The sequence below is a fragment of the Helicobacter labacensis genome (genome assembly GCF_003660285.1).
In the GTDB taxonomy this organism is placed as follows: domain Bacteria; phylum Campylobacterota; class Campylobacteria; order Campylobacterales; family Helicobacteraceae; genus Helicobacter; species Helicobacter labacensis.
On sequence record NZ_QXQQ01000007.1, the window covers coordinates 1 to 55,019 of the forward strand.

Annotated in this window: 62 protein-coding genes, 1 tRNA gene, 2 other RNA genes and 3 pseudogenes (1 of these 68 running past the window's edge); 20 read left to right on the forward strand and 48 right to left on the reverse strand. The window is 47.8% G+C overall.

The features are described from left to right. The 3 genes and pseudogenes from EAO33_RS09035 to EAO33_RS03340 form a co-directional block, all read right to left on the reverse strand. Positions 1-208 (reverse strand): annotated as a pseudogene (locus EAO33_RS09035) (hypothetical protein); the annotation flags it as partial. Between the two features lie 9 nt (positions 209-217). After that, entirely contained in the window at positions 218-844 is a 627-nt protein-coding gene (locus EAO33_RS03335; protein ID WP_235853030.1) for an outer membrane beta-barrel protein, read from the reverse strand. Positions 845-903: 59 nt separating this feature from the next. Beyond that, positions 904-1,560 (reverse strand): hypothetical protein, encoded by a 657-nt coding sequence (locus EAO33_RS03340; RefSeq protein ID WP_120945117.1) that lies wholly within the window; start codon positions 1,558-1,560, stop codon positions 904-906. Positions 1,561-1,666: 106 nt separating this feature from the next. Here EAO33_RS03340 and panB point away from each other — a divergent pair, with 106 nt between their 5' ends. The 4 genes from panB to EAO33_RS03360 all read left to right on the forward strand — a co-directional run bounded on the left by panB (position 1,667) and on the right by EAO33_RS03360 (position 4,431). After that, the gene (gene panB / locus EAO33_RS03345; protein WP_120944993.1) at positions 1,667-2,473 is read left to right on the forward strand and encodes a 3-methyl-2-oxobutanoate hydroxymethyltransferase; all 807 of its coding nucleotides are present in this window, start codon (positions 1,667-1,669) and stop codon (positions 2,471-2,473) included. Beyond that, positions 2,473-3,471: a Holliday junction branch migration DNA helicase RuvB gene (gene ruvB, locus EAO33_RS03350; RefSeq protein WP_120944995.1), complete on the forward strand. Its 999-nt coding sequence runs from the start codon at positions 2,473-2,475 to the stop codon at positions 3,469-3,471. Before panB ends, ruvB begins: the two co-directional genes overlap by 1 nt. Positions 3,472-3,536: 65 nt before the next feature. Beyond that, positions 3,537-3,897, forward strand: a transfer-messenger RNA (tmRNA) gene (gene ssrA, locus EAO33_RS03355). Positions 3,898-3,939: 42 nt separating this feature from the next. After that, entirely contained in the window at positions 3,940-4,431 is a 492-nt protein-coding gene (locus EAO33_RS03360; protein WP_120945119.1) for a hypothetical protein, read from the forward strand. Here EAO33_RS03360 and EAO33_RS03365 read toward each other — a convergent pair. The 3 genes from EAO33_RS03365 to EAO33_RS03375 are packed head-to-tail and all read right to left on the reverse strand — an operon-like array spanning position 4,428 to position 5,984. After that, the gene (locus EAO33_RS03365; RefSeq protein ID WP_120944997.1) at positions 4,428-4,757 is read right to left on the reverse strand and encodes a chaperone NapD; all 330 of its coding nucleotides are present in this window, start codon (positions 4,755-4,757) and stop codon (positions 4,428-4,430) included. The two genes, EAO33_RS03360 and EAO33_RS03365, sit on opposite strands and share 4 nt — an antisense overlap. Continuing rightward, a complete protein-coding gene (locus EAO33_RS03370) occupies positions 4,754-5,227 on the reverse strand; it encodes a 4Fe-4S binding protein (RefSeq protein WP_120944999.1) in 474 nt (157 codons plus the stop codon). Before EAO33_RS03370 ends, EAO33_RS03365 begins: the two co-directional genes overlap by 4 nt. Further along, complete coding sequence (locus EAO33_RS03375; RefSeq protein ID WP_120945001.1) at positions 5,217-5,984, reverse strand: exodeoxyribonuclease III; 768 nt, start codon at positions 5,982-5,984, stop codon at positions 5,217-5,219. The genes EAO33_RS03370 and EAO33_RS03375 overlap by 11 nt, the downstream gene beginning before the upstream one ends. Positions 5,985-6,055: 71 nt before the next feature. Here EAO33_RS03375 and EAO33_RS03380 point away from each other — a divergent pair. Continuing rightward, positions 6,056-6,131: transfer RNA gene (locus EAO33_RS03380), tRNA-Phe, on the forward strand. Position 6,132: 1 nt separating this feature from the next. Here EAO33_RS03380 and EAO33_RS03385 read toward each other — a convergent pair. The 6 genes from EAO33_RS03385 to rplI are packed head-to-tail and all read right to left on the reverse strand — an operon-like array spanning position 6,133 to position 11,186. Then, complete coding sequence (locus EAO33_RS03385) at positions 6,133-6,894, reverse strand: TSUP family transporter (RefSeq protein ID WP_120945003.1); 762 nt, start codon at positions 6,892-6,894, stop codon at positions 6,133-6,135. Between the two features lie 42 nt (positions 6,895-6,936). After that, positions 6,937-7,944 carry a L,D-transpeptidase family protein gene (locus EAO33_RS03390; protein ID WP_205589490.1) on the reverse strand — a complete coding sequence of 336 codons (1,008 nt, stop codon included), beginning with the start codon at positions 7,942-7,944 and terminating at the stop codon, positions 6,937-6,939. Between the two features lie 26 nt (positions 7,945-7,970). Further along, positions 7,971-8,864, reverse strand: a complete 894-nt coding sequence (gene era, locus EAO33_RS03395; RefSeq protein ID WP_120945005.1) for a GTPase Era — start codon at positions 8,862-8,864, stop codon at positions 7,971-7,973. Beyond that, on the reverse strand, positions 8,861-10,177 hold the full coding sequence (hslU, locus tag EAO33_RS03400) for an HslU--HslV peptidase ATPase subunit (RefSeq protein ID WP_162982197.1): 1,317 nt from the start codon (positions 10,175-10,177) through the stop codon (positions 8,861-8,863). Before hslU ends, era begins: the two co-directional genes overlap by 4 nt. Positions 10,178-10,197: 20 nt before the next feature. Then, entirely contained in the window at positions 10,198-10,740 is a 543-nt protein-coding gene (hslV, locus tag EAO33_RS03405; RefSeq protein WP_120945123.1) for an ATP-dependent protease subunit HslV, read from the reverse strand. Then, on the reverse strand, positions 10,740-11,186 hold the full coding sequence (gene rplI, locus EAO33_RS03410) for a 50S ribosomal protein L9 (RefSeq protein ID WP_120945009.1): 447 nt from the start codon (positions 11,184-11,186) through the stop codon (positions 10,740-10,742). Before rplI ends, hslV begins: the two co-directional genes overlap by 1 nt. A 120-nt stretch (positions 11,187-11,306) precedes the next feature. Here rplI and EAO33_RS03415 point away from each other — a divergent pair, with 120 nt between their 5' ends. The 3 genes from EAO33_RS03415 to EAO33_RS03425 are packed head-to-tail and all read left to right on the forward strand — an operon-like array spanning position 11,307 to position 13,043. Beyond that, positions 11,307-12,179: a class 1 fructose-bisphosphatase gene (locus tag EAO33_RS03415; protein ID WP_120945011.1), complete on the forward strand. Its 873-nt coding sequence runs from the start codon at positions 11,307-11,309 to the stop codon at positions 12,177-12,179. 1 nt (position 12,180) lies between these two features. Continuing rightward, positions 12,181-12,369 (forward strand): hypothetical protein, encoded by a 189-nt coding sequence (locus tag EAO33_RS03420; RefSeq protein WP_120945014.1) that lies wholly within the window; start codon positions 12,181-12,183, stop codon positions 12,367-12,369. Positions 12,370-12,377: 8 nt separating this feature from the next. Next, a complete protein-coding gene (locus tag EAO33_RS03425; protein WP_235853032.1) occupies positions 12,378-13,043 on the forward strand; it encodes an outer membrane protein in 666 nt (221 codons plus the stop codon). On the opposite strand, the gene EAO33_RS03430 is transcribed toward EAO33_RS03425, so the two are convergent. The 8 genes and pseudogenes from EAO33_RS03430 to EAO33_RS03465 all read right to left on the reverse strand — a co-directional run bounded on the left by EAO33_RS03430 (position 13,040) and on the right by EAO33_RS03465 (position 19,667). Continuing rightward, positions 13,040-13,900, reverse strand: a complete 861-nt coding sequence (locus EAO33_RS03430) for a phosphoethanolamine transferase (RefSeq protein ID WP_120945016.1) — start codon at positions 13,898-13,900, stop codon at positions 13,040-13,042. The genes EAO33_RS03425 and EAO33_RS03430 overlap by 4 nt on opposite strands. Next, the gene (locus tag EAO33_RS03435; RefSeq protein WP_120945018.1) at positions 13,897-14,739 is read right to left on the reverse strand and encodes a sulfatase-like hydrolase/transferase; all 843 of its coding nucleotides are present in this window, start codon (positions 14,737-14,739) and stop codon (positions 13,897-13,899) included. Before EAO33_RS03435 ends, EAO33_RS03430 begins: the two co-directional genes overlap by 4 nt. Positions 14,740-14,741: 2 nt before the next feature. Further along, the gene (locus tag EAO33_RS03440; RefSeq protein ID WP_205589491.1) at positions 14,742-15,371 is read right to left on the reverse strand and encodes a class II aldolase and adducin N-terminal domain-containing protein; all 630 of its coding nucleotides are present in this window, start codon (positions 15,369-15,371) and stop codon (positions 14,742-14,744) included. Next, the gene (locus EAO33_RS03445; RefSeq protein WP_120945020.1) at positions 15,368-16,180 is read right to left on the reverse strand and encodes an ATP-binding cassette domain-containing protein; all 813 of its coding nucleotides are present in this window, start codon (positions 16,178-16,180) and stop codon (positions 15,368-15,370) included. The genes EAO33_RS03440 and EAO33_RS03445 overlap by 4 nt, the downstream gene beginning before the upstream one ends. Continuing rightward, positions 16,174-17,184, reverse strand: coding sequence for a TerC/Alx family metal homeostasis membrane protein (locus tag EAO33_RS03450; protein ID WP_120945022.1), 1,011 nt, complete (start codon positions 17,182-17,184; stop codon positions 16,174-16,176). Before EAO33_RS03450 ends, EAO33_RS03445 begins: the two co-directional genes overlap by 7 nt. Position 17,185: 1 nt before the next feature. After that, positions 17,186-17,956, reverse strand: coding sequence for an ATP-binding protein (locus tag EAO33_RS03455; RefSeq protein ID WP_120945024.1), 771 nt, complete (start codon positions 17,954-17,956; stop codon positions 17,186-17,188). A gap of 139 nt (positions 17,957-18,095) precedes the next feature. Beyond that, positions 18,096-19,437 (reverse strand): annotated as a pseudogene (locus EAO33_RS03460) (MFS transporter). Positions 19,438-19,451: 14 nt separating this feature from the next. Beyond that, complete coding sequence (locus EAO33_RS03465) at positions 19,452-19,667, reverse strand: hypothetical protein (protein ID WP_120945026.1); 216 nt, start codon at positions 19,665-19,667, stop codon at positions 19,452-19,454. A gap of 53 nt (positions 19,668-19,720) precedes the next feature. On the opposite strand from EAO33_RS03465, the gene sppA reads away from it, so the two are divergent. Beyond that, positions 19,721-20,569, forward strand: coding sequence for a signal peptide peptidase SppA (sppA, locus tag EAO33_RS03470; protein ID WP_120945028.1), 849 nt, complete (start codon positions 19,721-19,723; stop codon positions 20,567-20,569). On the opposite strand, the gene EAO33_RS03475 is transcribed toward sppA, so the two are convergent. Beyond that, complete coding sequence (locus EAO33_RS03475; protein ID WP_407920462.1) at positions 20,566-21,573, reverse strand: outer membrane protein; 1,008 nt, start codon at positions 21,571-21,573, stop codon at positions 20,566-20,568. The two genes, sppA and EAO33_RS03475, sit on opposite strands and share 4 nt — an antisense overlap. A 128-nt stretch (positions 21,574-21,701) precedes the next feature. Here EAO33_RS03475 and EAO33_RS03480 point away from each other — a divergent pair, with 128 nt between their 5' ends. Then, positions 21,702-22,139, forward strand: coding sequence for a copper resistance protein CopD (locus EAO33_RS03480; RefSeq protein WP_120945030.1), 438 nt, complete (start codon positions 21,702-21,704; stop codon positions 22,137-22,139). Between the two features lie 102 nt (positions 22,140-22,241). Here EAO33_RS03480 and gmhA read toward each other — a convergent pair whose 3' ends face one another. The 7 genes from gmhA to EAO33_RS03515 form a co-directional block, all read right to left on the reverse strand. After that, positions 22,242-22,811 carry a D-sedoheptulose 7-phosphate isomerase gene (gene gmhA / locus EAO33_RS03485; RefSeq protein WP_120945032.1) on the reverse strand — a complete coding sequence of 190 codons (570 nt, stop codon included), beginning with the start codon at positions 22,809-22,811 and terminating at the stop codon, positions 22,242-22,244. Then, positions 22,781-24,235: a D-glycero-beta-D-manno-heptose-7-phosphate kinase gene (gene rfaE1, locus EAO33_RS03490; RefSeq protein ID WP_120945034.1), complete on the reverse strand. Its 1,455-nt coding sequence runs from the start codon at positions 24,233-24,235 to the stop codon at positions 22,781-22,783. The genes gmhA and rfaE1 overlap by 31 nt, the downstream gene beginning before the upstream one ends. Next, on the reverse strand, positions 24,229-25,206 hold the full coding sequence (gene rfaD, locus EAO33_RS03495) for an ADP-glyceromanno-heptose 6-epimerase (RefSeq protein ID WP_120945036.1): 978 nt from the start codon (positions 25,204-25,206) through the stop codon (positions 24,229-24,231). Before rfaD ends, rfaE1 begins: the two co-directional genes overlap by 7 nt. Positions 25,207-25,490: 284 nt before the next feature. Then, positions 25,491-25,850, reverse strand: coding sequence for a holo-ACP synthase (gene acpS / locus EAO33_RS03500; protein ID WP_120945038.1), 360 nt, complete (start codon positions 25,848-25,850; stop codon positions 25,491-25,493). Continuing rightward, positions 25,847-26,392, reverse strand: a complete 546-nt coding sequence (fliL, locus tag EAO33_RS03505) for a flagellar basal body-associated protein FliL (RefSeq protein ID WP_120945040.1) — start codon at positions 26,390-26,392, stop codon at positions 25,847-25,849. The genes acpS and fliL overlap by 4 nt, the downstream gene beginning before the upstream one ends. Positions 26,393-26,403: 11 nt before the next feature. Continuing rightward, positions 26,404-26,961 carry a 16S rRNA (guanine(966)-N(2))-methyltransferase RsmD gene (rsmD, locus tag EAO33_RS03510; protein WP_120945042.1) on the reverse strand — a complete coding sequence of 186 codons (558 nt, stop codon included), beginning with the start codon at positions 26,959-26,961 and terminating at the stop codon, positions 26,404-26,406. Then, positions 26,961-27,284, reverse strand: coding sequence for a hypothetical protein (locus EAO33_RS03515; RefSeq protein ID WP_120945044.1), 324 nt, complete (start codon positions 27,282-27,284; stop codon positions 26,961-26,963). Before EAO33_RS03515 ends, rsmD begins: the two co-directional genes overlap by 1 nt. A gap of 73 nt (positions 27,285-27,357) precedes the next feature. On the opposite strand from EAO33_RS03515, the gene lepA reads away from it, so the two are divergent. From lepA to EAO33_RS03550, 7 genes are all read left to right on the forward strand, one after another. Then, positions 27,358-29,151, forward strand: a complete 1,794-nt coding sequence (gene lepA / locus EAO33_RS03520) for a translation elongation factor 4 (RefSeq protein ID WP_120945046.1) — start codon at positions 27,358-27,360, stop codon at positions 29,149-29,151. An 11-nt stretch (positions 29,152-29,162) separates the two neighbouring features. After that, positions 29,163-29,909: a carbonic anhydrase family protein gene (locus EAO33_RS03525; protein WP_120945048.1), complete on the forward strand. Its 747-nt coding sequence runs from the start codon at positions 29,163-29,165 to the stop codon at positions 29,907-29,909. 197 nt (positions 29,910-30,106) lie between these two features. Further along, positions 30,107-31,330, forward strand: a complete 1,224-nt coding sequence (locus EAO33_RS03530) for a hypothetical protein (RefSeq protein WP_120945050.1) — start codon at positions 30,107-30,109, stop codon at positions 31,328-31,330. Positions 31,331-31,385: 55 nt separating this feature from the next. Beyond that, positions 31,386-31,751, forward strand: a complete 366-nt coding sequence (locus EAO33_RS03535; protein ID WP_120945052.1) for a hypothetical protein — start codon at positions 31,386-31,388, stop codon at positions 31,749-31,751. Positions 31,752-31,789: 38 nt separating this feature from the next. Continuing rightward, positions 31,790-32,111, forward strand: an RNA gene (gene rnpB, locus EAO33_RS03540) — RNase P RNA component class A. 12 nt (positions 32,112-32,123) lie between these two features. Then, complete coding sequence (rsmH, locus tag EAO33_RS03545; RefSeq protein WP_120945054.1) at positions 32,124-33,005, forward strand: 16S rRNA (cytosine(1402)-N(4))-methyltransferase RsmH; 882 nt, start codon at positions 32,124-32,126, stop codon at positions 33,003-33,005. Continuing rightward, a complete protein-coding gene (locus tag EAO33_RS03550; protein ID WP_120945056.1) occupies positions 32,993-33,304 on the forward strand; it encodes a hypothetical protein in 312 nt (103 codons plus the stop codon). The genes rsmH and EAO33_RS03550 overlap by 13 nt, the downstream gene beginning before the upstream one ends. 16 nt (positions 33,305-33,320) lie before the next feature. Here EAO33_RS03550 and EAO33_RS03555 read toward each other — a convergent pair whose 3' ends face one another. From EAO33_RS03555 to EAO33_RS03615, 14 genes are all read right to left on the reverse strand, one after another. After that, positions 33,321-35,768, reverse strand: a complete 2,448-nt coding sequence (locus EAO33_RS03555; RefSeq protein WP_120945058.1) for an FtsK/SpoIIIE domain-containing protein — start codon at positions 35,766-35,768, stop codon at positions 33,321-33,323. Positions 35,769-35,845: 77 nt separating this feature from the next. Beyond that, a complete protein-coding gene (locus tag EAO33_RS03560) occupies positions 35,846-36,850 on the reverse strand; it encodes an HNH endonuclease signature motif containing protein (protein WP_120945061.1) in 1,005 nt (334 codons plus the stop codon). A 45-nt stretch (positions 36,851-36,895) separates the two neighbouring features. Further along, positions 36,896-37,129, reverse strand: a complete 234-nt coding sequence (locus EAO33_RS03565) for a hypothetical protein (RefSeq protein WP_120945063.1) — start codon at positions 37,127-37,129, stop codon at positions 36,896-36,898. Positions 37,130-37,138: 9 nt separating this feature from the next. Beyond that, on the reverse strand, positions 37,139-37,561 hold the full coding sequence (locus tag EAO33_RS03570; RefSeq protein WP_120945065.1) for an SMI1/KNR4 family protein: 423 nt from the start codon (positions 37,559-37,561) through the stop codon (positions 37,139-37,141). Further along, positions 37,528-38,541 carry an HNH endonuclease signature motif containing protein gene (locus EAO33_RS03575; RefSeq protein WP_120945067.1) on the reverse strand — a complete coding sequence of 338 codons (1,014 nt, stop codon included), beginning with the start codon at positions 38,539-38,541 and terminating at the stop codon, positions 37,528-37,530. The genes EAO33_RS03570 and EAO33_RS03575 overlap by 34 nt, the downstream gene beginning before the upstream one ends. A 1-nt stretch (position 38,542) precedes the next feature. Further along, positions 38,543-38,812, reverse strand: a complete 270-nt coding sequence (locus EAO33_RS03580; protein WP_120945069.1) for a hypothetical protein — start codon at positions 38,810-38,812, stop codon at positions 38,543-38,545. Positions 38,813-38,862: 50 nt separating this feature from the next. Beyond that, a complete protein-coding gene (locus EAO33_RS03585) occupies positions 38,863-39,486 on the reverse strand; it encodes a hypothetical protein (protein WP_120945071.1) in 624 nt (207 codons plus the stop codon). Between the two features lie 9 nt (positions 39,487-39,495). Then, entirely contained in the window at positions 39,496-41,976 is a 2,481-nt protein-coding gene (locus EAO33_RS03590) for a hypothetical protein (RefSeq protein WP_120945073.1), read from the reverse strand. Positions 41,977-41,998: 22 nt separating this feature from the next. Beyond that, a complete protein-coding gene (locus EAO33_RS09420; RefSeq protein WP_235853034.1) occupies positions 41,999-42,340 on the reverse strand; it encodes a hypothetical protein in 342 nt (113 codons plus the stop codon). Between the two features lie 167 nt (positions 42,341-42,507). After that, positions 42,508-43,290: a coiled-coil domain-containing protein gene (locus EAO33_RS09425; RefSeq protein ID WP_235853035.1), complete on the reverse strand. Its 783-nt coding sequence runs from the start codon at positions 43,288-43,290 to the stop codon at positions 42,508-42,510. A gap of 51 nt (positions 43,291-43,341) precedes the next feature. After that, a complete protein-coding gene (locus EAO33_RS03600) occupies positions 43,342-43,794 on the reverse strand; it encodes a hypothetical protein (RefSeq protein ID WP_120945075.1) in 453 nt (150 codons plus the stop codon). A gap of 22 nt (positions 43,795-43,816) precedes the next feature. Continuing rightward, positions 43,817-46,198: an acetate and sugar kinases/Hsc70/actin family protein gene (locus EAO33_RS03605; RefSeq protein WP_235853036.1), complete on the reverse strand. Its 2,382-nt coding sequence runs from the start codon at positions 46,196-46,198 to the stop codon at positions 43,817-43,819. A gap of 9 nt (positions 46,199-46,207) precedes the next feature. Beyond that, on the reverse strand, positions 46,208-46,972 hold the full coding sequence (locus EAO33_RS03610) for a coiled-coil domain-containing protein (RefSeq protein ID WP_120945077.1): 765 nt from the start codon (positions 46,970-46,972) through the stop codon (positions 46,208-46,210). Between the two features lie 2 nt (positions 46,973-46,974). Next, the gene (locus EAO33_RS03615; RefSeq protein ID WP_205589492.1) at positions 46,975-48,150 is read right to left on the reverse strand and encodes an HP0729 family protein; all 1,176 of its coding nucleotides are present in this window, start codon (positions 48,148-48,150) and stop codon (positions 46,975-46,977) included. Positions 48,151-48,239: 89 nt separating this feature from the next. Between EAO33_RS03615 and EAO33_RS03620 the strand changes: the two genes are divergently transcribed. Then, entirely contained in the window at positions 48,240-48,428 is a 189-nt protein-coding gene (locus EAO33_RS03620; protein ID WP_120945079.1) for a DeoR family transcriptional regulator, read from the forward strand. 28 nt (positions 48,429-48,456) lie between these two features. After that, positions 48,457-49,104 carry a WYL domain-containing protein gene (locus EAO33_RS03625; protein WP_120945081.1) on the forward strand — a complete coding sequence of 216 codons (648 nt, stop codon included), beginning with the start codon at positions 48,457-48,459 and terminating at the stop codon, positions 49,102-49,104. On the opposite strand, the gene murA is transcribed toward EAO33_RS03625, so the two are convergent. The 6 genes and pseudogenes from murA to gltX form a co-directional block, all read right to left on the reverse strand. Beyond that, positions 49,101-50,381, reverse strand: a complete 1,281-nt coding sequence (murA, locus tag EAO33_RS03630) for a UDP-N-acetylglucosamine 1-carboxyvinyltransferase (protein ID WP_120945084.1) — start codon at positions 50,379-50,381, stop codon at positions 49,101-49,103. The two genes, EAO33_RS03625 and murA, sit on opposite strands and share 4 nt — an antisense overlap. After that, positions 50,382-50,795 (reverse strand): hypothetical protein, encoded by a 414-nt coding sequence (locus EAO33_RS03635; RefSeq protein WP_235853037.1) that lies wholly within the window; start codon positions 50,793-50,795, stop codon positions 50,382-50,384. Next, complete coding sequence (galU, locus tag EAO33_RS03640; protein WP_120945088.1) at positions 50,780-51,604, reverse strand: UTP--glucose-1-phosphate uridylyltransferase GalU; 825 nt, start codon at positions 51,602-51,604, stop codon at positions 50,780-50,782. Before galU ends, EAO33_RS03635 begins: the two co-directional genes overlap by 16 nt. Then, positions 51,597-53,246 carry a lytic transglycosylase domain-containing protein gene (locus tag EAO33_RS03645; RefSeq protein ID WP_120945133.1) on the reverse strand — a complete coding sequence of 550 codons (1,650 nt, stop codon included), beginning with the start codon at positions 53,244-53,246 and terminating at the stop codon, positions 51,597-51,599. Before EAO33_RS03645 ends, galU begins: the two co-directional genes overlap by 8 nt. Positions 53,247-53,248: 2 nt before the next feature. Further along, positions 53,249-53,542, reverse strand: coding sequence for a YggT family protein (locus EAO33_RS03650; RefSeq protein ID WP_120945091.1), 294 nt, complete (start codon positions 53,540-53,542; stop codon positions 53,249-53,251). After that, positions 53,542-54,878 (reverse strand): annotated as a pseudogene (gene gltX / locus EAO33_RS03655) (glutamate--tRNA ligase). The gene EAO33_RS03650 and the pseudogene gltX overlap by 1 nt, the downstream one beginning before the upstream one ends. Before the next feature lie 101 nt (positions 54,879-54,979). Between gltX and folP the strand changes: the two are divergent. Continuing rightward, positions 54,980-55,019, forward strand: the 5' end (the start) of a protein-coding gene (folP, locus tag EAO33_RS03660) for a dihydropteroate synthase (protein ID WP_120945093.1). It continues 1,109 nt past the right edge of the window; the window shows 40 of its 1,149 coding nt (coding positions 1-40); the start codon lies at positions 54,980-54,982; its stop codon lies beyond the right edge, outside the window.

The following is a 55,019-nucleotide window of genomic DNA, read 5'->3' on the forward strand; positions in this document are numbered from 1 at the left end:
GTTGGGGCTGTGGGGGTTGCTGGGCTTGGATTTGGGGCTGGGGAACTTGGATTTCTGGGAGGGCTTGGGGGAGTTTTTGGGTTTGGGAGGGTTGGGTGTCTTGCGGAGCGTCCTCAAAGATCACATCAGAATTGGTGTCTTTTAAAATGGGGGGGGGCATCGCTGTTGCGCCTGTAAGAAGTAACCCCATTGCCAATACAGTTCTCATCGCCACTCCCTAAAGCAAAAAATTATAGCTAATATAATAGATGTTCCCACTACTAAAGGCATAAGAAAAGGCATGGGTGGATTTGAGGGGGGGGACTTTGAGGGCTAATTCGATGCGGTGTCGGGTATTCAAAGTCATCGCAATCCCCAAATTCACCACTAAACCAAAGCCATTGGGATTATGGGGCGCACGGGGGTAATCTTTATAGCCACTCCAGCCCACACCAAGCCCTCCAAAGACCCCGATGGCGTATTTCTTGTGGGCATCAATGGATTTATCCATCACCAAATCCACATTGAGGCTTGCTAATTGGTAAGAACTAGATTGTCCGGGTTGCAACACACTTTTATTAACCCCTCCCAAATACTCCCCATAAACACGCAAACCTCCCACATCGCTTCTAATGTAGCGTTGGTAACCCACTTTGATTCCATAAAACAAGGGTAAACCCATGCTTTTAATCCCATTCACTCTAAAAATAGTTTGGGCTAGCAGGACACCAATAAAGGGACCACTTTTGTGTTTAGCCACTTCTTGGATCAACTGGGCTTGCTGGGCTTCATAGAGTTGCCCTTTTAGCATGTAAATTTGGAACTCTTTTTCTGCAAGCGCACCGCGCTGTTCGCGCACAAACACCCCCCCCCCAGCACGGGTAACAAGCCAACGCCCCTAATAACCACCCTTGCAAAACCCGCTTAAAAAACATACTGGTATCCTACATGCATCAATCCCCCCCACCATGAAACATCTTTATTGGCAAGGATTTTAAATTCCAACTCCACGCGGTTATGCCCAAAAATACTAAAGGCGATCCCCGCATTAGCCATCATGCCAAAAAAAGAATTGGTGTTGGTCCCTTGGCTTACCACACCCACCCCCACGCCTAGCAAAAAACCCATGGACAAGTAGCGTTGCACTAGAGGTAGAGTAGGATCGATCATCAAATCCGCGTTGATGGTTGCGCTTTGATAACCAATGCGTCCCACATTAGATTGTTTGGGAATCGCCCCGATGTATTGGATATACACCCTGCGCCCGATGAAATTGGGGCGCATGGTTTTAGCAAAGAGCGAGGGGCGGTAAGTTTGGTAACCAAAACGCACCCCAATTGTCCACAAATAATCCATTTGCCTGCCCCGGATTGTGCCCTTTTGCATCGCCTGCCTGATCGCGCTGTTGTAAAAAAAACCCGTGCTCAACCCCAATAACAACCCTGTCTTTTTCTCGGCTTCTTGGATGTCATCAATCAAGAGGGCGATCTCTTGATCCGTGTATTTTTCATAGAACTTGATGTATTTATAATATTTAGGATCGAGTGTTTTATAATCTATTCCCCACAACACCTGAGACATCAACACAAAAACCCCAAGCACTCCTTTGCAATTCAACTCTAACCCTAGTAAAATTTTTAGCCCTATCATAGCATTTTAAAGGTAAAATCTCTCAAAAAGTGTAGCCATGAAAAAAATCACTTTGGATACTCTGCAACGCAAAAAGCACCCCAAAGAGGGCGCAAAACCTTGCAAGATCAGCGCGATCACCGCTTACGATGCGCTCTTTGCAACCCTTTTTGACCCCTACATAGACTTAATTTTAGTGGGCGATAGCCTGAACATGAGTTTTAATGCTTACCCGGATACTCTGAGTGCCAACATGCAAACAATGCTCTACCACACTAAGGCGGTGTGTCGGGGCGCGCAACGCGCCTTTGTGGTGGCGGATATGCCCTATGGGAGTTATACTAATGAAAAACAAGCCCTTAAAAACGCCCTAAAATTCTACCAACACACCCGCGCGGACGCGATCAAACTAGAAGGGGGACAGGCGCGCGCGCCCTTGATTAAAAGGCTGGTGCAAGAGGGGTTAGCGGTAGTCGGGCATGTAGGGCTTTTACCTCAGAGTGTGCGCGGAGTGGGAGGTTATAAGATTGTGGGTAAAACGCAGCAGAGCGCACAACAAGTCTTAGAGGATGCTTTAAGTGTCCAAGAAGCAGGGGCGGGCTTGGTGGTGTTAGAGGGGGTGGTCGCCTCTGTGGCTACAGAGATCAGTAAATGCCTAGACATCCCCACTATAGGTATAGGGAGCGGGGCGGGGTGCGATGGGCAGATTTTAGTCTTTAGCGACATGCTAGGTTTATTCAAGGCGTTTAAGCCTAAATTTGTGCGCACCTACTTAGAGGGGGCGACTCTTGTAGAGAATGCTCTAAAACGCTATGTCCAAGACATCCAAACAGGGTGTTTTCCCGCCCAGCAAGAGAGTTACTAATGCAAAGACTCGTCAATGTAGAAGCTCTCAACTTAGAAGAGCAAGAATCCTTAAGTTTGCGTCCCAGTTTGTGGGAGGACTATATCGGACAAGAACAGATCAAAAAGTTATTGCAAGTTTCTATTAGTGCCACTCTTAAACGCCAAGATACCCTAGATCATGTGCTTTTTTTTGGACCTCCGGGCTTGGGTAAAACTACTTTGAGTCATCTCATTGCTAAAGAGCTTAACGCCAATATCAAGGTTACCACCGCCCCTATGATTGAAAAAACAGGCGACTTAGCCGCTCTTTTAACCAATCTCAACCCTAAGGATATTCTCTTTATTGATGAGATTCACCGCTTAAGCCCAGCCATTGAAGAGGTGCTTTACCCGGCAATGGAGGATTTTAGACTAGACATTATCATCGGCTCTAAAGCAGCCGCCCAAACCATTAAGATCGATCTAGCCCCTTTCACTCTCATAGGGGCGACCACGCGCGCGGGTTTGCTTTCTAATCCTTTGCGCGAACGCTTTGGCATGCACTTTCGCATGCAGTTTTATGACATTACAGAACTAGCCACCATCATCACGCGCGCCAGCGCGCGCTTGCAAAAGGACATTGAACCACAGGCAAGCACAGAGATCGCCAAGCGCTCAAGGGGCACACCCCGCATCGCGCTAAGACTACTAAGACGGGTGCGCGATTTTGCCGATTACGCCAATGAGTCGTGCATTTCTTTGCAAACAACTCTCTTTGCCCTAGAGGAGTTAGGGGTGAATGCACATGGCTTTGACGCGCTGGATTTACTCTATCTCAATCTCTTAGCTAATGCCAAGAATAAAGCCTTAGGGCTTAATACTATTGCGGCAAGTTTGCATGAAGATGAAAGCACCATTGAAGAGGTGATCGAACCCTTTTTATTGGCTAATGGCTATTTAGAGCGCACGGCTAAGGGGCGTATTGCCACGCTCAAGACTTATGAAACTCTCAAACTAGATCGCCCTCGATTGCTCTAGCCATTTAAAAAAATCGTAAGCATAGCATGCTATACTGCACTACTTAGTTTTTTGCTAAGTTTTTTGGGGCTGAACAGGATTTCGACAAGGGTTGCATAGCGTGGGTTGCATGCCAAGTGTCTCTTGTAAAACGACACAAACAATAACCGTAAACAATCCTAATTACGCTCCCAACTACGCTAAAGCTGCGTAGCGAGCTGGAAGTCTGTGGGATCGCTGGTGTCCTGTAGGCATTCCATCATTTTTAGCCAGATGCCTTTAAAAAGTGCTCACTTTTTAAAGTAAGATTTAAGAGCTAGGGGTCTTTATTTGAGCTGGAGAGGTGGCTTAGAAAGAACTCGAATTTTTAACACTTCTCTAAGCATGTAGAAGCCCGCGGATGGATGTGATTTTTGGACTGGGGTTCGATTCCCCACAGCTCCACCATTTTATAATGTTTTCCCCATAGAAAAAGGATTGGATGCGTCTATGAGTTTGAAGCGGTGTTTTTTAGTGTCTGTTTTAGGGATATTCTGTATCGCATCGCCACTCATGGGTATTGACATCCACGCTCTAGCTAATGCAGAAGCCCAGAGCGCGCAATTAGCGATGCAATTAGTCAGCACTAGCAATAAGATTTTAGAAGAGGCTATTGACAAGGGCAGGGACTATCAAGAAGTCAAGCAATTAGATCGCCTCTACCAAGAAATCCAAAACATCAAACTTGTCTTGATCCCCAATGAGCATGCCCAAGAAGCCAAAAAAAAGGGGTTTGGCGCGATGTTTAAAAAAGCCTTTGAACCACCCATTGACTTAGATAAAGCACTGGACCTGGTGGACGCGTTGCAAAAGGAGATTTCCCAAGCCAAATGGAAGACCGATCTAGCCCCCCTGCTCAATCTAGCCGAACAACTCCAAACTTCCCTGCACTCTGCGATGAATATTAAAGCCCAGTGGCTCAACACCCGCAAAGCCAATTAAAGCCAGTTGTTCACATCGCCCCCATAGCGCACCGCTTTAGTGTCCGTGTTTTCTATTTTCTCTAAAGTGGCTTGGATGTTGGGGGGCAAAGGGTTTTCATCCGAATAGCTAAAGTGCATGTGCGCGCTAATCACCCCCGGGGCGTTTTCAATCTCTCTATTAGCACGCAATTCCTCCTGCACACTGGGAGCTTCAATCAAGGCGATGATCACAGCCTTTTCTTGATCAAAAGCCCCCACCTCCACGCACTCTAAAGCCCCAATCGCCTTTAAACTCTGCTCAAAACTCTCCGGCTGGACTTTGACAATTACACTTGAGATATTCATGTTTTTCTCTCCACAAATAAAATAGATTGGCTAGGGCACACAGGCGCACACATGCCACATCCCGTGCAAGAGCCATATACGCGCGGGGCAAACATGCCCTTAAAGACGATCGCCTTTTCCACACAAGCGTCCTTGCAGGCAAAACACACCACGCCTTGATGGCTCAAACAGGTTTGCGAATCAATCAAAGCCAGCGCGCCAATGACACTAGCGCGATCCCCCTGCAAAACCCCCGGGGCGCACGCTTTAAGGCATTCTTGACAAAAGGTGCAACCCCGTTCTTTGAAATCCAAATGCGGGATTTGCATGGGTTCTTTAATCACAATGCGCTCAGGGCAGACAGGCGCGCAATCCCCCCCACACTCTAGGCAAGCTTGGGCTTTTTGGGGGTTAAAATAGGGCAAGGGGATCACAAAGGCTTTAGGCTTTAAGCCTCTAAATATCTCTCTAAAAGGTTTTTTAGGATTCATCGCTCACGCCTATTTCTAAGCCCACCGGGCAATGATCGCTGCCTAAAATATGGGCGTGAATCTGCGCGTCTTTGATCTGGGCTTGCAAGTCTTGTGAGATCAAAAAATAATCAATACGCCAACCGATATTGCGCGCCCTAGACTGATTCATATAGCTCCACCATGTGTAAGCTTCTGTTTGGTTGGGGTAAAAATGGCGGTAGGTATCAACAAAACCTAATTGGAGTAATTGCCTAAAGGCATCGCGTTCTGGGTCGCTAAAGCCTGCATTGTAGTGGTTACTCTGCGGGTTGGCTAAATCGATCTCATTGTGCGCAACATTCAAATCCCCGCACACAACTACCCCCTTATGCTTTGTTAAATTCTGCAAAAAATCCCTAAACGCGCCCTCCCATTGCAGGCGATAAGGCAGGCGCAATAACCCCCTTTGAGAATTGGGCGCATAGACATTGACTAAATAAAAATTCTCATACTCACAAGTAATTACACGCCCCTCGCTGTCATGCTCCTCTAATCCCAGCCCATAGCGCACGCTCAAAGGCGTATCTTTACTCAAGGTCAGCACCCCGCTATAGCCCTTCTTGTGCGCGCTGTTCCAAAAGGTGTGGTAGTGATCAAAGCTAAAATCAGCCTGCTGTGGGTGCATTTTGGTCTCTTGCACGCAAAATATATCCGCTCCACTCTCTAGCAAAAACGCCTCAAAGCCCTTTTGCATGCATGCTCGTAACCCATTGACATTCCATGAAACTAGGCGCATCTAATACCTTTTTGGGTATTATAACACTTTAAGTTAAATTTAAAGGACTTATGTAGTATAATTGCGCTTTTGGCTTGATAGCTCAGTCGGTAGAGCAGAAGACTGAAAATCTTCGTGTCGGTGGTTCGATTCCGCCTCAAGCCACCATCTAGCGCGCAAAATCCCAAAAGAGTTTTAAGATTGTCGCCCCCACCACGCATAAAAACACTCGGCGGATAAATTTGACTTCTTTAGCTATCACCAAATTAGAGCCCACCCATGCCCCCAACATCTGCCCTGCTCCCATTAAGAGCCCCACAGACCAAATCACCTCCCCCCCGATTAAAAACACGCTCAAGCTCACAATATTGCTAGTAAAATTAAACACCTTAGTGCGCGCGGTGGCTTTTTTCATATTCAACCCCAAGAGCGCGACCATCGCAAAGGTCCAAAATGAGCCCGTGCCCGGCCCAAAAAAGCCATCGTAAAACCCCAGTCCCAGTCCAAAAATGCTATAAAATAAAGCGGGTTTGAGCTTGGGATGGCTATCCCCTTCCCCCACTTTGGGGGCTAGCAAGGTGTAAATAAAGATCAAGGACAAGAAAATGGGGATAAGCACGCGCAAAATATCCGCTTTGAGCCATAAGATTAGCGTTGTGCCTAAGCTTGCGCCCACCACCACGCACCCCACCCCAAAAGCGACCTCTCTTAAAGACACCATGCCTTTAAGACAGAAATTCAGCGCGGCAGTAAAACTCCCAAAACTACTCTGAAGTTTATTAGTGGCTAGCACCATGTGGGGGGGGACTCCCAATGCCATCAAGGTGGGCACGGTGATAAGCCCCCCACCCCCGGCAATAGAATCCACTAACCCCGCACAAAAGGCGGCAGCAAAAAAGATAGCATAGACATACCATTCTAACTCTAGCATGCCAACTTCCAATTCCGGGGGTAAAAACACGCCCCAAAAAGGCTATTTTTCCATGATGATACGCATTTTATTGTCTTTGAGTTCCACATAGAGCTCTTTAAGACCCTGTGAAGAGTAGGAGAGCTTATTTTTTTTATAAGCCTTGTAGTCTTGATCAAACGCCACTCTAAAGAGTCGGCGCTGCTGCACATTAGGGTAGGGGGTAATATTCACCCCTGAGAGGCGGATCGTCTTGGTTTCATTTTTGGTAAACACATGGGTTTTGAATTTCTCATAAGCCTTGAAATTCATCCCACTGGCGTGTTTAAAATCCGGGCTATAAAAATTCATATAGCCTACTAGATCGTTATTAGCCCACGCGCTACGCCAAGTGTAAAGGGCGCTTAAAATTGTAGCAAGCTCGTCCTTAGTGGCGTATTTGAGCGCGCCTTCATAGACAATAAGAAGAGCTTTTTTACCCTTAATGCGCTGTTCGTAATCTTTCAACACGGCATTTTCAATAGCGACACAGCCCTTAGTGTTGAGTTCATTGCGCTTCCCACTCAAGGGCAAGCCATGAATCCAAATCCCATGCCCAGTGCGCTTAAAGGCGACATCTAAGGGATTAGGGTAGTTGGTTTCTAGAGCAAAGGGACCATAATAACTACTCAAGCCCGTGAGTTTTTTAAGAATTTTATAAACCCCAATGGGGGTAGCCTTGTCTCCCTCGCTTTTCTTATCCCCACCCCTAGACCCCACAAGCGCTTTAGTTTGGTTAACCTTGACAATCTTTTCACCTTCTAGGGCGTAGAGCACGAGCTTGGGATCGGCTTTGTCGATCACAAAGAGGTAGTCCATATTTTCATAATAGCCAAAGCTAATGTCGCGATTTTCTAGGACATCCTCCCAAAACTCCCGTTGGGTCAAATAAGATTGCAAGAGTCTCTCAATGGAGTCGATCCCCTTTTCTTGGTAGGCTTTTACAAACCCCATCAAGGTATCCGCGTGTAAGCCCACCAAACCCATAAATACAAACGACAACGCCCCTAACCATACCTTTTTGACGCGCATCCAACACCTCTTAATATTGCAAAACTCTATTCTACCACATAACCCATGTTTTTAAGTTGATCTTTTTGTCGACTCCAATTTTTACACACCACCACTTCTAAGCGTAAAAACACCTTTTTGCCCCCAAAAGCCTCCATTTTCAAGCGCGCCTGTTTGCCAATTTTTTTAATCACCCACGCTCCCTTGCCCACTACCATTTTTTGTTGGCTGGGCTTCTCCACCACAATCTGCGCCTCAATGCGATCTAAGCGCGCCTCTTCTTGAAAACGCGTGATAACCACATCGCTTGCGTAGGGAATTTCCTCACTCAAATGCAAAAAGAGTTGTTCGCGAATCATCTCTTGATAAAGTTGCTTGGTTTGGGCATCACTGAGCGTCTGGGGGTCGTAGTAAAAGGGTGCTTGGGGCAAGAGCTTGGCGATCTCTTCTAGCAAGACTTGTAGGTTCTTTTGCTTGAGCGCGCTCAAGGGCACTAAGGCTTTGAAGGCATGGCTATAGGCTTGGTAGGGTTGGATTTTAGCTAAGAGCTGGGGGGGGCTAAGAGTGTCTATTTTGTTGAGGGCTATGATGTGGGGTTTAGCGCTATGGCGCGCTAAAAAATCTTGATAGTCTTGCACGCTTGCGCGCGCGCTAGCCACAAACACCACTACATCACACTCCTGCAGGGCGCGCGCGCTCTGCAATTGCATTGCCTCATCTAAGAGTTTTTGGGGTTCAGAAAGTCCGGGCGTGTCTATAAAGATCATCTGGCATGCCACCCCTTGCGCATCGCTAAAGGGCACAATGGCTTTTAATGTCTTGCGCGTGGCGTTGGCTTTGTGTGAAACCAGCGCGATCTTTTCTTCTAAGAGCGCGTTGATTAGCGTGCTCTTGCCCGCATTAGGACGCCCCACCAATGCAATAAAACCTGCTTTCGTCATAGAATGAAACGCGCCAAATCCACATTATCCACTAAATTTTGTAATTTCTGGCTCACCTGTTCTTTGGTGATCACCACACTTTGCCCCCTGTAGTTAGACGCATTGAAACTAATGTCTTCAAGCACCTTTTCAATGGTGGTGTGCAAACGGCGCGCCCCGATGTCCTCTGTGTTCTGGTTAGCCAAATAAGAGAGTTTAGCTAGCTCGCGCAAGGCTTCTGGCTCAAACACCAGCTCTACCCCCTCCACCTCTAACAACGCTTGGTATTGTCTGATGATAGAACTCTTGGTGCGTGTGAGGATAGCATACATGATCTCTTCAGAGAGACTCTCCAATTCCACGCGCAAGGGGAAGCGCCCTTGTAATTCAGGGATTAGATCGCTAGGTTTGCTCAAGTGAAACGCCCCAGCGGCGATGAAGAGGATGTGATCGGTGGCGATGGGTCCGTATTTGGTATTGATCACACTCCCTTCCACAATAGGGAGTAAATCGCGTTGCACCCCCTCCTTGCTGGGGTCTTGCCTGCTCCCCTCCTTGATCCCTACAGCGATCTTGTCAATCTCATCAATGAAGATCACCCCCGATTGGGTGGCGCGTTGCACCCCCTCCATTTGCACGCTCTCCTTATCTAAGATTGTCTGCAAAACATCATGGCGCAAGGCTTCTTTGGCTTCCTTGATACTCATCTCCTTGCTTACCTTTTGTTCCTCCCTATTGAGCACTTTAATGATGCTTTCTTGCACCTTGATGATTTCAGGAGGCACATTGAAATCCCCCTCTACTTGCCGTTTGTGTAACTCAATTTCAATTCTGACATGATCTAAAGCCGTGCCTCTGACTTTTTCCTTCGTCTTTTCAAAATTCAGCGCGTATTCTTCCTTTTTAGCCTCACTCACCCCGCTAGGCAAGGCGGGCAGTAATTTCTTAGCAATTTTTTCTACAATCAACTCTTCGATCTTCTCTTTATTCTTTTCTTTTTGTTCGCTTTCTACGAGGTTAATGCTTGTTGCCACCAAATCGCGCACCATCGACTCCACATCGCGCCCCACAAAGCCCACTTCGGTGTATTTGCTCGCCTCCACCTTGATAAAGGGCAAGCCCATCATCTTAGCCATGCGCCTTGCAATCTCAGTCTTGCCCACCCCGGTTGAGCCAATCATCAAAATATTTTTAGGCATCACTTCCTCTTGGAGTTCTTTACTCAGTTGCAATCTGCGCCAGCGGTTACGCAACGCAATGGCAATCATCTTTTTAGCGTCCTGTTGCTCGATGATGTAATCGTCTAAATAGGCGACAATCTCTTGGGGAGTCATGTTTAATTTATCTGTCCGCATTAAAGCTCCAAGATTTTAATGTTTTGGTTGGTGTAGATACACAACCCCCCGGCAATCTTAAGCGACTCTTCTACCAAGGCTTTGGGGGGTAAGTTGGCGAATTGATCCAGCGCGCGCGCCGCACTTAGGGCGTAATTGCCTCCGCTTCCAATGGCAGCGATCTTACCATCTTCAGGCTCGACCACATCTCCACTGCCACTCAAAATAAAAATAGCTTGTTTGTTAAGCACGATCATCATCGCCTCTAAACGGCGCAAAAACTTATCCTTGCGCCACTCTTTGCTAAAATCCACCACACTTTTAAAGAGATCTCCCTTTTTGCCCTCTAAAATGCGCTCGAACATGTCAAATAAACTAAAGGCATCCGCAGTGCTTCCGGCAAACCCGCTTAAAATCTGGTTGTGGTGCAAGGTGCGAATCTTGGTCGCGTTGCCTTTTATCACGCAGTTGCCAAAACTCACCTGTCCATCCCCGCCAATGATGGCATAATCCTTGCCCTCAAAACGCGTTTTATAGCCTAAAATGGTGGTGGCGTGGAACATCACTCAGCGATCACATCAATTTTGAGCACGCCCACCACCCCATGCCCTAGCTTGACATCAATTTCATAAATCCCCGTGCTCTTAATGGGGGTTTTGAGTTCTAGGGTCTTCTTGTCTAGTTCTAAGGCATGCACGCCTAGCAAAGCTTCTACCACCTCTTCTTTGGTGATCGATCCAAATAACGCCCCATTAGCCCCGACTTTCTTAATAATTTGTAGAGTAATGCCCTCTAATTTTTGGGCGATCTCTTGTTTGGTGGCTAATTCTTGAGCTTCTAACTCCGCGCGTTTTCTTTGGACAGCCTTGTATTTGTTGAGCGCCTCTTTGGTAGCCATTTGGGCGAGTTTTTTAGCGATGAGAAAATTATTGCCATACCCATCTTTGACTTCGCATACATCCCCAGCCTTGCCCAAGTTTTTGACATCTTGCAGTAACAATACCTTCATCAACTCTCCTTGTAAAAAACCCCCATTTTAGCCCATTTAGGTTTAAGATGGCTTAAACGCCCCGGGCATACTTAAACGCTTCTATGCTAAAATGGGCGTTTTATATCCCAAAGGAGTTTTATGGATACCCCAACACAGCGCGCGTTCTTGGAGGCGTTGCAACACATCGGCACACAGGTTTACCAGAGTATTAAACAAGGCGATGCACGCTATAGCGATCACCTCAACCCCACTGCAGACATGCAATTAGAATTGGACATCCAAGTGGATCGTTTGATCTTTGAGTATTGTTTGGGCTTGGAGAATGTGGGGGGAGTGATGAGCGAAGAGCAAGAAAAGGCGTGTTACACAGCGCACAAACAGGGTTATTTAATCGCCTTTGACCCCCTAGATGGTTCGAGTGTGGTGGGGGCGAATTTCTTGGTGGGGAGCATTTTTGGGATTTACGCGCCCAACCCTCAGGGCTTTGAAGACAAGCACATAGGTCAGTCTATGCAAATGGGGGCGTATATTCTCTATGGGGCTAAGTTAGAATTGGTGGTCGCCACGCGCACGCAAGTGGCGCATTATGTTTACAACGAAGCCCAAAAGGTGTGGACACATAAGGGAGATTTGCGCTTAAAGCCACAGGGCAAGAGTATCGCCCCCGGAGGGAGTTGGCAACACTTTAGCCCAGAATATAGGGAGTTTTTAGATCGTTTCTTCGCTCAAGGATACCGCCTGCGCTATAGCGGGAGTATGGTTGCTGATGCGCACCATCTCTTGCACAAACAAGGGGGGTTGTTTTGCTATCCAGCCACCCAAGATGCGCCCAAGGGGAAATTGCGTAAACTCTTTGAGGTCTATCCTTTAGCCTTTGTGTTGGAGTGCGCGGGAGGTCTAGCTTTAGACGCGCAGGGGCAACGCTTGCTAGAAATACCCTTAGAGAGTTTGCATGACAAAAGCGCGTGTTTCTTGGGCTCTAAAGTAGAAATGCAAGCACTCAAGGGCTAGCATGGAGGAGGACAAGTTTAGCCAAGAGTGGCAAACCCAACGCCAAAAGGTGCTAGCTTGCCAAGAGCGCAAGGGGGTGGGCTCGTGTTTGAGGTGTAGCATTGTGTTAGAATGCGCGTTGCGCCAAGCTTTCGTGCAGAGTGTGTATTTGAGTATGAATAAGGGCAAGCAGGGCAATTTTGATTTTTAGGAGAGATGATGCGTTTTAAGGCGGTAAAGATGGCGGTGGTGTTGGCTGGCTTGGTGGGGAGCTTGGGGGCAGAGAGGAATGGATTTTATGCCAGCGCGGGGTTTCAATACAGCTTGGTAAAAACCACGATCACGGGGAGTCTTGGCGTGCCTGAGGGCTTGGGGATTGTAGGAGGGCAGAGCAACATGTATGGGCTCTCTTTACAAGGGGGGTATAAATACTTCTTTGGCAAGGGAGAGCGCCGCCATGGGGTGCGTGGTTATGCGTTTTATAGTTATGGCTATGACAACCCTACTTTCAACGGGATCCGCCTCAATGACAATATCTATGGCGTAGGCGCGGATTATCTCTTCGACTTTATAGACAATGTGCGTCTTCAGGCGGGCTTTTTTGTAGGGCTGGCTTTTGCAGGGAGTTCGTGGAGCACCAGCCAAGCGGCTGCTTTTAAAAGCCTCTTGCGCTACCCCAATACGATCATGAACCCCAGCTACTTCCAGGTGCCTTTCTCATGGGGATTTAGAGTCAACACCAACAAGCACCATGGCTTTGAAGTGGGCATGAAAATCCCCTTTGTGCGTAACTACTACTTTAAAACCTTGGTCAATGGGGGAGTTAGCGGTTTAACCTTCCAAAGAAGCTTGGTATTTTATGTCCACTATGTCTATAATTTCTAATGGGGGTGGGATCGTTTAACATACTTGACCTGCGCGCACACCTTGCGCGCGCGCATGCTATCAAATTGCGGGCTCAATAAATCCTTGCTCTCAATATTATCCTTTGTGTGAATTCCCACTAAGGGTAAAAGGGTGTGAATCAGATTATCACTCATAAAGGGCTTGTGCACCGCTTGGGCGAGTTGTTGCACTTTTTGGGGGTGTTTTTGTTTGAAGGTGTTAGTAACATAGATCACAAAGGGGATTTCTACGCCATAAACAGAACAGCGATGCCCATAGCTGTTGTCTGTTTGGAACACATCTTCTGCATGATCAGAGAGATAGATAATTAACGCGTCCTCGTCTTCAAAGAGTTTAAAGATTTCTTCTAAAACATGATCAGTATAGTAAAGCGAGTTCACATAATCAGCTACGATCTGTTTGTCTTTCTCATCTTTGATGTGCAAACCTTGGTAAGGAATATCTGCCGGGGTGAACTTGGCATAAGCTTTGGGGAAGCGTCTATTGTAGATGGCATGGCTGCCAAAGAGGTGGAATACAATAAAATTTTTAGCGGTGAGTTGGGGTTGCACATGATCTTTAAAGACCTCTAAAGTCCACCCATCTTGGGTGCTGTTTTGGATATCAAAAGCGCCATTTGCCCAGTATTTGTGGATAAATGGGTGGGCTACAAAGGCAAAGACATTGTTTCTGCTTAAATCATCTTGCGCGTCAATCCAAAAAGTTTTATAGCCTGCCAAATTAAAAATCCTGCCTAGGTTTTTTTGTTGGAACCAAGGGATGGAATGATGCTCCATGTCGGCGTAATTGAGCAGTGTTTCAAACACACTATAGGTGTTAGCAAAGGCTGAGATCACATCATCAAAGACAAATAAATTTTGTGATCTCTCTCTCTCTCTCTCTCTCTCTTTGCTCTTTTTTTTACTAAGGCACTCAAAAAGGGCGTGTTGGGCACGCCATAGCCATAAACCCCCATAAAATTCCTAGACGCGCCTTCGCCGATGATTAAGACGATATTAGGCACGCTACTAGAATCTATACCCAAGTAGTCCTTAGGGATGGGTTGTTTAAAACTCTGGTAAATGGCTCTGCTTTGCTGGTTTTTGAGATTTTCAACAATGGCAGAAATCTCTCTGACTATAGGAATGACTCGTGTTGTGATATTGGGATCGATAAAAACCCCATGCAAGCCTTGTAGGTAGTAATTGCTCAAAATATGCGCCCAAAATAACACAAAAAGGGTTGCAAGTGTTTTGAGGTGTTGGCGCATGGATAACACCCATTCAAAGCGCACAAAATACAAGAAACCCACGCAAACAACTAAATACCCCACAATAAAGCCCATGCGAGGCAAGACCATGCTAGATAAAAACTCTTGGCTTTCTCTGATATTAGTGGCTAATAGCGTGCCCACTAGAGAGGGGGTAAAGCCCATGTGGAAGTAGTAAGAGGCAAAGAAATCTATAAAGTTAAGACTCAAGCCCAAAACCAACACCATGTTTTTTAGCCATTTAGCCAAACTTTGAGGCTTGATAAAACTCAAGAAAAAATAAAATCCATAGAACACCAAAAACCCATAAAAGGCTACTTTGAGCGCGTGCCAAAGGAGCTCTCCCCATGTTTGCGCCTCTGCAGAGAAACAACTCGCCACCACTGGGGCTAGCCACATCAAAAAGAAGCGGTTATCTAAGCGCATGTCTACACCTCAAAGCGTCTATCATTTTCATAAGCGTGATCCATCATATTGCTCAGTTGCAAGATTTGGCATGAACCCTCCAAGAGATCGAAAATCCTAAGCAAACCATGCAATTCGCGGTGATAAGCCACAACTCCACACCCCCTGATAAAGATATAGGGTTGCGCGCTCTCTTGCAAATAACGCAGAATATCCGTAGCAGCGCGCCCCTGCCAATCCTTGTAATTCTTAGGATCGTAAATTTCTATTTTTTGTCCCAAGAAGGCACACCCCAAGTAATCTAGGGGGATTAAATGCGTGTGGGTGAGAGAGTAGGCGATAGCATAGGGGGGGCGCGCGTAGGCGATAAAGCGGGCTTCATCAAAGTGTTGGTAAATGCGCGCGTGGATGGGCGTATCATTGCTGGCTTCTTGCCAGCGGTAATCTGGAATATCTTGACAAACCACTAGAGAATCCGCGTCTAAATTGTCCAAAATGGCATCGCGCTTGTTGATCACAAAACGCCGCGCGCTCACCCGCGCAGAGATAGAGCCCTTGAAGATGCCAAATAGCCCCTGCCTAAACATGGACAGCGACATCTTATGCAGTTGCTTCAATAACAAGCCATCCACTTCGCGCACTAATACATTCACGCCAAACCTTTAAAATACAGCCAAGCTACATCGCCCGGGTTAACCCCAAGCGGAGCGCGCAAGGCTAGAGTTAAGGTGTGCGCGTCTTTAGCCAGCACTGTGGTTAAAGAGCCCTGCACATGGAGCTGATCTAAGAGCATCTCAAAAGTGCCCACCTCACAGCGGTGCACCCCTTGATGGGCGCGTATGAGCAAGATGTGATCGGCTAGGCTGTAGGTTTCATGCAAATCGTGGGTAACTAATAAAGTGGTCAGCTTGAAATGCACGCTTAGGTGTTTGAGTTCATGTTGTAACTTGGCACGCGTGGGGATGTCTAGCGCGCTCAAGGGTTCATCTAAGAGCAATAGCGCGTTGGGGGTTTTCAAGGCGCGCACCAAAGCGCGTGCCAGAGAAACGCGCTGGATTTGCCCGCCTGAAAGGGTGTTTATAGAGCGTTGCAACAAGCCTCCAAGCCCCATTAAACCCACCACTTCCTTAAAAATGCGCGGATCGTCATTCCCAAAACAAATATTGGCGCGCACATCAAGATGGGGGAAGAGCGCGCCATCTTGGAACACAAAGCCCAAGGGGCGTTGCTGGGCGCTTAGACAGAATTTGTTTTGGGTATCTAGCCATAGCTGACCCTTAAAGCGCAAAACTCCCACATCGGGCAACTCTAGCCCAGCAATGAGGCGCAAAAGCGTGCTTTTTCCCACTCCAGATGCCCCAAAGAGCACGCTAATTTGCCCGCAAGGCAGACTGGCGCGCACATCTAGGCAAAAGGGACCTTGCGCGCCCATGAGCTCTTTTTGTAGCTGGATTTCTAGCACTTGGCAGGCTTGATCAAACTAGCAAGCACCCCCGCGCCCAGCACGCCCAGCACCACATAGAGGCTAGCGCTAGGACCAATCTCCAAACCCACCCCAAAGAGATGTTTGCTTGCCCCTAAAATGAGCTTGAGGCTAATAAAGCCCAGCACCACGATCACACTCTTTTCTAAATACACCAAATAGCCCTTCAACACTTCTAGAACAAAATACAGACTACGCAAGCCCAAAATGGCAAACATCATCGCGCTGTAGATGATCAAAGGTTCTTTACTCACCGCGATCACGGCAGGCACGCTATCAAAGGCAAACATCACATCGCTCAACTCAATCACAGCCAAACATAAGAACAGGGGTGTGGCGATGTATTTAGCTTTGGCATAGGCACTTTGGTGGTGCAAGTCGCTCACTTCCTGTCCCTTTAAACCGCGCTCTAGTGCCCCCAAGCGTTTTCTGTGGATGAAAAAATCATGCCCGACTAGCTTGGGGTAGACCGGGAAAAATTTATAAACCAGCTTGTAAGCTAGGTGTTCTGAGTAGTCCTCTATCTTTTCTTCCTCTTGGGCTTGGTTTTTGAGCATCACCACACAGCTATAGCCCACCAGCACCCCAAAGAGAATTTCCACATAGGCAGAAAGATGCAAGAGCCCACTTCCGATCAACACAAAAATGAGCCTAAAGATAACCGCGCCTAAGATGCCATAGTAAAGCACGCGGTGGCGATAAATTTCAGGCACATTAAACCACGCAAAGATCGCCATCATCACAAAGAGGTTATCCACAGAGAGGGCTTTTTCTAGCACATAGCCGGTTAAAAAGAGCGACATGCTCGCTTTGCCATCATGCCAGAGTAAATAAAGCGCAAAGGCTAAAGCCGTGCCCACCCAAAAGAGCGACCACAGCCCCGCGCTTTTCAAGGTGATCTCTTGATCGTTTTGGTGTGCCTTGAAGTCAATGATTAACGCGGTAAGCATAAAGGCTAAAAACACCAACACATCTAAGCCCATTTTAGGCCCCCTGTGCGTCCAAAAACGCCCCATCGCTAAAGCTATTGGCGTGCAGATTGCAAAAGGCGTTTTTGAGTGAAGTGAAGAGAGTGGGGTTATCCCTCTCCATTTCTTGTAAAAAATGTTTAGTGGCTAATCTGGCAATGGGGGGTTTGTCTGAATCGGGCTGTTTAGCTGGGCAGTTGCAATCCGGGGCGGTGGGGATATTTTGGGAGCGCACAAAGTCAATACTCTGGCGTTCTCTAATGTGAATCAGCGGGCGGATCACAAATAACCCATTTTCAGCCCTGTAAATGGGGGGCATGCTACGCAAGCTCCCATTGTAAGTAAAATTCATAAAGAAACTCTCCACCGCGTCATCTAGGTGGTGGGCGATGGCTAGCTTATTATAACCCTGCTCCAAAGCGTAGTTGTAAAGCACCCCTCTACGCATGCGTGAGCAAAAACTACAATAAGAGCTTTTTTCGCGCCGTTTTTCTCTAATAGTTTGGGCGATATTGGTGTAGAGAATCTCATGAGGAATTTTTTGTTCCACGCACAGATCACTAAGCCATGCTAAATCTTCTTTCAAGCCATAATGCACCGTGGCAGCCTTGAAGTCAAAAGAAAAAGGCGCATGGGCTTTCATGCGCGCGAGCAAGCAAGAGAGCAAAATCGAATCCTTGCCTCCGCTCAAACCCACTAAAACGCGATCACCCTCATTGATCAAATTGTAGGTGGCGTTAGTGCGCCCCACAATATTGAGAATCTTCTTACTAATGCTATAAACCATTCTAGCCCTTTAAAGCGGAGTGAAACCCCCTCCCACGCCCACAGGATTATAGCAAAACTCCAACAAAATGGGGATTTGTCGTTTTGTTTAGCCTTAAAATCCACAGCTTCGATCGCCATAGTGGCAACGCCATCCAAGGCTAGGGCTTTCTAAAGGCTACGGACGCATCTATGATCTCTTCTTGGCTGAGTAAAGAGGCATCGTATTTGACAATGATGGTGTTTTGGGTTTCATTGATATACCACTCAATGATGCCCGGTATTTCTTCCAAGGCGTTGAATTTTTCGCGATCAAAGGCATCTAGAGGGAAGTAGACATTTTGTTGTTTGTTGGGGTTGTTCAAAGCCAACACCAATGCTCCCCAAAGCACGCATACCCCTATGACAATGCAAGCGGACATCTTCACGCCTAGGTAAGTATAACCCATGCCCCCAAGTAACCCCCCAATAAAAGACCCCACATAGCCATAAGTTACAAAGAGTCCCAAGACTAGCCCGCGTTGGTGCGCTCTAGCAAATTTGCTAGCTAGAGATTGCATGATGGGCTCTAGTGTGCCAAAGCCCGCAAAAAAGACCATGATCCCCACAATAAATAGCCATTTTGTGGGGGATTGGGGGTTGTGATCGGCATAGCCCAAACATGCATAAGCGATCAAAAACAAGAGCACCCCGGCCAAAAGCACCCCCTTAGCCTTGCCAAATTTTTCAGCGATGATGGCCGCTGGAGCCATGCTCAACATGCCCAAAAACGCCCCAGCGGTGTAAATCTTCCAAAGCGCGCTTTTATCCATTTTAAATTCATGCACAACTGCCAAGGGGATCAACACAAAGATCAAGGTCATCAAGCACTTCTCAAAGAAGGAACAGCTACTGATGATGAAAATATTCTTATCTTGGAGCACGGCTTGCAAACTGGGCTTTTCTTTGAGAGCGTAGAGGATTTTGGGCGCGTTGGGCACTTTTAGCATCAAAGCCATCGCCCCCAAGCTCAATAGCGCGGTGAGTAAGAATAGCCACTTAACCCCAAAAGCCATACCCACACTAGGACCTATCACCATCGCAACCGTGAAGCTCATAAAAATCCCCGCGCCCATCAAAGCCATCGCATGCGTGCGCTGTTCCTCAGCCACCTCATCAGCCACCATCGCGCTCAATACCCCCCCCCATCGCCCCCATCCCCTGTACTAACCTACCTGCCACCAGCCAAGTGATATTGGAGGCAAAAAAGCAGATTAAAGAACCTAGCACAAAAACCCCCAAGCATCCTAACACCACCGCCTTACGGCTATAGGTGTCGCTTAACATCCCTATAGGGGTTTGAAAGAGGATCTGGGTGAAATACGCTCCTCCCACAGCCAAACCCATCATGAAGGCACTGGCTTGGAAATGTGTAGCATAAAGGGCGATCACGGGCAAGACGATGAACAACCCTAGAAAACGCAAGGAAGACACAAGGACTAAGGGCAGAATCTGTTTTAACATAGCAAACCTTCACATCAAGGACTCGGGCTAAAGACTTGTTGGCATGCGTCCTTTTTATGCTCAAACACACAGGCGCGCTGGAGTTGTTCAAAAGCCTTAGCGCGCTGGGCGTGGCTGTTTTGTTCTATTTGGCGCATTTGGTAGCTATAAACCCCATAAAAGGCTATCCCCGCCACCACAACAAATAAGAGATCACTCCCCCTAATCTTAGGACAAAATTTACACGCCATGCGCCCCCTTTTTTGCTACTATAACATAATCAAATGACTATAAGGAGTGTTTTGTGTTTAAAATCATCACCGCCCCCTTGGATTTCATCACCAAGTATTTTAAAAGCCTAGTGTTTTTAAGCGTGTTAGTCTTTTTGCTTTGGGGGGGCAAGCACGAGGTCCAACCTCCCCCTAACTTAGCTGCCATCCACCTCTATGGACCCATTTTTGAAAGTGGGAGTTTTCAAGAACAAATAGAGGCGATCCTAGATAACCCGCATATTAAGGGCGCGCTCTTGGTGATCGATTCGCCCGGGGGGAGCATTAGCGCGAGCGTAGAATTGAGCGACTTGATCGCGCGTTTAAACAAAGAAATCCCGGTGGTGGCTTATGTGCGCGGGGTGATGGCTAGTGGGAGCTATTATGCGGGCATGATGGCGCGTAAGCTCTACGCTAATAGGGGCGCGCTCATTGGTTCCATTGGGGTGATCTTTGAGGGCGCGGATATTTCAGCCTTAATGGATAAACTAGGGATCAAAACCCAAGGGATCGCCAAAGGGCAATACAAAGAGGTGGGCACTTTTACGCGCCCTTGGACTCCCCAAGAGAAGCAATACCTAAGTAACTTGCTAGAGGCGCAATACCAAATGTTTGTGAGCGATGTAGCAAAAACTAGGCATTTAGACCCCAAGGACGCGCCTAAATTTGCTGAGGGGAAAATCTTTAGCGCTAAACAAGCCCTAGATCTCAAGCTCATTGATCAAATTGGCACTTACCAGCAGGCAGTAGCGGAGTTGCAAACTCTTAGCGGGGTTAAAAAACCTCTTTGGTTACAAAAGGACAAGTGGGAGGTGTTTATGGACAAGGTGTTAAAATCCACCAGCCAAGCGCTAATCCAAGCCTTGGGCTACCAAGTGCGCTAAAAGCTATAGATGTAGCGCAAATACATGGAGTATTGCCGTCTAAAGGTTTCGCTCAGAGTGTAGAGGTCGCCATTTTTGTTAGTGCTCCCCTTGTAGTAGAGATTGGGGAGTGTAGGGATTTTGATTCCAAACTCCACCCCGTGGTGCTGGATAATATTGGTGCGAATCCCCACATTAACCAGAAATTGGAAATGCGTGCTGTTGACATGGCTTTTAAGCGGACCAGTGGTGATCAAACTGGCCGGATTGATAGCACCATTGGTGCCCACTGCAGGTCCGTTGTAATTGGCTTGGCAGGGATTACCACTATCGGGGATATACGCACATTCACCATCCACTGTGCCGATTAAATAGCCCTGATTGAGCCGGCTTACCTTATTGGTCGTCCAAGAATTGCCCGCAAACTGCACCCCCACAAAAAAGCCCAGATCCAATTTGTCCTTATTGATGATGTTGAAGAGCATGTCCGTGCCCACGCCATAGGTATACATGTCCACCTTGTCGTGGTTGAGGTAAAACACGCTGGTGTAGTTAGAGGCGGTGGCGTTGGAGAAATTGCTATGCCCGTAGTCAAAAAAGCCGTAATAGCGCAACCCAAACCATTTTTTCTTCCCAAAGAATTGTTTATAGCCCGCAATCACACCCAAGCCAAACATGGGCTGGTTGCGTCCGGAGTTAGTGGCGTTGTTACTGAGCATGGTCAAGTCCGTCCACTCCGCCTTACAATTCCCCGGGTTACAATCATTGGCTCCCACTGTGGGCACGCCATTATCATACCCCGTATCTGGTTTAGCTGCGCTGAGTTTCACTGTGCCCTGGGGCACTTGGAAAAGATGCCCGTTTTTTTCTCCCACTAGCTTTTTATCTGCCCGCCCCACTTCTAGACTAATCCCTACAAAGGGCGCGTTTTTCTCGGCATGCCCCAACGCGCACAGCCCCAAAAATAGCCACATTCCATAGGGCATGCTCGTTGATAATACTTGTAAAGGTTTTTTAACTACCAAAATCACCACTATTCCTTAAATAAGTATTACAATAAAGTATTTTTTATTATAGCAAAACTTTCTGTGGGGATCAAGTTCAAGGGGTTTTTAGGCTATAATGGTGTTTATTTCAATGATGGGGTTGTGTTATGGAAGCGCTTTATCCTTACGCCTTGTTGGTGCATTTATTTTGCGCCATTATTTTTTTAGGCTATCTCTTCTTTGATGTGGTGATCCTCTCGCGCGCTTTGAAGTTCTTTGCGCCTGAGTTAGCCAGCAAGATCGAACAGGCGATTGGATCGCGTGCGATCAAGATCATGCCCATTTGTGTGTTGCTCCTCTTGCTGACAGGGGGGATGATGTTGAGCAACTATGTGGGGGGAGAAAAAGGGTGGCTAGAAACCCCTTTCCAGCAACTCCTGCTCTCTAAAGTTGCCCTAGCTTGTGTGATCTTCACTTTAGTGATCTTCTCTTTGGCGTGTAAATTCCTCAACAAGCCCAATCCCCTAGCCCCCATTATCCACCCCCTTGTGTTGATCTTGGGTGTGGGGATTGTCGTTTGCGCGAAATGGATGTGGTTTGTTTAAATTTTGTGCTTGGTTATGGCTTTAAGGCGTATTGGATAGGCATCTACAGGCTTGGTTATCCTATTTGGTGGTTGTTTGCCCCTTTGCCCGTGGGGTTAAAGATTACCCAAGGAAGGCTTGCTCGATGCGATCGCATAATAGGTGGATGAGCAAAATGTGCATCTCTTGGATTCTAGGCGTGTCGTTACTGGGCACGATTAAATGGCAATCGCACAGCGCGCGCATTTTGCCCCCCTGATTCCCGCTTAAACCCACAGTGCCCAAGCCCAACTCTTGAGCCTTCTGCAAGGCTAGTAGCACATTGTCTGAATTGCCACTTGTAGAAATCCCCACCAAGTAATCCCCCTTTCTACCCAAGGCTTCCACTTGGCGCGCAAAGACCGCGCTGTAACTATAGTCGTTGGCAATGGCGGTGAGCGCGGAAGTGTCCGTGCTCAGGGCGATGGCTGCTAGCCCCTGTCTTTGGGCTTTATAACGCCCCGTTAACTCCGCGGCAAAGTGTTGTGCGTCCGCCGCACTCCCCCCATTTCCACAGATCAAGATCTTATTGCCCCCCTTGAGGGCTTCTATGAGCAAGAGCACAGCCCCCTCTATCTCTGCGCCCAGCGCGTTTAAAGTGTCTTGGGCGGTTTGGATATGGGCTAGGAATTGGGTTTGGATGAAGGTTTGCATACAAGTCCTTGGATTTTTTGCATAAGGCGGCTACTAGACCTGCCCTCCAGCGTATCGATCAACACCACCTCATCAACTAGATCGCTCCCCACGACTTCTTTGCCTTGGTAATCTCCCCCCTTAACTAGGATGTGGGGCTTTAAAGCTCGAATCAACTCCAAGGGGGTTTTCTCTTCAAAGATCACCACAAAGTCCACGCATTCTAGACCGGCCAACACAAAGGCGCGATCTTCTTGGCGTTGGATGGGGCGCTTGGGACCTTTGAGCGCGCGCACAGAGGAGTCGCTATTCAAGCCCACCACTAGAATGTCCCCTAGTTTCTTGGCTTCTTGCAAGTAATACACATGCCCACGGTGCAATAGATCAAAACACCCATTGGTGAACACCACGCGCTTGGGCTGTGCGCCATGCAAAATATGCCCTAGCGTGGCGCGATCTAAGATCTTTTGCCCCTGGTAGTAGTGGCGTTGCAAGAATTCTAGCACTTGCGCGTAGGTGGCATGCGCGCTCCCCACCTTGCCCACCACCACCGCCGCGCTCGCGTTAGCAAAGGCGCAAGCTTGGTGCAGATCAAAACCTAGTGCCAAACAAAAGGCTAAAGCAGCGATCACGCTATCCCCTGCCCCACTCACATCATAGACTTCTTTGGCAATGGTGGGGATTTTAACTAGATTGCCATGATCTAAAAAAGCCATGCCCTGCTCGCTTAGGGTGATAAGCGGGATGGTGATGTGGAAAGCCTGTTTAAAATGCTCTAGGGCTTGTTGCAGGCGCGCGTCATTGTTGATCTCTAAACCCGTGGCGATCTGGGCTTCCCTTTTATTGGGGGTGATGAGAGTGGCGTGGCTGTATTTGGAATAATCCTTGCCCTTAGGATCGCACAAAACGGGCTTGTGGGCTTGGTTGGCTAGCGTGATGAGGGTTTGGCACAAGCGCGCGCTGAGCATGCCCTTGTTGTAGTCAGAGAGCACCAACGCGTCTGCTTGGTCTAAAAGCGCGGTGGCGATTTCTAAAATCTCCTGCTCTAAAGCGGGGCTAATGGCATGCCTGCTTTCTCGATCCACGCGCAACACTTGTTGCTTGGAAATCATCACCCGGCTTTTTTTACAAGTGGGGCGCTCAGGATCAACTAACACCCCTTGGGCGTGGATATTAAGCTGGGCTAAACGGGCTAGCAACCACACTTGGGCTTCATCAGCCCCCACCACCCCACACACACTCACACGCGCGCCCAAAGCGACCAAATTGTCTGCTACATTGCCCGCCCCGCCCAAACGATAATTCTCTTCGCACACCTCCACCACTTGCACGGGGGCTTCAGGAGAGAGTCGCTCGCTAACCCCCCACACATAGTGATCCACAATAATATCCCCAACCACCACAATATGGGGGATTTTAGAGGGTTGGAAACGCAGGTTTAACATGCGTGTTGCGCCAACGCGCGAATTGTAGGGATATAAGCCTTAATTCCGGTTTGCAAATTGTAGGCGGGCTGGTAGTCTAAAATCTGCTTGGTGGTGCTAATGTCTGCGCAGGTATGCGCTTGGAAAAAGGCGTAGGGGTTTTTGATATAGCGCACCTTGAAGTGGCCTAATTCTTGTTGGAGTAGGTGGACGACTTCATTATAGCTATGGCTATTCCCATAACCCACATTGTAAACCCCGCTAGTCAAGGCGCACATCGCCTTGACATTGGCTTGAATCACATCTTCAATATAGACAAAATCGCGTTGCTGTTCTCCAAATTCAAAGAGTTTCACCTCTTGGTGTTTGAGGGCTTGCAAACCTAATTGCAAGATCATGGACGCGCTCTTATGCTTGTAAAACTCCCCAGGACCATAGACATTGAAATAACGCAGACCCACAATGGGGGCACCAAGCCCACAACGCCCGCTTAACACATGCCTATCCATGCACAGCTTGGAAAACCCATAGACATTCTCGGGCTCTTGACCCTGCCCAACCACATTGGGCGCGGGAGTGTTGCCATAAACTCCTGCTGAAGAGGCGTAGATCACGCGCGCGTTCTTGCTCTTGGCGATCTCTAGCAAGTCTAAAAAGGCTTGGTAATTGGTGCGCAAGATCAAACTCTGGTTAATATTTGTGGTGTCAGAAATGGCAGCTTGGTGGAAGAGATAATCAAAGTCTAGCTTGGCTATGCGATCTAAATCGCTTGTGATGTCCGCGCTTAGCACCTCCCCTTTAAAATGCACCAAATTTTTAAAATGCCCTAGACTCGTGCTAGGGGGTGTGTGTTCTCTAAATCTATCTAGCACCACCACTTGCGCCTTGGGGTGGTGTTGCTGGAAATAAAGGGCTAGATTGCTCCCTATAAAGCCCCCCCCGCCCGTGATGAGAATGCGCGCCCCCGCCAGAGTGTCAGAAATATAAGCCATGCTAATCCTTTGATTCCATTATAACATGCAAACACCACCAAAAAGACACCAAGATTTTTCCCATGTCCGCCCTAAACTGTTCACATGTTTTCACATGTGTTCTCATAAACGCCACCTAAACAGCCAAAATACACCCCAAAAAGCCCTCTAAAATCCCCTAAAATTTCTTTTTTTGTGCCAACATGTGAATATTCTAGCCTTGTTTCATCCCATGCCAAAGTGCCTAAATTACGCGCTTACAAGGACTTTTTCACATATTCACGCCCTCTACTACTACGACTATGTTAAATAATATCTAGGCTTTTTGCAACTACTAAAGCCAGCGCAAAGCCGCCATCATGGCTGATGCTCACATGCAAGCTTGATACCCCAAAGGCGCGCATTTTCTCAGAACTCAAAGAGATGCGTGGCGCGCCCCTATGATCCTTGTCAAGATGGATGTCTAGAAAGCCTAGCTGGGCTCCAATCCCCACGCCTAGAGCTTTTGCGCAAGCTTCTTTAGCCGCCCATGCTCCAGCCAAAGAAGCGGGTTTTAAAAAAAGGCTTTGTTCGCTAGGGGAGAGGAATCGGTTTAAAAAGCGTTGTTGGTGGCGCGCTAGGGCTTGGCTAACACGCGCAATGGAGATGAGATCGATACCTATCACTGGATCACAAAATCGGTAAAAAAGACATTTTTCACAAAACCATCAATGAGGAAGCTGTTGAGGTTGCTACGGATTTCTTCTTTAAGTTTGTTCTTGCCCTTCAAGGTAGAAATTTCCTCCATGGACTTAGAGGAGAGAATCTCTATGATCGTGTCCTTAATAGCGGTTTCTTTCACCTTCACCTCTTCTAGCAATTTGGGATCGTTGAGCTCTAAAGAGATGCTAGCCTTGAGATAACGCCGTCCATTTTGGCTGATTAAATTCACCACAAAGGGTCCACTCAAAGGATAGAGCGGACCTAGGGAAAGATAATCTGAGGAGCGCACCATTAAGTTATTCCCTCCCTCAGCCTCCCCACCCATGGGTGTGTTATGCATTTGTTTGTTCCCCTGTATGGGGGATTGAGCAGGGGGTTGTTCTGCGCTCTTGCCCATAAATAAGATCACAATCACGCCCACCAAAATGAGCATGACCAACACCGCGCCCATCACCACAAACAACATCGCCTTGCTTTTCTTAGGCGCTTTTGCTTCTTCTGCCATGCCAATCCTTTCTAATTGTAATAACTCAAAGTGGTTCGCCCAAACTTACAAGACTTGATTATACTCAAGCTAGCCAGTTTTGCAGGCACATCCGCGCCACTTTGGTGTTCCAAGATCACTAACGCCCCCCTCAGGGCTAAATGCGCTAGATTATCCAAACAAGCTTGGAGCGCGCCAAAAGGGGGGTCTAAATAGATAATGATCTGGGGCGCGCTCAAATGCGCTAAAGAAGAGCCTAGAAGAGCCAACCCATCGCCCCGGATTGCGCGCGCCTTGAGGGGCTGTTTATAGCGTTGTTTAAAAGCGCGCAAATTGGCTTGCAAGAGGGCAAACACTTGCATGTCTTGCTCAAAAAATAGCGCCTCTTGTGCCCCGCAACTCAGAGCCTCCAAACCCACGCTCCCACTCCCTCCAAAGACTTCCACAAAAGCGCTAGAGGCAATGCAGGGGCGCAAGACATTCAAGAGCGAAGATCGCACTAGGGCTTTAGTGGGACGGCTAATGCTCTTGGGGGGCAATAACAAGGGCATGCCCTTACACACCCCGCTTAAAATTCTAAAAGCAGGCATTAGGGGCGGTACTCTTGGATCAAATCCAAAAGCTTATGGGTGTATTCCCCTAACAAGGCTTGCACCCTGCTCTCCAAACTTTGGGCTTGGGCTTTTTGGGTGTAGAGTTCTTGCAAGGATTCTAGCAGACTCTCGCGCGTGAAAGGCACACTGACATGCGCGCCCTCTAGCGAACTGATCAAAAAAGTCGTCTTCACCGGTTTATCCACAGGGTGATCGCTCAAAATGAAGTCGCAATGCTCTGGGGCGCACAAGAAATCCTGCAAATAGGATTTAAGCACACAGCCTAAGAGCAAAGAATGGCAATCCAGGGCTATTTTCATCTCTCTTCTTTTACGCGCGTTGTGCTATTATTGCATATCTTGAGTTTGAAAATGCTTACCAAAGGCAAAGCGCGTGCAAGAACACATCCGCAATTTCTCCATCATCGCCCACATCGACCATGGCAAGAGCACCTTAGCTGATTGCCTCATTAGCGCGTGCAACGCCCTAGATGCGCGTGAGATGACCCACCAAGTGCTAGACACCATGGAGATTGAAAAAGAGCGCGGGATCACGATCAAAGCTCAATCGGTGCGCTTGCGCTATTTCTTCCAAGGCGTTAATTACATCCTAAATCTCATAGACACCCCCGGGCATGTGGATTTTAGCTATGAAGTTTCGCGTTCCTTGCACGCATGCGAGGGGGCTTTATTGGTCGTGGATGCCACCCAAGGGGTGCAAGCCCAAACGATTGCCAATGTCTACATCGCCCTGGACAACCACCTAGAAATTCTACCCGTGCTCAATAAAATTGATCTGCCTAATGCCGATGTGGAGGCGATCAAGCAGGACATTGAGGACACGATCGCGCTAGATTGCGCGCAGGCGTGCTGTGTGAGTGCCAAAAATGCTATAGGCATTGAGGCCTTGCTAGAACAAATCATCAAGCTAATCCCCCCCCCAAATGGGGACCCTAGCGCGCCCACAAAGGCTCTCATTTACGATTCGTGGTTTGATAACTACTTGGGCGCGTTAGCTTTGGTGCGCTTAAAAGAGGGGCGTTTGGAAGTGGGGCAGGAGGTTTTAGTGATGGGCGCGCAAAAACGCCACAGCGTGCTAGGGCTTTACTACCCCCACCCCCTGCACAAAACCCAAAGCCCTAGTTTGGAGTGCGGAGAAATTGGCATTGTCGCTTTGGGTTCTAAGAATCTCACAGACATCGCCGTGGGGGACACCATCACGGACGCTAACAACCCCACTGCTAGCCCCATAGAGGGTTTTATACCCGCTAAACCCTTTGTCTTTGCCGGGCTTTACCCCATTGAGAGCGATCAATTTGAGAACTTGAGAGAAGCCCTTTATAAACTCCAACTCAACGATGCAGCCTTGCAGTTTGAGCCAGAGAGTAGCGCGGCTTTAGGCTTTGGCTTTAGGGTGGGCTTTTTGGGCTTATTGCACATGGAGGTGATCAAAGAACGCTTGGAGCGCGAGTTCAAATTGGATTTGATCGCCACAGCGCCCACGGTGCTCTATGAGGTGCATTTGCAAAACTCTCAGGTGTTGCTGGTGCAAAACCCTAGCCAACTGCCCCCTGAGGGGAGTATTGTCTGCATTAAAGAACCCTTTGTGCGCGCCCATATCATCACGCCCAGTCTTTATTTGGGCAATCTCATCAACCTTCTTAGTAAAAGACGCGGGGTGCAAGAAAAAATGGAATACCTGAATCAAGAACGCGTCTTGCTCACCTATTTGATCCCCAGCAATGAGATCGTGATGGATTTTTATGACAAACTCAAATCTTGCACAAAGGGCTATGCGAGCTTTGACTACGAGGCTGCGCCCTACCAAGAAGGGGACTTGATCAAGCTAGACATCCGCGTGGGGGGGCAGGTGGTGGACGCGCTCTGTAGCATTGTAGAGAGAAGTAGGGCTTATGAAAAGGGCAAGGCTTTAGTGCAGAGCATTAAAAACCTCATCCCCAGACAACTCTTTGAAGTCGCTCTGCAGGCTAGCATTGGCAATAAGATCATCGCGCGCGAAACGATCAAGTCTGTAGGTAAAAATGTAACAGCTAAGTGCTATGGGGGGGACATTAGCCGCAAGCGCAAGCTATTAGAAAAGCAAAAAGAAGGTAAAAAACGCATGAAAGCCATCGGAAAAGTGCATCTTCCCCAAGAGGCGTTTTTGGCGATCTTGAAAATTGATTAAAGGAGTTTTTGATGTGGCGTTATCTTCTCTTATGCGCGCCTTTGAGCCTATGGGCTGCTGAATCACACCATTGGAGCTACCAGCACCCTAGTGCCCCCAGCCAATGGGGGCATCTGCACAAGGATTACGAATTGTGCAAAAGCGGGAAAAACCAATCCCCCATTGACATAGAACACTATTACAACGCCCCAGATAAGGAGAATTTGGGGGTGTTTTACCAAGCGGACGCTAGCCCTATCTCTTTGGATTACTCACACCACACCTTCGTAGCCAAATTCAACTCTCCTAAAAACCATGTGATTTATCGCGACCATGTCTACAACTTGGTGAATCTGCACTTCCACACCCCGATGGAATTTAGCATCCACAAACAACGCCAACCTTTGAGCATGCATTTGGTGCACAAAGACAGCAGTGGGCTCTTATTGGTGCTAGGGATTGGCTTTGAGATTGGACAACCCAATGACTTGATCGCCCGGTTACTGGAGGCTTACGCGCACAAGCAAGTCCCTAGCGACTTAGATTTAGAAACTCTATTGCCCCCCAGCATTAGTTACTACCACTTCAATGGCTCGCTAACCACTCCCCCCTGCACGGAGGGCGTGGCATGGTTCATCATTGAAGAAACCTTGAGCGTGTCCCAAGAACAGCTAGAAGAGTTGCAAAAGATCATGCACTACATCAAAAACCGTCGCCCTCCCCAAAAGGATTACAATAGCGTGATTGTCAAAAGCTCAGCGATCTTGCGCGAACCCTAAGATCTTTGCAGGCGCGCATGCGCGGTGCTTGTGTTCCAAGCGGTAGCGCGTTTTAGTGATCGTTTAATAGATGTGCTAGTCAACAAAACCCCTATTTAGCATAACAACTCTAGGGATTCATTCCTGCTAACAAGGCTTAAGCCCTTAAATTTATTTATATTATAATGCCAAGTTTGATCGGCTCAAAAAGGGAAAGAATGCTAAGAGGGATTGTGTTACTCTTGTGTGTGGCTGTGTTCTCCTATGCAAAAGGGTTCAAGGATTACATGCGCTATGATTTGGGCTTTCATCTCTTCATCATGGATCACGAGGGTTCCACCACCTATTGGCCCAACACCAACACCACTTTAAGCACCCGCTTAACCCCTGAAGTCGGGTTCGCCTTTGATTTGGGGCGTGTGGAGCAAAAACTCATGGTTGGGGCGTTCCTCTTCCAAAATATCCACACCTACCAGATGAACTTCCCTAGCAAATGGGGACCTACCATCTACTACCAAGCCCGCGCCAAGTCTTTTAATTTCTATGGGGGGATTTTCCCTAGAAAATACCTCATTGGGCATTACCCCTTAAATGTCTTTGCGCCTTACTACTGGTTCTCTGATCCCAACGCGCGTGGATTTGCCCTGCAATACAACCCCCCCTCCAACCCCTATAAAGACACCCGCATAGAGGCGGAGTTTTTACTAGATTGGTTTGGGGGGAATTGCTACACCTGTAAATACGGGCGCAACGCGCTAGGCAATGGCATGGATCGCTTCAGTTTTATGGGAGCTAGTGAGCTCTCCACTTTGCAGGGGTTTTTGAAAATTGGGGCTAATGCGGAGTATTTCCATGTAGAAGATCAATTCTTGCTCAACTGGCCCCACCCTGTGAGCGGGATTAGGCATGGTTCTATCTACTTGCTGGATCGACTCTACTACCAAGCCTATGCTAAAAGCGATCTGCTCAATAGCGCCCCCTTTATGGAGGCATTGAACTTCTCTGTGGGCGTGTTGGGTAATTTAGAACGCCTGCGCCGTATCGGTATAGCCGAGCCCTTTAGAATCAGCACGGGTTTATTTGTGGAGAGTCATATTCAATTTAGGGGCTTTGGGATAAGCGATCTCTTCTTTGCTAGTAAGCATGGGGAGGATTTCTACTATAGCAAATACGCCCATGTGAATCTCATCTGTTCGAAAGACTATTGCCCCACCCCCATTTATCGTGGCGTGCCTTTTTTTCAAGCCCCCCTTTACAATCGTCTGGATATTTACTACGAGTTTAAAAGCTCTTTTGCTAAAATCCGCACCCAATTTGTCTACAATTTGATGAGCGACTATGCCACCACCCAAGATTCCTACCAAGTTTACTTCACCGTGGCACTAGATAGCTACGATCTGCTCAATTTCATCTTATCCAAGGTGCATAAGGTGCATAAATAAAGCTATCAATAGGAGCGCATTAACGCCGATTTAGAGTCAAAGTAAGGAGGCGTGCATGTCCTATGTTACCGGCAATGTTACCCATGTCAACCAGAATGCCCCCTTTGGCTCCATTGTCTACCAGAACGCTTTGCCTAAATCCGATCAAGAAAACCACAAGGAGTTTTTAGAACGCTTGCAGGTGGTGCAAGAAACCCGTGCCTTAGAAAAGAATAAGGCAATCCATCGCGACAAGGATCAAAGCCCCCCCCAAGAGCACAACCCCCCACCCCAACAGCAGAGCGATTCGCGTTGTATGGGCGACAAACAGCATTGCTACCACGGGCATTACTATAGCGATCGCGCTTTGGAGCGCGCCTTGCAAAACACTCAGGAGCTAGAGGGCTTTTTAGAGCCCCATGTCTTAGATGTCATCATCTAAACGCGCGTGCCTTAAGTTAAGATTTGTTACAATGGCGCGCGCATGGGCGGTGGTTGCTTTGGGTGAAACCAAAGAGGAAAGTCCGAGCTACCTAAGACGAGATTCCATTTAACAAATGGCTAGCGTGAGCTAAGGGAAAGTGCCACAGAAACAAACCGCTCTTTTAGAGTAAGGGTGAAAAGGTGGGGTAAGAGCCCACCGCACCCCAAGTAATTGGGGCTGGTCTAGGTAAACCCAATCTGTAGCAAGAAGTGCATGGTAATAGTCTTAAACAAAGCACTTCGCATGAGGTGGGTTGTAAAACCCATCCTAGATAAATAACCACCCACGACAGAACTCGGCTTATGCCCATGCCCTTTTAAGAAGGATCGCATGCACCAAAGCGTTTTACTCCAAGAAGTGATTCACGCCTTCGCCCCCCTAGGGCGCGTTGAAAACCCCCTTTTGATCGACTGCACCTTGGGTCTGGGCGGACACACTCTAGGGCTATTGCAAGCCTACCCGCATTTGCGCGTGGTGGGCATAGATCGCGATTTAGAAGCCCTGGATTTAGCCAAAGAACGCCTAGCAGATTATACTCCCCGTTTTACATACCGCTATGGTGCTTATAAAGACATCATCGCCACCTTGATCCAAGAGGGGGTGTGGGCGCGCTGTGATGGGGTGTTAGCCGATTTGGGGGTGAGTTCTTTACAGCTGGAGAGCAACACGCGGGGTTTTGGTTTTAACGCGCCCACTTTAGACATGCGCATGGACACTAACGCCTCTTTGAGCGCGCGCCAAGTGATCAACCACTACAGCCCCTATGAGTTGGAATGCGTGCTAGAGCGCGCGCAGGTGCGTGGGGCTAAAAAGATCGCCTCTCTCATCGTCCAAAGACGGCACAAACGCCCCTTTGAAGAAGCCAAAGACTTAGCCAGCTTTTTAAGCGCGCACCTAAAACGCCACAAACACCACCCCGCCACTCTCGTGTTCCAAGCTATCCGCCTAGAAGTCAATGACGAAATGGGGAATTTGTGCGCGCTCTTAGAATATGCCAAAGGCTTACAACACGCATTACTAGCCATTATCTCTTTCCACTCCTTAGAAGATGGGCAAGTCAAGCACGCCTTTAAAAAATTCGCGCTAGAGTGCGGGACAAATTTAACCAAAAAGCCCATCACCCCCAGCGCGCTAGAATTGCAACAAAACCCCAGAGCCCGGAGCGCCAAAATGCGTATTTTTCATTTTCAAGGTTATCCATGGAAGCCCTAGAACATACAGAAGAGAGGCGTTTGCGCGCTAGCGCACAAGAGAGAGACGCGCTATTTAGCGATCAAATCCGCGAACACCAAGGTATTCCCATCGCGTGGTTGCTCATAGCGATCGTGGGGTTGATCTTATCCCTAGTGCTGTTCGCGCCCAAGATTTACCTGACTAACAACATCTACTACACCAGTCGCGCGATTCAAAAGCTCAAGGGTCAAGAAAACCTTCTGCAAGAAGAAAAACGCCAACTCCAGCTGGAGTTAGAACAACAACGCTACAAATACACCATAGAGAACATGCCCTAGCCCCCCCCAAAGGGGTTTAGACTTTATAGGGTCTAAAATCCCTATACAAATCGCTGGCTTTGTCAAAAAAGCGCGCGTTTAAGGGGTGTAACTCGGCTCTGATCTCTGCAGAGGTTGCCTTGTCCAAATTGTCCTTATTGCTTTTAAACACCACGCTATAGCCAAAGAAATCCAGCATGGACTTGAGCTCAAAATTAGCGGTGATCTTTTTTAAGTTGCTCGCAAAGACGATGAAGTGCTGTTCATTGTCCATCGCCAATTCTAAAAACGCCTGCCATTTGGCTAGACCGATTTTTTTGCTATGCAAGTCCTGCGCCTCATCTAAGGAGTCAATGAGGATGAAACTCCCCGGGGCGATATTTTCCTCAAAGAGTTGCGCGCTGGTGTGGGTGGCTACAATGCCATAATCTTGCAATTCTGCCATGCGCACGGCAATTTGCTTGCTGGCGTTGTAGTAATAAAGTTTCTTGCCGGTTGTTTGCAAATTTTTACCTAGGATTTTTAGCCAAGTCATTTGGGCTTCTAGGTCATGGCTTACCATGAGTAAGTGCGCTTGGCTGGTGTTAGCAAACTCGAGCACAAATTCTTTTTGCTCATAATCCACATCTACGCCTAGTTGCAATGCCCACCCCTGCACTTTTAAATCTGTGGGCATGCTAATGGGAGTTTCCCCATTGTAAAGCTTGTGGGGCACTTTTTGCGTGCCTTGTTCTAGAGCGGCTTGGTTGGTTTTTTGGATGAAGGCAGGCAATTTTTCATTAGCCGCATAGGGGATTGTCATAGACACATGGTAAATAGGATGCCCGCCATTGTCATTGTAAATCCCCTCTGGGCTTCCCTTAAGCGCGCAAGCGGCATCATTGGCTAAAACCGATGCGCTGTCCTCTGCGTCCATTGCTAAAGCCACGCGGTTACCTATCTGGGCTTTCATAGATATTGGAATCGCAGTCCCGCGCATGGTTTGGGTGGAAAAGATCAAATGGATACCATAGCTACGCCCCTTTTTGAGCAAGGCGTTGAGCAATTGCCCCACCCGGTCGCTTTCCTTACCCATGCCCTCTGCAAAGAGCACTTGGAATTCATCAATGATAACAACCATTCTTGGCATGGATTGCTTGGCGTTGTGGCGGTAGCCCTTAAAATCCTTGACTCCGCTTGTCTTAAACAATTCCGATCGGCGTGTCATCTCTGCATTGAGCCATTCTAAAAAAGTGATCCCATAGGGCACAGAAGATTGCACGCTCACTAACATGGCATGTTCTAAAATGGGGTTAGCATAGGCGTTAAATTCCACGCCCTCTTTGTAGTCCAACAAGAAGAGGCGCAATTCATCCGGGGAGTAATAATAGGCTAAGTTTTGGATTAGCACATTCAAAAAGTTAGACTTCCCGCTCCCACTACGCCCACACACCAAAGTGTGATGCTGGGTTTGATCGCCCCCAATCTCAAAGAGCACTTCTCTATGATCGCTATCCCAGCCAATAGGCACACTCACAATAAAGGTGCTTTCTTTGCTCCAAAACTCTTGGGGTCTTTGCAACGCGTCTATCTCGCGCTTCACTTGCTTGCGCTCAATGTAGTATTGTTGCACGGCGTGCGCAAAAGCGTTTAAATGTTCTTGTGCCACGCTAAAATCATGCACCACTTGTAAATTGAGTTGTTCTAAGTGGGGGGGCAGGGCTTGGAAATTCTGCGCGTAGTCGTGCAAATATTGTTGCAAGGCTTTTAGCCCTACAGAGGCTTCGCCCTCTTGCGCGCTGTAGATAAAGCATAGCACCCCATTAGAGGGTCCATAACGCACAATCTTTTGCAAATAGTGCAAACTCTGACTATCTAGGGCATCTACCCCACTCAAAAACAAGGCGCGCACTTCTAAAATGTCCGGATTATTGCGGTTAAAATGCATGAAGTCCTTGTAGTTGGCTAATTTTTCTTGTAAATTGGCTTTCAAGTAGCTATAAAGACTTTTTAAAGCCTCTTTGATCTCATCGCCCTCTGTGAGAATCTTTTGTTTGTAGATAAAATCGTTGTCTTTTTTGAGCAGTCTGCGCGCCAGCGCGAACAGCCCTCCTAGACTGAGCGCGTCCACCAACACAACTTCTAAATGCGTGAGGGGCACAGCTGAGATCAAGCGCATCAACGCCTCGCGCATAAAACGCGGGGTTTGTTCGCTATCTCCATAGAGGGTGGGGGGTGGGAAGGCATAGGATTTGGGCACATAAAAGGGTTCAAAACTCTCATGGGCATGCCCATCGCGCACTTCATACAAGCCCACGGCTAAAAAATCTGGGTATTGCTTGCCATGGTTGGCGTGCAATTCTCCGCCTAGCTGGGGCTGGATCGCGCGGATTTCTTTAATGCGATCTTGCACCTTGTGTAAATTCTCCTGAATCCTAGACATGGGCGCGTTTTCAAAGCGCACGCTTTTAAGAGCTAGGTCCAAATCTTGTAAGAGAGTGTCCATGTTAATCCTTAAAATTTGGTGTGTGCAAGTCTAGCTTGCGTGGTTTTTGTTTGCAAGGGGATCACAAAAATCCCAATTTAGGTATTGAGCTGTGTTGCTATTTGTTGCCATAGGGGGTATCCTTTCGTGTGGGGGACTTTGAGTAAAATTTCTTCGCGCACTAATTGCATCGTGCCTAAAGGCGGGTTGCCATCAAAATGCCATAAATAACCCTTAGGGGTAATGCCCTTGTTGATTTGTAATTGTTCCTCCTCATTAAAGAGTTCTTGTAAAGAAGAGCGTTCCTCTAGGGCTTTTTGCAAGGCTTTGAGCGCGCGAAAGACCACCATAGGTTTTTCCTCGCTCAAGTGATCTAAACCTATGGTGGTAGAAAACACCGCAGGGAATAAAGGCAGATTTAGTTCGCTAAAGCCAACTTGGAGGGTATTATCAGGGCTTGTAATAAACTCCTGCTTGCGTTCCTCTAAAAATTCTTGATACTTGGCATTGGCTTCTTGGATTTTGGCTGTTTTGAGCTTGGGGTCTAAGCGTTTTTGTAAAGCCTCTAGGTGGGCAAAAAAAGCATAGAGTGCGGATGGGAGCGAGGGTGGGGGTCTGTTGTATTGTTTTTCAATGATATGGATAGCCTGAGCAGAGCGGCGGCATAGCCGGTTATGCTCCTCATTATAATCCAGCAATAGATTCTTGCTTTGCTGGTAAGCCTCCTCTAAGATTTGGCTCTCGATGCGCTTGATCTGCTCAGTGTAAATTTCTAAAGCCTGCTTTAAAAGGGCGACTTTTTGTTCCCATAGTTGGCGTATGGCGATCGCTGCATCAAGATCTGCTTGTGCTTGTGCCTCATCTTCTTCATCGGCTGCAGCTAGGGCTGCTTCACAAGCTGCCTCATAAGCCCTAGCCGCTGCTAACCCCCTATTAGCCTCCTCTAAAAGATGCCTAGTCTTAAAGTGCTCCTCACTAATGCTCTCATAATACTCTTGCAATTCCTGCAAAAAATCATGCCTTTTTTGGTGCAAATCATCTCTAAAAAAGCACATTTGCGCGATGACTTGGCGCGCTTGCTGCGTGTCTACCTTAACAGGCATACCAACCCCCAAGCATGCGATTCATTTTAGCGTCCATGCTCTGCCTTATGGGTTGATGCTTTGGGCGCGTTTGACCAAATCCCTAGCTTCCTCTAGGCAATTTTCAATGATCTGTTTGGTGTTGCGGATTTCGTATTCCAAATTTTCCAAGTGGTTTGTCAGGTTGCACATGGGATGAAAGACTTCCACACTCAGCTTATGCCCTAGCTCGTCATTCATCGCCTCTAAAAATTGACTCTCCAAACTCTGTAAAAACAAAGTGATGCCATCATAATGCATGGATGCCTCCTAGCTCTCTAGCTTTTTGACAAACATTTCAAAGACCAATAGGGGGGTTTTGGTGTAAGTGTCTGTGTCTAAGAACAAGACCTTTTGGGTGTTGTTATCTAGCAGATAATACCCCCCATACCCATCGCTCCCAAAGACGATCTCGCCCTCCTGCAAATGCTCCTTGAGCGCGTCCATGAAAAACACAAACAGACATTTTCCCTCCGTGTTGAAGTCCAGCACATTTTTGAATTGGTAAGTTTCTTTGCCAATAGAAAAACTGCGCTTGGGGGGGATCGCGTTGTTAGTTTGCTTGAGAAATTCTATAAACTCCGGGCTAAAGCTTTGGTGGCAAAACTCCTGCGCGGCTTGCAAACCCTCCTCTTGCAAGGGGATCACAAAATCCCAATTTAGGTATTGAGCTGTGTTGCTATTTGTTGCCATAAGGGGTATCCTTTCGTGTGGGGGACTTTGAGTAAAATTTCTTCGCGCACTAATTGCATCGTGCCTAAAGGTGGGTTGCCATCAAAATGCCATAAATAACCCTTGGGGGTGATGCCCTTGTTGATTTGTAATTGTTCCTCCTCATTAAAGAGTTCTTGTAAAGAAGAGCGTTCCTCTAGGGCTTTTTGCAAGGCTTTGAGCGCGCGGAAGACCAACATGGGCTTTTCCTCGCTCAAGTGATCTAAACCTATGGTGGTAGAAAACACCGCAGGGAATAAAGGCAGATTTAGTTCGCTAAAGCCAACTTGGAGGGTATTATCAGGGCTTGTGATAAACTCCTGCTTATGCTCCTCTAAAAATTCTTGATACTTGGCATTGGCTTCTTGGATTTTGGCTTCTTGCAAGGCGGGTTCTAGCTGTTGGTGCAATTCTGCCAAACGATCCAAAAGGGGTTGTAATTGGGGCGGGGGGATGTTGTATTGCTCCTCTATAATGCTAGCTGCCTCATTGGAACGCCGGCAGAGTTCGTTATGTTCCTCATCATAGGCAAGCAATAGATTCTTGCTTTGCTGGTAAGCCTCCTCTAAGATTTGGCTCTCGATGCGCTTGATCTGCTCGGTGTAGATTTCTAAAGCCTGCTCTAAAAGGGCGACTTTTTCCTCCCATTGTTTGCGTTTATTGGTGGCTATGGTTAGGGCGACTGTGGCTGCGGCTACAGCCGCCATAGTCCAAGGTTCTGGAGTTAGCCAAGCCAAGCCAAGCAAATATTTGCGATACTCCTCAGTTTTTCTAGCATCGGCTAGCCCCGCCCTAGCCTCCTCTAAAAGCTTTTTAGTTTCCAAGCACTCCTTACAGATCGCCTCGTAATACTCTTGCAATTCCTGCAAGAAGTTACGGGTTTTTTGGTGTAACCCGTCCCTAAAAAAGCGCACCTGCGTGATGACTTGGCGCACCTCTTGGGTATTGACTTGGACTGGCATGCTAGCGTCCTAGATAATCTCTGGCTTCTTGAATTTTGCGTCTAAGCCAGCGCACCTGTTCGGTCGCCTCCGCATCAAAGCGTTTTAAAAACACCTCCAAATCCTTAAGCACTTCCTCAAACTCCAAATATTTGGGATCAGCCCAAGTATCCCCTAGCGCGCGGAAATGCGCGTTGAGATCATTAACCATGTCGTTGAGATCGTCCATGAATCGTTGCAGATGGTTGGTAAAATCCTCTGTTTCCTCAGGGTTGATAACCGCTTGTGCCATTGTGTTCCTTTGTTTTAAAATTTTCTTATCCCGCCCAACCGCCCACTTATTTATAGATTGTCCTCAGATCCGTGGGGCTTGGTGTCCCCCTGAGTGCTAAACTTCCTGTCCACTTGGCGCGCAGGTTGCACCGGTGTTTCTGGTTTGGGCGCGCGCTTGCCTTTTAACGCGTTCTCATAGGGTTTGAGATTCTCTTGGTGGAATCTTTGGATGCCACTAAGGTCTTTGGGCTCTTCTTCTGGCTCCTCTAAAGGGGCTTGGGGCGCGTTCTGTTTGCTTAAATCCACATTGGTAGAAAGCCACAAAGCACCATCTTCTAGTTTGTTGCCCGCAAAATCCTCTACACTGCATGCCAAATGGCAATCCATGTTCAAGAGGTCTAGCACCACGCGCACACTCTTAGCGTCCCATAGACTTTCTTCCAAGCGTTCTTTAAAATGGGGACTTTCAAGCACGATGGCGTGTTTGCCCACTTGGTTGAGCCAAGCAAAGGCGTAATCTTTGGGCACGCGCGGGTCAGTAATGTTGTAGTCCTCCTCGAAGGTTGCCCAAAAATTGGGCTCAATGTCCTCAAAATGCGCTTTTTGGCGGTTGAGACTCACGATGCCCTTGTTGGTGTGTCTAAAGACACACACGCGGTTATCCACCAATACAAACATATAAGCGTATGGCATGGTCGCTCCTTAATCTAAATGGATGTCTGGGCTTTCAAAAAGCAACTCCCCATCGCCAGAGAAAATGCCCACCTTGAGCGTGCTCGCGTTCAGCGCACAAATTTTCACCCGATGGGTTTCATCGTAGTAGCGATCGAGGCGCACAGAACGCCGTTTAGCCTCGTGAATGGGGAAATCGCTAGAAAAGGCTTTGGGTTTGTCGGTGTAATTAAATTCCAAAGTGTCCGCCATGACATAGTCTAAAAAGTCCACCCACTCGCCCACCTTAATGCGATCACGGCTGATTTCCACCTTGAACAAGCCGTAATCATCAATGCCCAAGTGGAATTTGAACTTAGGTCCTTCCTCTGCCTCTCTTTCTTGCAAGACGCGAATCCCCCTTGGACGCGGGCGGCTATCCAGCAGTCCAAAAACCACACCGGTTTTACAAGTGGGTTTGAAGTGGCTTTTTTGCTCTGGAGCTCGACCGGTGAGTTGCTTGATTTTTTCATCAGCTTCAAGCGTGCCTAAGGGTGGGTAGAGCTCAAATTCCATTTCTTCGCTTTCTTGTGTGCCTACCACGCTTGCTTGGTATTCCTTGTAGCGCGCCTTTTCCTTTTCAATGTGTTCTAAAAACAGCTCTTTGACAATGGGCGAACGGCTCGCATTCCCGCCTAAGAAAATGTGCAATTTGTTCAATTTTTTCATCTTTTTGGAGGCAAGCTCTAGGGCGTGGAAGAAGTTATCCACTCCCTTGCCAATCTCCTCTTTGAGAATGTGGAGCAATTTGGTGTAGTCAATTTTGAGATCGATCACATCTCTAGCCCCATTTTTGTTTAAGAGTTGGATTTTTTTGACCTCCTCCTCTTGTTCGTCGTCCAAATGATCCTCTTGCAAGCTCTCTACAAAGACACGCAAATGTTCCACCAAGTCTTGTAAATTGCGCTTGCCCTCGCGCGAATTGTCTAGTAACCCCCTGAGTGCTGCGCTATCCACGCCCTCGTAATTGGGGGTGGCAATTGCGATCTGCTTGTTTAGCAATTGTGAAAAGTTTTCGGGTTCTTCAAAGACCTTAGAAGCAAGCAATTCTAAGAGATTTTCCCCACCTAGGTATTTCATCCCCTCTGCTCCAAAGTGGGAGATGTCAAAACCAAAGGCTTTTTCTGCGCTTCTCTCCCAAGTGCCAAAGTCAAAATCTGTTGTCCCGCCCCCAAAGTCAAAGACTCCGTAATTGACAATACCACAATCTGGGCGCGCAAACCCAAAGGCTTGTAAGGCAGTGATCGCATAGGCAGCTGGCTCACTAGCCCTAAGCTCCACGCTCAATTGGTTGGTGTTTTCATCAAATACCCCTTTTGGCAAGGATTTCCTCAAGCCCTTTTCAAAACTTTGGCGGATTTTTTCGGCTTGCTCCTTCTCGTATTTAACCGGGTAGGAGAGGAAGTATTTCAAATGCACCCCGCTGTTCATGTTGTTGATGTAGCGCCCCAAAATGTAGGCGTAAAACTCAATGGGGTTGTTATTTGTGCACGCCATAAAGCTCCCTAAATCCCATGTGCGCCCATCGTTAAGATACTCCAAATCTTTTAGGCGGATTTCATAATGCGCCGTGCCCGCCCATTGTTTGAGCTTGTAGAAAAAGCGGTAGTAGTCATTCCCCGCTGCACGCTTAAACTCGTTAAAGGCGGTGTGGGCGGTGGTAAGGTCTTCTACCTCTGTAAAGGGGCGGTGTTCGAGCGCGCCATAGTCGCCTAAGAATTTTTGGTGGTGGCGGAACTCAATGATGGTGGGGTTTTCAAAATCCTTATCGCCCACTTCTTTAAAGGCTTCTTGCGTGCCAATAGAGATAAGGGTTTTTCTGCCCGAATCGTCCAAAAACGCCGCTGTGGTGCTCTTGGTGCCAAAGTCAATGGCGACTTCGCTATGTTTGATATCCACGCTAGGGTGGCGCGCGTTGAGCTCTTTATCCAGCTCAAAGTTAATCGCCTTGTTTTTCTTGTTCTCTTGTTCAAAGGGGTAAATGTCCCAATGCCCTTGGTTGGGGTCTTCTAACAAGGATGGGGAGTAGGGGTGCATCCCAATGGCGCGCCAATCCACCTCTAAAAGCCACTTATTAAAATCTTGGGTGGGGATGTGGATAGTGGCGTAGTGGGTGATTTGCTCTAGCGTGTCTACAAATTTCTTGGAGATAAAGGGGGTTTTGCCCCTCTCCCATGTTTGCATTTCCTTGATGTAGCTCAAAAACTCAGGCGATCCCACACAATCGTCCTCAGGCTTGACGCTGGAGATGAGTTTTACTAAGCGCACAAAGCGTTCTCGCTCCTCATCGCTCAAGTCCGCTTGAAACTTGATATAGCCCTCTTTTAAATCCTGCACTTTTCTTTGTGCCTCGGCTAACGCGTTTTTCAAGTCCTGATTATGCGCTTTGGCGATTTTCCTAAATTCCTTAGCTAGGGGGTGGTTGCTGGGCAGTGCTAGATTTTTAACACTCACTCTTGTTTTTATGCTCATGGTTGTCCTTTGTGTGTTGTTTTTATCGTGCCACGCTCACTAAGCTAGTGTGCTTGACCTTGCCTTTTTGCTTATAGCCCTGAAAATGCACCTTAGTGATATTGCCTTGGGTGGGCATACTCTGATCGACTTTGCCACATTGCTCGGAATTATAACGATCCCCCTCTTGCACCCTCAGGCGTTCCAAACCCATTTGCTCGCCCACTAATTCAAAGAGAATGTCAAAAAAATCTTGGAGCTGGGGATTATCCAAATGCCCCTTATTCTTGCTGTATTGATCCTCGATCTGAGTAGCCAGCATATCTAGGGTAAAACCCAAATCCTTACAAACCTCGTAGAGAAATTCCTTAAAATGGCGCGCCACTAGGGAGGGGATGGAGCTTTGCTTGGCGATTTCAAAGAGATTTTTGAGGGGCTCAAAATCCTTATACGCCTCTGCTAGCGCGCGCGCGTTGGCGACTTCTTTTTCTTTGGCTTTGAGATCTTGTGTTTTCTGATCTAGTTGGGTTTGCAGGGTGTTTTTGTCGCCCTCTAGGGTTTTATAGTCGCGATCGCGTTGCTTTTTTTGCTCTTCCCAGCCATCGCGCTGCGTTCTGCTTCCCTTTTTTGCGCCTCTAGCGTGCTGTAGTCGGTTTTGGCGGTTTTGATTTGCTCTTGAAGTGTCTTAATCTTGCTAGCGCGCTCATCCAAATCACCCTCTAGCCTTTTTACCTCATCGCGTGCGTCTTTTAGTTCTTGTGTCAGTGCGCTAACCTTATCCCCTTTTTCCTTCCAATCCTTGCACTCCCCCTTGAGATCCTTGATCTCTTTCTTGAGATCTTTGATCTTGTCCTTGAGTTTGCGCTTTTTGTTTGCCATCTCTTCCTCCTCTTGATAGGACACCTCTAGCTCTGAGGCTAGCTCCCCCAACGCCTCTTCTAGTGCCTTTTGGTGCCTGCGCGCCTGCTCGCTCTTTTGGTATTTAAACGCCTCTTGAATCTGCTCGTTTAAATCCTTTTTTTTTAGCTCCTCGTCCAACCCTAAGTCTGCTAAGATGTCTCCAATGGCGTTATAAGCGCTTTGGAGTTGTTTAGAGAGAGCCCCAGAGCGTTCATTAGCGCGCTCCAAGTCTTTTTGCAGCTGTGTGTTCTGCGTAACCGCGTTTTGGTGTTGGGGGTTATGCAGAATGTCTTTTCCCATAGCCTGCGTGTCTATTGAGTGTTTTGACTCGGGTGTTTTCTCATTGCCATTGTAAAGTTTGCTGGTCTTATGCACGGTGGCATCTAAAAAACCTTGTCCATCATCAATATGTAAAACCACTTCGTAGGTAGCCATTTGTTTCCTTTCAAATTGAAGTTTTGCCTTTGCGTGTTGCTGTGTTCTAACTCATGGATTCTCCTTATTGGCGCGGAGTTTGCGCGCAAGTAAGATCAAAGGACCACACCGGTGATCGGGGATTTTCTCTCCCTTAATGTCTTTAGGAATTTCTAGGGCGTTGCGCTTGAGCGCGGGGTTTGTTGGGTGCGTGTGCAATTGCAAAGACGCGGGGATTGCCTTAGCAAAGAAGTAAGCTAAGGCTTGGTTAAGCTCCTCTAGCTTGAGATCAAAACGGGGCGCAATGGCTAAGTGGCTAGGGACTTCTAGGGCTTGATCGCTTAAGATCACAAAAGCATGCGCCTTTTCAAGCTCTAAGCGCGCCTTTTCTGCCAACCACTCCCAAAAATAGGGCTTGAAGTCCTGCCACAAACTGTCGTGCCGACTCAACGCCTCAAACCCCTCTGGATTAAACACCCCTGCTGCGATCCTGGCATTTTCACACACGATTAACAAATTTGCCATGTGTTCTCCTTCAATAAGCTATTCACAACTCCACCCTTTTACACGCGCTGAGATACTTCCCACTCTCTAATCCCTCTTGTGTAGCGACCACAAATTCCAAAGCGCTAGGGCTCACCACACGCACAAATATAAAGGCTTGCGCGTTAGCGACATCTGTTTCTAGGCTCTTTTTAGAGATCGCCCCATCGTTGATACTCAGACTTTGCGCGCTCGCGCTGGCTTGGGAGGTGTAGTAGAGTTCAAAGTGGCTCTCAGACGCGTCTAAGAATTTCACCCATGTTTTATACGCCTGTTTTCTATCCAGCAGAATTTCAAATTTCTCTTTGCGCGCCCGACCCACATAGTATTTAAAAGCGATGTTTTCTTGGACATTGTTGTCAATAACTTGGATTGCCCCGCCTTTGCGCGCCCTAATAAGCCCAAAAGCCACACCCGTTTTGCCATTGGGTTTGTCTAAATCCGCGCTCTCTAGGGGTTTATGCAAAATAAAGCTAAAACCATCTTGGGAGAGTTGTGCGATCTTTTTCAAAAAGAGTTCCTCCACAAAAATGGATTTGCTGGAATTGCCCGCCAAAAAGATATGTAAGGCATCAATGTCCATCGCCCCATCACCCCCTTGTTCAAAATACGCCTCCACCGCAGCCACAAAGTCGTAAAAGAAGTTCTCCACCCCTTTTCTAATGCGCTCTTTAAATAGGGCTAGCACCTCTGGCGCGCTGAAGTCTAGGCGCACTCCTGCGCTTTGTTGCCCGTAGCGATCAAAGAGATTTAAGGACAATTCGCCCTCATCCTCAAAGTCTTTGCCCTCCCAAAGGGGGCGTAATTTCTCCATAAGGCTCTTGGTGTTGGTGTGCGCTTCTTGCGAATGATTGATCAACACTTCAGCGCCCAAAAACCCCTCTCCCTCTGCAGGTTGTCTAAAGGGAATTTGCTTCTCCAACAATAAATCTTTATTGCGTTTAAACACCTCAAAGCTGGCTAACTCCAGCAAGTTTTCCCCACCCAAGTAGCGATCTCCTCCACCTCCAAAATGCTCCAAAGTGTAGTCATAGCGGCTATGTGCGTCCGTGCCTTGGAACAAACCAAAGTCAAAATCTGTAGTCCCGCCTCCAAAGTCAAAGACTCCATAGAAAATACGCTCATTTTCACTTGGATCAAAGCCATAACCCTCTAAAGCCATGATCGCATAGGCGGCTGGCTCACTCGCGCCCGCCTCTACTTTAAGTTGCTTGGCTATGCCTTGATTGTGCAGGGCATTAGGCAAGGATTTGGCTAGCCCTCTTTTAAAGCTTTGCAAAATCATGTTGCGCACTTCTAGCTCGTAAGTTACGGGGAAAGAAAGCAGGTAATTTAAAAAAATCCCATGGTGTTGGTTGTTGATATAAAGCCCTAGATAGTAGGCGTAAATCTCAATAGGGTTTAAATCCTCTCCCTTGATCTGCAAACTCCCCTTCACTTCAAAATGCGCCTTTTGTTTGTCTAGAATCTGGAGTTTCTCATATTTATCGCCCGCCCATTGTTTGAGCTCGCTTAGATAAGCGTTATATTCATTAGACCCACTCCCCAAAAACGCGCTATAGGCTGTGTGTGAGATATTGACATCGCTCCATTGGGTTTTAGGGCGACCCGCTTGGGATTTGTAGCTTTTAAGAAAAGCGCTTAAATTGTTAAAGCTAATGATGGTGGGGTTTTCATACTGGTTTTTCTCAACCCTAGCAGAAAAATCCCCCAAGCCCACGCGCATAGGCAGGCTTTGGTTTTGACTTTGGCAAACCACCACACTGCTAGTTGTCCCAAAATCAATCCCCACCACACCTTCTTTAATATCTGCTTTGGGGTTTCTAGCCATCAAGGGGGGTTCAAGGTTGAGGCGCACCTTACCCCCCTGCAACAAATACGCCATATCCCAAAGCTCCCAAGAACCCCGATTGGCATCGCTTAGTATTCTAGGGTCGTATTCTTGGATATCCGCACGGCGCGTATCCGCGTTGGTGAGCGCGCGCACAAAAGTATCAATCTCCCCCCTTGCTAGGGGATCGTTTTCATCTACACAGAGGGTTTTAATCGCCCTAATGGTTTTCTTGGCATCCTTGCGCCTTTTGTAAAACTCCGCCCCCATGCCTAGCACAATTAATGCCCCCAACACCCCTATCACGATTGTCCAAAGTTTGAAGATAAGGGTTAGGATAATCGCTACACTGGATAAGCCCACTAAGGCTGTTGCGACTAGCAAAAAAATCTGTTCCCCTGATGAACCGCCGCTCTGTTTACTATCTCTAAGCGCCTCTATAAAAACCGCCTTAAGTCTTTGTTGCAAATTCCCCCTCTTTGTCTTGGCTAATTTGAGCGCCACCATCACCGTTGCAACACCCAAGATCAATGTTAAAATGAATAGTATCCACATGCGCTCTCCTCATACTCTCACTACAGAAGCCCTTTTGACTTCCCCGCTTCTAGAGTGCCTAAAGCCCCGCAGCAGCACTTCCACGACCGCCCCGCTGGCGTTGGTGCTAGAGTGGTGGCGTTGGTGCTTGGTGGGGTCGTAAGCTTGCCCCACTTCCAAAGGATCTAGCTGGTAGGGGGTGGCTTGTGCGTAGTAAGCAAAGAGGGCATAAAAGATTTCTACGAGAGTGTGCACACCCTCTGTGCTTTCTTTAAGCGCGTTATTGGTGTAATCCCAAAGCATTTCAATGTTTTTACCCTGCGTGCCAATGACTAGAAAAGTAAGCGGATCGCCCTCATTGAAGAGATTGCTAAGTCCTTGTTTGAGCGGAGCGGGCAAGGTCAAAAAGAGTCCGTAGGCTTGGATTTTGTGTTTTTCTAACTCTGCGTGGGCTTGATCTAATGCCTCCTTAGTGCGCTCTAATTGCGCTTGGGCTTGATCTAACGCCTCTTGCATGTTTTCTAATTGCGCTTGTTTTTGTCTGTGCGCTTCTTGCAGGGTGAGCAAGTCTTTTTCTAAAGTGGCTAGCTGGGTTTTATAGCCTTGTAATTCCTCTTGCACCTTGTGTATCTCTTGGCGCGCTCTTTGCTCTTGTTCTGCCATGTGTGTTGCATTGGTTTTTTCTTGGCTTGAAAATAGATTTTTAAAACATTGGATAAAACATTGAAACATCGCTTCTTGCACCTCTTGATCTTGGAGTAGGTCTAACACTTGGGTTTTTAGGGGGTTTTGCATGCTTATCCTTTATTGATGATGCGGATGCCATTAAACACTTCTTTGGGCTTACCCGGGGTGTTGTGGCGCGCAGGGGTGGGGGGCGTGGATTTGAGATCTTCTCTAAAGGCGATCATCGCCTTTAGAATGCTGGTTCTTTTAATGCCTAGAATCTGGTGGCGCAGTTGTTGCGCGTCGTCTAGGGAAGCGCGTTTATTGCCATGCGCGCTCTCGTTGCGGATACTTTGGAAAGTGCTAATGGTGTCTACAAAGGTTTTAGAGAGAAAGAATTTCAAGGGCACGGGCAGATTAGCGATCAAATTCCTCATCTTGTGTTGAGTCAAGATGAATTTATAGGTCCCCAGATTGGGTTTATGGTGTTTCAAGTCGCTAAGGATGTAGGTCGTGCTTTGCACCTGGTAACCCAAGCCCAAAACCCCTGAATCCACAGATGCCAAAAATTCTACTAACTCCTTAAAAAAGGCGTAGATCTCTTGCTCCAAGACTTTGGAATACTTGAGGGTGATCGTGCTAAAGTCATATAGGGGGTCTTGCTTATTGCCCTGAAACTCTAGCTCAGCGTAGATGATATTATCCAAGCTAGCATGGTGGAGTTTGTAGGCGCAATCCCCAAAATTGAGCGCGATTAGGTGATTTTTCAGGGTTAAAAACTCCTGACTCTTAAAGACATTGGGGTAAAACTTCTGGGGGCTCTCAAAATAGTTTCTCTCTTGTTTCATCTCTATGGACAAGGGGTAATCATAGTCATTGCCATAGATTCTAAAGGTGTGGTTGCCGTAGTTGGGGGTGGTAAAATTGGGTAAATACGCATCGCGGATGGTGATAAAATCGTTGCGTTCTAGTTCGCATAAATCCGTGATGATGAACCACGCCTCCACAGCGTAATTTTTCTCTTTATAGTAGTTTGGGGCGCGCACCTGCCCTAATTGCCTTTGCACCGCCTCCACCTTAGCCACAAACAAGCTCGCGTAATTCGTCAAGAAGAGCTGTAAAACATTGCTAGGGCTGGTGTTTTGGTAAATGCGCTGTAGGGTTTGGGGGAATTTGTGTTCCTTGTCCTTGGATTTAGGGCGAATCTTGCCAAAGGCAACCTTGCCATCTTGCTTGAGAATATCCAAGTGCAATTTAATCACATCGTTTTGGTAATAGTCATTGTAGAGAATGAGAAGATTTTGCATCAAAAATCCTAATAGCCAGTGTTTGCTAGATGATACCTAAGTGCTGCGACAGCTTATGTCGCTAGAATAGCTTTTTGTGGAGGAAAAGAATGAAAGACCATGACAAATTAGCCACGCGCCTCTCCCAAATTTTACTCAAGATCAACCAGGGCGAAGTCTTGCATGTGCGATCGCTCGCCCAAGAGTTTGGCGTGAGTGTGCGCACGATCCAGCGCGATCTCAACCGGTTTGCGCCCTTGATCGTTGGGGGGGGGGGGGGGGAAGTACCTTTCTTGTGATAAATTAGGCAGACTTCCCCATAATGCCATGTTATCCCTCATCACGCTCAGTGGGGCGCAATCGCTCTACCCCAGCCTAGAACCCCAATTTTTAAACGATCTTCTGCAAACCCCCCAAACCCTTGTTGTGCGCACGGATTTTGAAGAGATCGCCAGCGCGCAGCAAAGCTTTATGGCGATCAAAGAAGCGATTTTGCAACACAGAGTGCTATCCTTTAGCTACAAAAACAAGCCCCGCCAAGCCAATCCTTACAAACTCCTCAATAAACATGGCATTTGGTATTTGCTAGCGGAGGAGCAAGGTTGTTTAAAGACCTTCACCCTCAAAAAGATCAGCGCGTTAGAGGTGTTGGACGCGCGTTTTAGCCCCCAAGCGCACACCCTAGCCCAGCTTGACAAACACCCCGGTTGGTTTTGCCAACACCCTATCAAGGCGACTTTGCGTATCCAAAAAGCCGGCGTGCCTTATTTTTTACGCAAATGCTTTTTTGCCCACCAAGAAACATGTCTCTTAGACAATGGCGATTTAGAAGTGTCTGTGCGTTGCGCGTATGAAGATGAAATCCTCAATTTCATTAGGGCTTGGATTCCCTACGCCAAGCTCTTAACCCCCAAATGCCTGCAAGCCAAGCTGAAAGCCCAATTACAAGCCTATTTACAAGAATTAGACCCCTAGGATTTCAGGCGTTTGATCTTGGCTCCCAAAGCGCGCATTTTGGATTCTAGATTCTCATAGCCTCGATCCAAGTGGTAGATGCGGTGCACCCTAGTTTTGCCCTTAGCCACCAACCCAGCCAACACCAGCGCGCAAGAAGCCCTCAGATCGGTCGCCATCACATCAGCCCCCATGAGTGTGCTCCCCCCCTTGATACGCGCTAGCGAACCCTTTAAACTAATTTGTGCGCCCATGCGCTGTAATTCGCTCACATGCATAAAGCGGTTTTCAAAGAGTCGTTCTTCAATCAAACTCCCCCCATTGCACTGCGTGGCTAGTGCCATAAATTGGGCTTGTAAATCGGTGGGGAAACCGGGGTATTCGGTGGTGATGATCTCAAAGGGGGCGCGTGTGGGAGCGGGAGATATGCTAATGCTGTGCTGGTTGGGGCTTAATTCTTGGACATCTAGTTTAAAGCCAATTTCGCTAAGTTTGCCCAAAATGGCTTCTAGATGGTGGGCGTTGGCGTGCGCGCAACACATGCTAGAATTGGTGATCGCCGCTGCGCATAAATAAGTCCCGCATTCAATGCGATCGGGGATGATTTCTATGGGTTTAAAGCTTAGATTCTCTTGCTGTGTGCCCTGTATACTAATTTCGCTACTCCCCGCCCCGCTAATCTCCACCCCTGCGCTTTGCAAGAACGCACAAAGTTGCACCACTTCGGGTTCTTTAGCCGCGTTGATGATCTTGCTCTCTCCTTTGGCTAGCGCGGCAGCCATCACAATATTTTCTGTGCCCGTAACGCTGATCTTATCAAAGATAACATCGCAACCCTTGAGCCCGCCCTTTGCCTTGGCTACAATATAGCCCTGTTCGATATGGATGTGCGCGCCCATTTTTTCTAGGGCTTTCAAGTGTAAGTCCACAGGACGCGCCCCAATGGCACACCCCCCGGGCAAACTCACCTTGCACTTCCCAAAACGCGCTAAGAGCGGACCTAAGACCAAAATAGAAGCGCGCATTTTGCGCACAATGTCATAGGGGGCTTCTAGGTGAGAGATATGGCTAGCGTCTAGCTTGAGGCTGTGCAAATCCTCCCAATGCGTTTGCACGCCCAAGTGTTCTAAAAGACTCACCATCGCGCGCACATCGGCTACGGCGGGCAGATTTGTAATGTGGGTATGCGCCCCGCCTAGTAGAGCGCAGGCTAAGATAGGCAAAGCGGCGTTTTTAGCCCCTGAGATCGCCACACTACCGCTTAAGGGTTCTTGCCCCTTGATTTCTAAGTAGTCCATTTAGTCCCTTTTCTTGTGTTTGAGCGCAAGACCTATGGTGTTGGCGATGGATTTAGCCAGCTTGGGGTTGGCATTTTCTAGATCATGCCCGAATTTGATCGTGCGATCGATGTCTAGGTATTCGCTCCCTGCAATGTCTTCTACAAAACCTAGCCAATCTCCCTCTTTGACATTTTTAGGCAGAGTGTTGTAGTAGCGCGTAAAATTCTCTAAGAGCACCTCAAAATCCCCCTTGGTTTTTAACATTCTAAAATTGCTAATGAGCTCGCTTAAAGAGGGGAGCTTGGCGCGGGGGGGTGGGGGTTGAGAATAGGTGTAAACCAGCCCGATAATAAAGACGGGAAAAGCCAGAAAAAACCCCGCACTCCAATAGATCGCATAAAACCACAGATCGCCCATTAGGCTTTCACCCATTGGTAAAAATCATTCGTGGCTTGCACAAAGCCATCCATGCTCCCACAGTCGTAGCGCGCGCCCTGAAACTTGTAGGCTAAGACTTGTTTGCGTTGGGATTGCTCCAAGAGCGCGTCTGTGATTTGGATTTCTTGGTTTTTACCCGGCTTGGTGTTTTTAAGCACACTAAAAATATCCGGGGTTAAGATGTAACGCCCGATGATGGCTAAATTGCTGGGGGCTTCTTGGGCTTTGGGTTTTTCTACCATGTCCATCACTTGGTAAACCCCATGGGCGATCTCCTGCCCCTTGATAACCCCGTATTTATGCACCTCTTCTAGGGGCACCTCCTCAATGGCGACAATACAGCATTGGTATTTGGCATAGAGTTCTACCATTTGGCGCAACACGCCCGGACCTTGGGAGTTGATGCATAGATCGTCTGCTAGCACCACACAAAAGGGCTCATTGCCAATGAGGGTTTGGGCTGTGTAGATGGCATGCCCTAGCCCCTTCATTTCGTGTTGGCGGGTGTAGGAAAACTTGCAGGCTTGCATGATCGCGCGGATACTCTTTAGGTATTCTTCTTTATTTGTGCCATTGATCTGGTGTTCTAATTCGTAACTGATGTCAAAGTGATCTTCAATGGCGCGTTTGCCCCTCCCGGTTACAATCGCCATCGTGTCGCACCCTGCCTCTAGGGCTTCTTCTACGCCATATTGGATCAAGGGTTTATTCACAATGGGCAACATCTCCTTAGGCATAGCCTTTGTGGCGGGTAAAAAGCGCGTGCCATAGCCCGCAGCAGGAAACAGACATTTTTTAATCATGGTTATCCTTGTGTTGGAGTGTGTCTTGGAAAAAGGCGTTGAGATCAAGGGGCTTGGCATGGGGAGCAAAAATGCGCTGGTAGATGATGTAATTAGCCATCACCTTTTGCCCGTAAATGCGTGTTTCTTCATAGGGGATTAATTCCATACTCAGCCATGGTTCAAACTTGCCGGGTTCAAAAAAATGCCTTTGATTCAAAAGCCGTCTGAAAAACCCGGGACCGGCGTTGTAGCAATAAGCCACAAAGAGAGGGTGTTTAAATTCGGCTTTCAGATAATTGAGGTAGTAATTGCCAAAGGGAAGGGCGATCTTGGGGTTAAACATGTCGGTGAGCTTAGTGGGACCCACACCCATTTTCTGGGCAAAATTGGGCACATTGAAGGGCATGATCTGCATTAAACCTAGAGCATAAGATCGCGAAATCAGCGCGGGCAAGAGCAAACTCTCTTGGCGCGCGATGGCGTAGGCTAGCGCTCTCTCTTGCAGAGAGCCCCAAGTAATAATGTGTTCGTAGGGAGCTAAAAAGTAATGCTGTTTGGGGTTGTAACGCCCTAAGAAATAAGCTAAATGGGGGAGGGTTTGGGGGGTTTTTAGACTCTCTAGTCTTTGATTGCGCGCGGGACCCTCTGGCATCGCCAAAGTCTTGTCCTTAAAAATTTGCCAAGCAAAGGGGTCGCTGATGTCAAAGGGGGGCTTTTTATGGCGGGCTTGCAGGGTGGTTACTAGCTGGTAGACTGGGGTTTTGTGGAGCTTGAAGTTAGCATAGAGGCTAAAGAGATTGGGATTATCGCTTTGGCTCAAACTCTCTAAAAGCGCGGAGTCTTGGCTGACTAGGTATTGCCAAAAGAGGGCTTTATCTTTGAGAAAGGGGTTAGTAGCCAAGTAGGCGGTGCGTTTGAAATAATCCAGCGCGCGCTCTTCTTTGTGTTGCACAAGCGCGTTGATCCCTAGCACAAAAAAGGTTTTGTCATCACTATTAGTGATATGGGCTTTGGCTAGAGATTTTTTAAAGCGCAAAAAGCGCGCGTCCATCACGATGCGCTGGATAATTTGGTTGAGTTTGGGGTCGTTTTGGTTGATGAAAGATTCGAGCCATTCGGGGCTAATGTGGTGGTCTAAGAGTTGGAGGCGTTGTTTGTAGGGCAGGGCGTTGTAAATGAACACCAAAGTGGAAACACTGCTTTTAAACAGGGCTTTTAAAATGTCATGCTGGAGTAAAATGCCAATGGAGGTGTTGAGTTTGGGGTAGTCTTTGGCAAGCTTGCCTTGCATGAGTTGCAATAGCGCGTGTTGGGATTGATCTTTGGCGTTGCTAAAGATTTTAGAAACACTCAAACCCAAGGCGATGCAAGAGGCATCCTTTAGGGCAAGCTCTTTGAAAGACAAGAGACTACACAAATTGGGCACACCTAAGCTTAGCGCTTTTTTAGCGCGCATGGCTTCTTGGATCGTTGCACTCTTGTAGGTAACCAACTTGTAAGCCACCTTGGCTTCTTGGGTCGTGGTGCTCTCTTCTTTAAGAAACATCCAAATGTAAAAATCGCGCGCGATGCCCGCTGGTTTGTTTTTAAGAAACTCTAGGCTTAGAGTTTGCGCGCCTAAACAGCCACACACACAACACACACACAGGACTCTAAGCACGCTCACCCCCGCGCGTAAAGGAACAGGACTTTTACCACAGTCATGTCGATAAATTGCAAGGCGATGACCACGGCTAAGGGCGAAAGATCGATTCCATTGAAGAGCAAAAAGGGCAACCACGATCGCACCTTAGCAAAGAGGGGTTCAGTGAGGCGGTAGAGAATCTGCACTAGGGGGTTATTGGGATCGGGTTTGATGAAACTCAAAATCGAAGCGATGATCACCACCCAAGTATAAATGGTGATCAGGCTGTGCAAGATGGTAGCCAGCGCGCCTAAGATAGTGTCCACAACCATTAAGAATCCTTTAAGATCAAAATTTCGGAGGCAAAGGCGCGCACAAAGGGGTAGAGCAAGCGCAACTCCAAGCCACAGGCTTGACCGGTGAATAAGATACGCAAGGGTTTGAAAAAATCCTTGCCCTTAAGTTGGCTAGCCTGCATAGCCACTTGCTTAAAGTGGGCAAAATCCTCTAGCTGCGCCAAGTTTAAAGTTTGCAAGGCTTTATAAAGCTTTAAGCAGGGATCATAAAAATTCTCCCCCTCATAGTCTTTTTGGATGTCTTTAGGGCTAAACATGGCTTCCAGCTTGCTTTGCAATTCGCCCACAGTGCTCGAATCCTCTAAAAAAAGGCGGGCTAATTGGGCTTTATTGGGGTGGTTGAGTTTTAATAGGGTTTGGAGTTCTTGGAGGTCTAGGTTAGCTAGGTGCTTGTGGTTAAGATGGCGCAGATAGGACAAATCAAAGCGCGCGTTTGTTTTACTCAGTTTGCCTAGTTCAAACCATGCGCAACTCTCATTAAGGCTAAAGATGTCTTTAGGGGGGCTATAGCCTAGCGCAATGAGATAATTGGCTACACTTTGGGGCAAAAAACCCTGTTGCAAGAGCCACACCACGCTAGAGGCGGCATCGCGCTTACTCATCTTTTTGCCCGTTTCGTGGTTGAGAATGAGGGGCAAATGCGCGTAGGCGATCTGTGTGTGAGCAACCCCTAAGACTTGGGCTAGGGCTTGTTGGATGAGGATTTGCTTAGGGGTGTTGCTAATGTGATCTTCGCCTCGAATGATGTAGCTAATCTTGTAAGTGAAATCATCGCACGCGCAGGCGAAATTGTAAGTGGGGGTCTTATTGGCGCGCAGGATCACAAAGCTGTCCAATTCATGGGGTTCAAAGCTAATCACGCCCTTGATTTGGTCTGTAAATTTGAGCGCGCGCATGCTCCCCCTCAAGCGCACCACTGGGTGGGGGTTACTTTTTGCTTGCAAGAGCGCCCATGCGTCATGGTAGCGAAAGGGGCGTTTTTCTTGTATGGCGCGCTGTTTTTGATCCTCTAAAAACTCTGGGGTGCAGTGGCAATAAAAAGCCAAGCCATGTTCTAAGAGTCTTTGGGCGTAGTCTAAATGTGTGGGCAAGTTTGCGCTCTGGTAGATGAGTTGATCCCAAGAAATCCCCATAGCCCTTAAGAGATCTAAGATTTCTTGTCCTTATGGGGGATATTGCGCGCGGTGTCGGTGTCTTCAATGCGCACCATCAAGGGGCGTTGGAGTCGTTTAGCGGTGATAAAGTTGAGCAAGGCGGCGCGCAAATTGCCAATATGCATGTCCCCAGTGGGCGAAGGCGCGAAACGGAGCATTAAAAGCCTTTTTTGCGTAGAATTATAGCCACTCTTGTTTATTACAAACTTGAGAAAACCTACAGCTTGAGATTTTTACTCGCTAGATTAAAAGGAAGATCATGTTTTTAGAACGCATGCACCCGCAAAATTTTACCCTAG

Excerpts from the sequence above, each read along its gene's own strand:
- EAO33_RS03365 (WP_120944997.1), bottom strand. The coding sequence starts at position 4,757 with ATGAATATCTCAAGTGTAATTGTCAAAGTCCAGCCGGAGAGTTTTGAG.
- rsmD (WP_120945042.1), bottom strand. The coding sequence starts at position 26,961 with ATGCCTGCTTTTAGAATTTTAAGCGGGGTGTGTAAGGGCATGCCCTTG.
- EAO33_RS03625 (WP_120945081.1), top strand. The coding sequence starts at position 48,457 with ATGTTATCCCTCATCACGCTCAGTGGGGCGCAATCGCTCTACCCCAGC.
- rfaE1 (WP_120945034.1), bottom strand. The coding sequence starts at position 24,235 with ATGTTAAACCTGCGTTTCCAACCCTCTAAAATCCCCCATATTGTGGTG.
- EAO33_RS03555 (WP_120945058.1), bottom strand. The coding sequence starts at position 35,768 with ATGGACACTCTCTTACAAGATTTGGACCTAGCTCTTAAAAGCGTGCGC.
- hslU (WP_162982197.1), bottom strand. The coding sequence starts at position 10,177 with ATGACTCCCCAAGAGATTGTCGCCTATTTAGACGATTACATCATCGAG.
- EAO33_RS03455 (WP_120945024.1), bottom strand. The coding sequence starts at position 17,956 with ATGGTTTATAGCATTAGTAAGAAGATTCTCAATATTGTGGGGCGCACT.
- EAO33_RS03530 (WP_120945050.1), top strand. The coding sequence starts at position 30,107 with ATGCTAAGAGGGATTGTGTTACTCTTGTGTGTGGCTGTGTTCTCCTAT.
- era (WP_120945005.1), bottom strand. The coding sequence starts at position 8,864 with ATGACGAAAGCAGGTTTTATTGCATTGGTGGGGCGTCCTAATGCGGGC.
- EAO33_RS03515 (WP_120945044.1), bottom strand. The coding sequence starts at position 27,284 with ATGAAAATAGCCCTGGATTGCCATTCTTTGCTCTTAGGCTGTGTGCTT.
- EAO33_RS03620 (WP_120945079.1), top strand. The coding sequence starts at position 48,240 with ATGAAAGACCATGACAAATTAGCCACGCGCCTCTCCCAAATTTTACTC.
- hslV (WP_120945123.1), bottom strand. The coding sequence starts at position 10,740 with ATGTTCCACGCCACCACCATTTTAGGCTATAAAACGCGTTTTGAGGGC.
- EAO33_RS03535 (WP_120945052.1), top strand. The coding sequence starts at position 31,386 with ATGTCCTATGTTACCGGCAATGTTACCCATGTCAACCAGAATGCCCCC.
- EAO33_RS03570 (WP_120945065.1), bottom strand. The coding sequence starts at position 37,561 with ATGGCAACAAATAGCAACACAGCTCAATACCTAAATTGGGATTTTGTG.
- EAO33_RS03580 (WP_120945069.1), bottom strand. The coding sequence starts at position 38,812 with ATGGCACAAGCGGTTATCAACCCTGAGGAAACAGAGGATTTTACCAAC.
- rfaD (WP_120945036.1), bottom strand. The coding sequence starts at position 25,206 with ATGGCTTATATTTCTGACACTCTGGCGGGGGCGCGCATTCTCATCACG.
- EAO33_RS03370 (WP_120944999.1), bottom strand. The coding sequence starts at position 5,227 with ATGAATCCTAAAAAACCTTTTAGAGAGATATTTAGAGGCTTAAAGCCT.
- EAO33_RS03610 (WP_120945077.1), bottom strand. The coding sequence starts at position 46,972 with ATGCAAAACCCCCTAAAAACCCAAGTGTTAGACCTACTCCAAGATCAA.
- EAO33_RS03605 (WP_235853036.1), bottom strand. The coding sequence starts at position 46,198 with ATGTGGATACTATTCATTTTAACATTGATCTTGGGTGTTGCAACGGTG.
- fliL (WP_120945040.1), bottom strand. The coding sequence starts at position 26,392 with ATGGCAGAAGAAGCAAAAGCGCCTAAGAAAAGCAAGGCGATGTTGTTT.
- rsmH (WP_120945054.1), top strand. The coding sequence starts at position 32,124 with ATGCACCAAAGCGTTTTACTCCAAGAAGTGATTCACGCCTTCGCCCCC.
- EAO33_RS03575 (WP_120945067.1), bottom strand. The coding sequence starts at position 38,541 with ATGCCAGTCCAAGTCAATACCCAAGAGGTGCGCCAAGTCATCACGCAG.
- EAO33_RS03480 (WP_120945030.1), top strand. The coding sequence starts at position 21,702 with ATGGAAGCGCTTTATCCTTACGCCTTGTTGGTGCATTTATTTTGCGCC.
- EAO33_RS03450 (WP_120945022.1), bottom strand. The coding sequence starts at position 17,184 with ATGGGCTTAGATGTGTTGGTGTTTTTAGCCTTTATGCTTACCGCGTTA.
- EAO33_RS03615 (WP_205589492.1), bottom strand. The coding sequence starts at position 48,150 with ATGCAAAATCTTCTCATTCTCTACAATGACTATTACCAAAACGATGTG.
- EAO33_RS03635 (WP_235853037.1), bottom strand. The coding sequence starts at position 50,795 with ATGGGTGAAAGCCTAATGGGCGATCTGTGGTTTTATGCGATCTATTGG.
- EAO33_RS03435 (WP_120945018.1), bottom strand. The coding sequence starts at position 14,739 with ATGCGCTTAGATAACCGCTTCTTTTTGATGTGGCTAGCCCCAGTGGTG.
- EAO33_RS03525 (WP_120945048.1), top strand. The coding sequence starts at position 29,163 with ATGTGGCGTTATCTTCTCTTATGCGCGCCTTTGAGCCTATGGGCTGCT.
- gmhA (WP_120945032.1), bottom strand. The coding sequence starts at position 22,811 with ATGCAAACCTTCATCCAAACCCAATTCCTAGCCCATATCCAAACCGCC.
- ruvB (WP_120944995.1), top strand. The coding sequence starts at position 2,473 with ATGCAAAGACTCGTCAATGTAGAAGCTCTCAACTTAGAAGAGCAAGAA.
- EAO33_RS03650 (WP_120945091.1), bottom strand. The coding sequence starts at position 53,542 with ATGGTTGTGGACACTATCTTAGGCGCGCTGGCTACCATCTTGCACAGC.
- EAO33_RS03415 (WP_120945011.1), top strand. The coding sequence starts at position 11,307 with ATGGATACCCCAACACAGCGCGCGTTCTTGGAGGCGTTGCAACACATC.
- galU (WP_120945088.1), bottom strand. The coding sequence starts at position 51,604 with ATGATTAAAAAATGTCTGTTTCCTGCTGCGGGCTATGGCACGCGCTTT.
- EAO33_RS03550 (WP_120945056.1), top strand. The coding sequence starts at position 32,993 with ATGGAAGCCCTAGAACATACAGAAGAGAGGCGTTTGCGCGCTAGCGCA.
- murA (WP_120945084.1), bottom strand. The coding sequence starts at position 50,381 with ATGGACTACTTAGAAATCAAGGGGCAAGAACCCTTAAGCGGTAGTGTG.
- EAO33_RS03360 (WP_120945119.1), top strand. The coding sequence starts at position 3,940 with ATGAGTTTGAAGCGGTGTTTTTTAGTGTCTGTTTTAGGGATATTCTGT.
- EAO33_RS03375 (WP_120945001.1), bottom strand. The coding sequence starts at position 5,984 with ATGCGCCTAGTTTCATGGAATGTCAATGGGTTACGAGCATGCATGCAA.
- EAO33_RS03600 (WP_120945075.1), bottom strand. The coding sequence starts at position 43,794 with ATGGCAAATTTGTTAATCGTGTGTGAAAATGCCAGGATCGCAGCAGGG.
- EAO33_RS03590 (WP_120945073.1), bottom strand. The coding sequence starts at position 41,976 with ATGAGCATAAAAACAAGAGTGAGTGTTAAAAATCTAGCACTGCCCAGC.
- EAO33_RS03340 (WP_120945117.1), bottom strand. The coding sequence starts at position 1,560 with ATGTCTCAGGTGTTGTGGGGAATAGATTATAAAACACTCGATCCTAAA.
- EAO33_RS03390 (WP_205589490.1), bottom strand. The coding sequence starts at position 7,944 with ATGCGCGTCAAAAAGGTATGGTTAGGGGCGTTGTCGTTTGTATTTATG.
- EAO33_RS03565 (WP_120945063.1), bottom strand. The coding sequence starts at position 37,129 with ATGCATTATGATGGCATCACTTTGTTTTTACAGAGTTTGGAGAGTCAA.
- EAO33_RS03385 (WP_120945003.1), bottom strand. The coding sequence starts at position 6,894 with ATGCTAGAGTTAGAATGGTATGTCTATGCTATCTTTTTTGCTGCCGCC.
- EAO33_RS03560 (WP_120945061.1), bottom strand. The coding sequence starts at position 36,850 with ATGCCTGTTAAGGTAGACACGCAGCAAGCGCGCCAAGTCATCGCGCAA.
- rplI (WP_120945009.1), bottom strand. The coding sequence starts at position 11,186 with ATGAAGGTATTGTTACTGCAAGATGTCAAAAACTTGGGCAAGGCTGGG.
- EAO33_RS03585 (WP_120945071.1), bottom strand. The coding sequence starts at position 39,486 with ATGCCATACGCTTATATGTTTGTATTGGTGGATAACCGCGTGTGTGTC.
- EAO33_RS09425 (WP_235853035.1), bottom strand. The coding sequence starts at position 43,290 with ATGGCTACCTACGAAGTGGTTTTACATATTGATGATGGACAAGGTTTT.
- panB (WP_120944993.1), top strand. The coding sequence starts at position 1,667 with ATGAAAAAAATCACTTTGGATACTCTGCAACGCAAAAAGCACCCCAAA.
- EAO33_RS03420 (WP_120945014.1), top strand. The coding sequence starts at position 12,181 with ATGGAGGAGGACAAGTTTAGCCAAGAGTGGCAAACCCAACGCCAAAAG.
- EAO33_RS03425 (WP_235853032.1), top strand. The coding sequence starts at position 12,378 with ATGCGTTTTAAGGCGGTAAAGATGGCGGTGGTGTTGGCTGGCTTGGTG.
- EAO33_RS03465 (WP_120945026.1), bottom strand. The coding sequence starts at position 19,667 with ATGGCGTGTAAATTTTGTCCTAAGATTAGGGGGAGTGATCTCTTATTT.